We start from the raw sequence: 48,027 nt of genomic DNA, 5'->3' as shown, positions 1-48,027 counted from the left end.
GGGTGTCTCATGCGGTCCGGGGATGCCGCGGGTGGGGTCGCCGGGTGGGGGTGTCTCATGCGGTCCGGGGATGCCGCGGGTGGGGTCGCCGGGTGGGGGTGTCTCATGCGGTCCGGGGATGCCGCAGGTGGGGTCGCCGGGTGGGGGTGTCTCATGCGGTCCGGGGACGCCGCGGGTGGGGTCGGTGAGCGGGTCCGCCGCGTGGGGCCCGGGGGTGCCGCGGGGGAGACCGGCGCGGCGGTGTGCCGAATGCGGTCCGGCGAACAGCATCAGCTGCGCCTGTATGCCCTCGGCCCGCCGCATCCCCGGTATCAACGCCGCCACGAGCAGCAGCGGCACGGGCTGAATTGCCATCAGCAGCCAGTCCGCGAGCGTGGGCGTCCCGTGCGGCCCCGGGCGGACGAAGATGCTGATCAGGCCGGGCGCCGCACCGACCAACAGATGCAGACAGCGGCTGTAGGTGACGGCACGGGCCAGGGGACGCAGCAGGGCGGCAGCCGGGATCGGGGGCACCCGGCCATCGTGCCAGCCGCCCCCACCCCCGGCCTCCCCCGTGCGGGGGAGCACGAACCCGCTGGTGGGGGAGGTGCGGTGGGTGGTCCGGCGGCCAGGCTGAGGCCATGACCTCCATCGACGTCGACGGCCTGACCAAGGTCTACGGAACCGCGCGGGCCGTGGACGGCCTCACCTTCCGCGTACAGCCAGGCAAGGTCACCGGCTTCCTCGGCCCCAACGGCGCGGGCAAGTCCACCACCTTGCGCATGACGCTCGGCCTGGACCGGCCCACCTCCGGAACCGCCACCATCGGCGGCCGCCCCTACCGCACCCTGGCCGAACCGCTGCGCCACGTCGGCGCCCTGCTCGACGCCGAAGCCGCCCACGGCGCCCGGCGCGCCCGCGACCACCTGCGCGTCCTCGCCCACAGCAACCGCCTCCCCGACCAGCGGGTGGCCGAGGTCCTGGAGGAGACCGGTCTGACGGCCGTGGCCCGCAAGCGCATCCGCACCTTCTCGCTCGGCATGCGCCAGCGGCTCGGCATCGCCGCCGCCCTGCTCGGCGACCCCGCCGTGCTGATGCTCGACGAGCCCACCAACGGGCTGGACCCCGAGGGCATCATCTGGGTCCGTACGCTCGCCCAGCGGCTCGCCGCCCAGGGCCGTACCGTGCTGATCTCCAGCCATCTGATGGGCGAAACCGCCCTGACCGCCGACCACTTGATCGTGCTCGGCCGCGGCCGGCTGCTCGCCGACACCCCCATGGACGACTTCCTGCGCGCACACACCCACTCCACGGTGCGGGTGCGCACCACCGACGGCGCGCGGCTGCACGAGGAGCTGACCCGGGCCGGGTACGCCGCGGCGCCGGAAGAGGACGGGAGCTGGACCGTCCAGGACGCCGAGCCCGCCGACATCGGGGCCCTGGCCTCCCGCCACGGCATCTCCGTCCTCGAACTCACCGGCCGGGCGCCCTCCTTGGAGGACGCCTATCTGCGCCTGACCGCCGACGCCGCCGAATTCACCGCGACCGGTGCTCCCGTCGGCCCCGGCACCCCCGAGAGGACCGCCTCGTGCAGCTGACCGCCGTACTCCGCTCCGAGTTCACCAAGGTGCGCACCCTGCGCTCGCTGACCGGCGCCCTGCCGGCCCTCCTCGTCCTCACCACGGGCATCGGCATGGCCGTCGCCGCCACGCGATCCGCCCCCGGCAGCGGGCCCGACGACCCCGTCCACTCCTCCTACTTCGGCCTCACCTTCGGCCAGCTGGCGGTCATCTCCTTCGGCGTCCTGGCCGTCGCGGGGGAGTGGACCAGCGGCTCGGCCCGTACCTCCCTGACCGCCGTCCCCCGCCGCGGACTGCTGTACGCGGGCAAGCTCACCGCCATCGCCACCCTGACCCTGATCACCGGGCTGCTCACCGCCCTGACCTCCTTCCTCGGCGGCCAGGCCCTGCTGGGCGAGGACGGAGTGGGCCTCACCGCCCCCGGAGCCCTGCGCTCCATCGTCGGCTGCGCCCTCTACCTCACTGTGCTCGCCCTGTTCTGCGCGGGCGTGGCCGCGGTCATCCGCAGTACGGTCGGCGCGCTCGCCCTCCTCGTCCCGCTGATCTTCCTGATCTCACCGATCCTGCACGGCGACACCGGCATCGGCCGCGCCGTGCAGTTCCTCCCGGACCGCGCGGGCCAGCAGATCCTGCACCCGCACCCCGAGGGGGTGCTGGGCGCCTGGACCGGCATGGCCGTCATGGCGGCGTGGGCGGCCGTGTCGGTGGCCGCAGGCGCCCGCGCGATGCTGCGCAGGGATGCCTGAGAGGCGCACGTCCGCGCCCCGTAAGGGTGCGCGGACGTGCGCGACCAGCCCCCTCGACCCACGCATGCCCGGCGGAGCGCTCGGCGCTCAGACTTCGAGGACCGCGAGTTCGAGCCCGTGCAAGCGGTCCCGCTCCGCGATGGTGTCGATCTCGGTGATGAGGCCGTCCACGATCGTGAAGCGGAGTACCAGGAACAGTTTTCCGAGCGGCGCCATCACCAGTCCGACCTGGCCGTTCACCAGCGCAGGCTGTGTGAAGCGGACCCGCTCCGCGGCGGCGGACGCCCCCTTGGCCACGGACTGCGCACCGCGCAGCACCACGGGTGCGGGGGTGGGGCCGACCGCGGCGTCCGCGCGGAAGACCACGTTCGGGTCGAGCACCGCGACCAGCGCCTGGAGGTCCCCGCCGCGCGCGGCGGACTGGAACGCCTCCACGATGCGGCGCTGGAGCGACAGATCGGCCGCGGGCACCGGCTCGGCCCCCTTGACCCGGCGCCGGGCGCGGCTCGCCAGCTGCCGGGTCGCCGCCGGGGTGCGGTCGAGCATCGGAGCGATCTCGTCGAAGGGCACGGCGAACATGTCGTGCAGGACGAAGGCGAGCCGCTCGGCGGGCGCCAGCTTGTCCAGCACCACCAGCAGCGCCAGCCCCACCGAGTCGGCCAGCAGCGCCTCCTGTTCGGGGTCGGCCCGCTCCTCGCGGCCGACGACCCGGCCGGGTATCTGCCGGCCGGGCACCTGCTCCTCCAGCGGCTCCTCGCGCTGCCGCGCCCGCGTACGCAGCATGCTCAGACACACCCGCCCCACCACCGTGGTCAGCCACCCACCGAGGTTCTCGACCTCACTGACATCGGTACGGCTGAAGCGCAGCCAGCCTTCCTGAACGGCGTCCTCGGCCTCGCTGAGCGACCCGAGCATCCGGTAGGCCACCGCCCGCAGATGCGCCCGATGCTCCTCGAACCGCCCCGCCAGCCACGCGCTCTCGTCCACCGCGTCCCACCCCTTCCCCGTCGAGGCCATGACGGCCGATCATGAAACCTAGCCGATGGGCCCGGGGGACTCGGCGGCACGGTCCGGGAAGCCGCCGCCGGCGGAGAAGGTGATCCGGCCACTGGCGAGGGCGAGCGCCGTGGCCGCGCAGAGGGGGCGTCTGAGGGGGCCGTGGTCTGTTCTCGCTGCGGCGTCGGCGTACATTCCCGTGTTGACCACATTCGACGGCATCCGAACGGGCACCTGGGGCCAGGATCTTCATGGCGTACGTCTTCATCTTCTGCTGCTTCGTCCTCCTCGCGGTGGTGAGCCTGCTGGCGGCCCGGGCCGGGTACCGCGGACAGGTCTGTGACCGGACGGACGGGTACGAGGTGCCGGACGCGGTCCGGCGCGACCCCGCGTTGCGCGAACGCGCCGACCGCCTCGTGGCGCGCTGGTGCACCGCCGCAGCCATCCTCAGCCTCGCCCCGCTGGCCCCGGTCGGCACCGTCCTGCTCAGCGACGGCACCCGCGCCATCGACACCCCGGGCCTGGTCCTGTTCGCCGCCTACGCCTTCGCCGTCGTGGTGATCGCCCGCTACCCGTTCGAGAAGCTCAAGCACCTCGCCTGACGAGGGCCGCACCGCCGCCGCCGTCGGCGGGTCTGCTGGCCGGCAGGTGCCGCACCTCGGCCGCGTGCGGGGGCGGTCGTCCTGGAAAGGACGTCAGCGGCCACCACTGACAACGGCCCCCGCCGCGGACGGCGCACCCCGTCACTGCACCGCCGCGCTGCCGAACTCCCGTACCGCCTCGGTCACGATGGCCTCCAGGCGGGCGTGGTGGGCGCCGCGCCAGTAGACGCGGTCGCAGGCGGTGCACTGGGCGAAGACGTCATAGGTGCGCTGGGTGCCGTGCGCCAACTGCTCCTGGACGGCGTCCTTGTCGGTCGCGCGCAGCAGGCCGTTGCAGGCGCTGCAGCGGGTCCACGGCGCGAGGCGGGGGGCGAAGCGGCCCAGTACGTCCCGGAGTTGGTCGTCGGGGCGGTCGCTGTAGATGTACGCGCCCGCCCAGAGCTCCCGGCGCCGCAGCAGCCCCCGGTCGCGGGAGAGCATCACGCGCCGCTCGGCGGCGGACCGCGTGGCCAGCGCCGGGTCGCCGATGTCCTCGTTCTCGTACGCCGCGTCGATGCCCAGCAGCCGCAGGCGCCGGGCGAGCGTCCCCAGGTGGACGTCGAGGAGGAAGCGCAGCGGTGCCCCCGGCACCTGCTGCGGGCGCGGGACCGCGCGGACCTCGACCGTCTCGCCCGCGCCCGGCACGTGGGAGACCGGGACCTCGCGGTCGTCGACGAGGAGCGCCCCGACTTCGGTGAGCGGTACGCCGAAGGACTCCACGACATGTCCGAGCGTGGACAGCCCGTCGGTGACGACGGGGGCGTGGTCGCGGCGGCGGTCGGCGGGGGCGAAGAGCCGTAGTTCGGGGGCGAGGCTGAGGAGGATCTCGGGTCCGTTCACCCGGTCAGCATGCCACTGCTGTACCGCCGCCGACCAGCGGGTTTACGGGTTGGAGCGGCCTGGGGGAGCCGGGCGCGGGCGCGTGGCGAGGGCCGATCCGTCATGGGGATGGCGCCGCCCCGGAATTCGGCTGAATGTCGCCGTCGCTCGACTTGGAGTTGTGGATCATCAAGGGCTAGCCTCGTTGGTCGCCTGGGGCAACCACTCTCGTTGTCGGGCCGGCTCGCTGCGACGGGCCGGTGCGACGACCCGTCAGTTCCCCGGCACCATCGCCCCATTCCGTACGCAGAGCCGGCCGGCTGGGACGAACAGGTCGTCGCCAGGAGGAAACGCACATGTCCATCGCCGCACAAGACTTCCGTACCCACGTGGAGGGGATACTCGACGCGCTCGCGACCGACCCGGGCCGCGAGTCGCTGGTGCACCAGCAACGGCGGATCGCCGCGGGCGAGTTCCGCGATCTGGTGCACCGTATGGCGCGCACGCTGGGGGACCTGGGCGTGGGCCGCGGGCACACCGTCACGCTGCTGTGCGGCAACCTCCCCGAGACGATCGCCGCCCGCTACGCCGCCAACCTGATCGGCTGCCGGGTCAACCACCTGTACAACCGGCTCTCGGCCGATGTCCAGGCCGCCATCGTGGGCGATGTGGAGACCCACGCGCTGATCGTCGACCCGCGCTGGGACGCGCGCGCCGCCGAGATCACCGAGAAGTCCCCGGTGCCGCTGATTCTCTCCCTCGGACCGGCGCAAACCGGCCAGGACCTGCTGGAACTCGCCGCCACCCGCTCCGCCGAGCCCGTCGCGGGCCGGGCGCAGCCGCAGGACGTGTGCACCATCCGCCACACCGGCGGCACCACCGGCCACCCCAAGGGCATCTGCACCACCTTCGAGCAGATGCACCGCTTCTCGGAGGAGAAGCGCGGGCTGTGGGGCGAGGACCAGGAAGAGGACCAGGACGGTGCCGAGGCAGCGCCGTCGGAGCGGGTGAGCAGCCGTGACGACGCCTCGCGGGTGCTGGTGTGCACCACGCTCGCGCACGCCGGCGGCATGTTCGCCGACAAGGCCCTGCGCGAGGGCGGCTGCGTCGTCCTGCACGAGGACTTCGACCCCGCGGCCGCCCTCGCCACCATCGAGCGGGAGCGCATCACGGACCTGTTCCTGCTGCCGCCGCTGCTCTACCAGCTGATGGACCACCCGGACGCGGACCGCACCGACACCTCCAGCCTGCGCGGCATCAACTACGGCGGCTGCCAGTCCTCGCCCGCCCGCATCGCGGACGCCATCCGGCGCTTCGGCCCCGTACTGCTGCAGTTCTACGGCCAGAACGAGGCGGGCGGCATCAGCGTCCTGCCGCCCGAGGACCACGACCCCGAGCGCCCGGACCGGCTGCGCTCGGCGGGCCGGGTCCTGCCCGGGGTCGAGCTGGAGATCCGGGACGAGTCCGGGCGCGCCCTGCCCCACGGTGAGCGCGGCGAGGTCTGTGTGCGCTCCTCGAACATCATGCAGGGCTACTGGAAGCAGCCCGAGCTGACCGCCGAGGTCCTGCGGGACGGCTGGCTGCACACCGGGGACATCGGATACCTGGACGAGGACGGCTACTTGACCGTCGTCGACCGGATCAAGGACATGATCGTCGTGGTCGGCGGACACGTCTACACCACCGAGCTGGAGGACCTGCTCAACTCCCACCCGAAGGTGCACCAGAGCGCCGTCTTCGGCGTCCGGGACGCGGACCGTATGGAGCAGGTGCACGCCGTCGTCGTCCCCGCGGCGGACGGCGCGGTCGACGAGCGGGAACTGTGCGCCATGGTGCGCGCGGCGCGCGGGAGCATGTACGAGCCCGCCCGCATCACCTTCGCCGCCGAGCTGCCGCTGACCGACGCCGGCAAGCCCGACAAGAAGCAACTGCGCGTGCAGGCCGAGCAGATGGCGGCCGCCGCGAGCTGAGCACCCGCCACCGGACGGAGATCCACCCGCTCGCCTGGGACGGGGCGCCGTGGCGGCACCACACGCCGCCACGGCGCCCGCGCTGCCGGCGCCGCTCCAGGCCATCGGCGCACCGCAGGCCACGCGCGCCACGCGCAGGCCTGGCCATGGCGGTCTTGACCGGCCGGGGCGGGGAACCCGCAGGAGCGGCGGCCGCGGCCGCGGCCGTCGACGTCCTCTGCCGAAGAGGCGAACGGACCATGGTGGATCCGCCGTACAAACCGTCGCTGATCACCGCCGTGCTGGCGCTGGCCGACGCCCCGGCCCGCGGTGCCGACACCACCGATCTGCTGGGCGAACTGTCCGGCTACTGCCTGCGGCTGCCCGGGGTGGAGGCGGGCAGCGTCCTGATGGCCGACGAAGACGGGCGGCTGACCGAGCGGGCGGCCTCCGACCCGGTCGCCGACCGCATAGAACGGCTCCAGCTGGACGCCGCCGAAGGCCCCTGCAGGGACAGTTACGGCAGCGGCAAACGCCTGCCCGACCTGCCCCTGCCGCACCCGCACTGCCGGGCCCGCTGGCCCCGCTTCACCCACCGCGCCCTCACCGAGGGGTTCACCGGCGCCACCGCGCTGCCGCTGCGCCACCACGGCCGGATGCTGGGCGCGGTGAACCTCTTCCACCAGCACCGTGCCCTGCCCCCACCCGGCATCAGGGCCGGCCAGGCCCTGGCGGACGCCACGGCGCTGGCCCTGACCTACCAGCGCGCCCTGGACGAACACCGCCTGCACAAGGAGCAGTTGGAGGGCGCCCTGGCCAGCCGCGTCCTCATCGAACAGGCCAAGGGCGTGCTCGCCGAACGCCTGCACCTCACCCCCGACGAGTCCTTCGAACTCCTGCGCCGCCACGCCCGTACCCACCGCGGCAAACTCTCCGACCTGGCCCACGAGGTGATCACCACCCCCGCCGAACAGGGCCCGTTCCCGCGCCCGTCCCACCGATGACCCCCATCGCCGCCACCTGCCCGGCCGGGTGTTCTGGCATCCGTACGCCGGACGGTGGGCGGTTCAGCGCAGGGTCCAGATCCAGCCCAGCGCGGTGAGGCCGAGGGAGCGGGCCACGGAACGCGAGGCGTGGTTGGCGGCCGTGGTGCTGTAGAAGAGGATCTGTTTGTTACGGCGCTCGCGGTGCGACCAGGCGGTGACGACGGCGGGGGCGAGGCCACGGCCGCGGAAGTCGGGACGGGTCCAGATACCGGCCTCCGCCGCGAGCGCGTTGGCCGCCGGGGAGAAACAGATGCACACCGGCTCGTCGCGATGGACGGCCATCGCCCACTCGCCCGCCTCCCCGGCGGTCAACTCGGCCCATTCGCCGGGCTGCCAGTTCCCCGGGCGGGCCAGGCGACGCGCCCGCTCCCGCCCTGCCGGGTCCGAGACGACCACGGGCAGCGACGCCGACCGCCGGTCCGTGAGCGGCCCGGCGGAGGGAAACACGAAGGTCGGCCCGCCTCCCACCGTGGCTCTCCGCCCGTCCGCGGCGAGCGCGCCGGCGAGGTACGTCAGTACGCGGGGTGCCTCACCGGGCACGTACTCCTGGCGCAGCCCCTCCACCGGACCCGGATCGGGGACCCCGTCGCCCAGAGCCAGCAGCCGGGCCCGCGGCGACCAGGACCACACGGCCCGCACCGCCGGATCCCGCACCCTCGCCGGGCCGCCCGCCGCGCCCGGCTCCAGCCCATGGATCGCATCCACTTCCACTTCCAACAGCCGCGCCTCGTCCCAGATCACGCCGCGAGGCTAACTCCGCGCGGCGGACGGGGCCCGCCCATTTCCCACGGCCTCAGGCCGGCCCCGGACCGAACCCGGCTCGGCCCCGGACAGGCGCGTCAGTCCCTGCGGTGGTCGCCCGTCACCCCGTCGATCAGCTCGCGCGCGATATCCATGTGGCCGGTGTGGCGTACGGTCTCCTCCAGCATGTGGACCAGCGCCCAGCGCAGCGAGACCGTCGCACCGCCGAACCAGGCGAACGCCGTGCCCAGATCGTCCAGGGCGAGCTCGTCGATGGCACGGTCGGCGGCGGCGCGGGCGCGGGAGTAGAAGCCGAGGATGTCCCGGGTGGACTCATGCGGCGCGACGCGCAGGTCGCAGGCGTCCTCGACCGCGGGGTCGAAGGGCAGCGGGCCGCCGGTGCCGCGCCCGAAGGTCAGGCAGAACCAGCCCAGTTCGGCGCCGCCCAGATGCTTGACCAGGCCCAGGGGGCTGGTGCCCGACGGGGTCACCGGCCGCCGCAACTGCTCGTCGTCGAGGCCTTCGGCCTTCCAGAGCAGCGCATCGCGGTGCCGGTCCAGCGCGGCCCGCAGGCACTCCTTCTCACCACCGGTGAAGGGGACATGTGTGACCATGCGGGGACCGTAACAGCCACCACTGACAGCCCCCGGCGGGCGGTCCCCTGCGGTGCGGACCGGCGCAGCGAAGCCGCACCCGTGCCCCGGGCCGCTGACGGTCGGCCAATTGTCAGACCCTGGTTGTTTACTGACGGCATGACCAGAGCATCGAGTGCCGTCGCACAGCATCTGACCGCCATTGACCTGCTGCGGGCCAGGGAATTTCCCGCCGAGCGGGTCCGGTCCGCCATGGTCGAGAGCGGGCCGGGGTTCCATCTGGCCGATCTGCGGATCAGCCAGGAGTTCTGGGATGCCGACGCGGCGGATGTCCACGAGGCCAGGGAGGAGTTCGAGCAGGAGCTGGCGGCGCTGGTCGCGGCGCTGAGCTTACGGTGGGGCGCGCCCGAAGTGCTCGATCTGGCCGGGCACTTGGAGCGGTCCGCGATGGGCATGCCGGTACGGCCGCCGCTGGACGCGCTGTGCGGGGTGGTGCCCAGGGTGTACGGCTGGCGGGCGGAGGGCCGCTGGACGGGCGTGGGGATGGGGCAGGCGGCGGGCGAACTGCCCTTCCAGCTGGTGGCGGCGATAGGGGAGGGGGACCTGGCGTAAGGACCTGGCGTAAGGGGCGCGGCGGCCGGGGGCGGTTAGGAGACCGGGGGAGGGGTCTCGCCCTCGAAGGCCGCCGCGCGCAGCCGACCGTACTCCTGCGCCATCGCCTCCAGCGTCCAATGGGCATTGAGGCCACTGGGGTTGGGCAGCGCCCAGATGCGGGTGGTGCCCAGGGTGCGCCGCTGCGGGCCGATCGTGGCGTGCTTGTCGTCGAAGGCCACGCGGTAGGCGGTGACACCGGCGACCGCGAGCCACGCCGGGCGCAGCCGTGCCACCTTCTCGGCCAGCAGCCGCCCGCCCTCCCGGTACTCCTCCGGCGCCAGCTCGTCGGCCCGGGCGGTGGCCCGTGCCACGACATTGGTGATCCCCAGGCCGTAGGAGAGCAGTTCGCCCTGCTCGGCGGGGTCGAGCCGGCGCGGGGTGAGACCGCTGGCGTGCAGCACGGGCCAGAAGCGGTTGCCGGGGCGGGCGAAGTGGTGGCCGGTCGCGGCCGACATCAAACCGGGATTGATGCCGCAAAAGAGAATGTTCAGGCCGCTCGCGGCCACGTCGGGGACGAGGCGGTCGCGAGCGGCCTGGAGCTCCTCAGAGGTGAGGCGCATGTCAGAGGATGGAGCCCGGGGCGTAGGCCGCGGCCTGCGGGTGCTGCTTGGTGATCTCCTCGATACGGGAGACCACGGTCGTCACCTGGTCGGCCGCGGCGCCGGTGAAGGACAGCTTGTCCGCCATCAGCGCGTCCAGCTGCGCCCGGTCCAGCGGCATCCGCTCGTCCGCCGCCAGCTTGTCCAGCAACTCGTTGCGCTCCGCGCCCTGCTCGCGCATGGCCAGCGCCGAGGCCACCGCGTGCTCCTTGATGACCTCGTGGGCCACCTCCCGGCCGACCCCGGCGCGTACGGCACCCATGAGCACCTTCGTCGTGGCCAGGAAGGGCAGGTAACGGTCCAGCTCGCGGGCGACGACGGCGGGGAAGGCACCGAACTCGTCCAGCACGGTCAGGAAGGTCTCCAGGAGACCGTCCAGCGCGAAGAAGGAGTCGGGCAGGGCCACCCGGCGGACCACGGAGCAGGAGACATCGCCCTCGTTCCACTGGTCGCCGGAGAGCTCGCCGGCCATCGAGGCGTAGCCGCGCAGGATCACCATCAGGCCGTTGACACGCTCGCAGGAGCGGGTGTTCATCTTGTGCGGCATCGCGGAGGAGCCGACCTGGCCGGGCTTGAAGCCCTCGGTCACCAGCTCGTGACCGGCCATCAGCCGGATCGTCTTGGCCAGCGAGGAGGGCGCGGCGGCCAGCTGCACCAGCGCGGTCACCACGTCGTAGTCCAGGGAGCGCGGGTAGACCTGGCCGACGGAGGTGAAGGCGTGCGCGAAGCCGAGGTGCGCGGCGATCCGCTGCTCCAGGTCGGCCAGCTTGGCGGCGCCCTCGGAGCCGCCGCCCATCAGGTCCAGCATGTCCTGCGAGGTGCCGACGGGGCCCTTGATGCCGCGCAGCGGGTAGCGCGCGAGCAGGTCCTCCAGGCGCCCGTAGGCCACCAGCAGCTCGTCGGCGGCGGTCGCGAAGCGCTTGCCCAGCGTCGTGGCCTGCGCCGCGACGTTGTGGGAACGGCCCGCCATCACCAGCTCGGCGTGCTCGCCCGCCAGCTTGCCCAGCCGCGCCAGCACCGCGACCGTACGGTCCCGCATCAGCTCCAGGGAGAGCCGCACCTGAAGCTGCTCGACGTTCTCGGTCAGGTCGCGGGAGGTCATGCCCTTGTGGACCTGCTCGTGCCCGGCCAGCGCGTTGAACTCCTCGATGCGCGCCTTGACGTCGTGCCGGGTGACCTTCTCGCGCTCGGCGATGGAGGCGAGGTCCACGGTGTCCAGGACCCGCTCGTAGTCGGCCAGCGCCTGCTCCGGCACCTCCACCCCGAGGTCCTTCTGCGCACGGAGCACCGCGAGCCACAGCTTGCGCTCCAGCTTGACCTTGTACTCGGGGGACCACAGCACGGCCAGCTCCGTAGAGGCGTAGCGGCCGGCCAGGACATTGGGGATGCGAGGCTTCGCAGACACAGCAGTCACGTGTCCAGAGTCTAGCCGCTGCCCACACCGCCCCCGCACCCCGGAGCAGCCACCGAAACTCCAGGTCAGCGGTTCATCGACCACCCCCACACCCCCACCCCGCTGGCCACACACGAGAAGCCGCCCCACCGCCCCCACCCCTGCCACACCCCATCGAGCCGCCGTACGGCACGGCCACCATTGCGGCCTCCCGCCCGCCGGGGCAGGGCCGCGCACGCCGGGCCGGCCCCGGCGACGTCACAGGGCAATACACCTAGGGCGTTCCCGGGGGGTGGGGCATGTGGAGGTGGCGGTCGACGCAGGCGGTGATGGCGGGGATCACCGCTGTCATTGCCGGGCGCCAGCCCGGGACCGCGTTGACCTCGCAGACGGTGTGGGCGTCGGTCGCGGTGAAGAGGAGGTCGACGCCGGCGATGGTGAGGCCCAGGGCCTTCGCGGCCAGGACCGCGAGGGCCTCGGCCTCGGGGTAGCGGCCTCGGCAGAGGCTGGCGGAGCCGCCCTGGGCGAGGTTCGAGGCGAGGGCGCCGTCGCGCGCGGTGCGTACCGCGGCGGCGACGGGCTCGCCGTCCACGACGATGACGCGCAGGTCGCGTCCGTGTGAAGGGGCCACGTACTGCTGGAAGAGGAGGGGCGTGTCGTGGGTGTCGCGGTCGGCCGTCCGGCGCAGCGTGGGCAGGTCCGGTGCGAGGGACACCTGTCTGCCCTGGTAGCCGTTGACGGGCTTGACCACGCAGGGCACCTCGAAACCTGGGGTGCGGACGACGCCGTTCAACGGCGCTGTGGCGTACGAGAGCGACGCGGGCACCGGCAGGCCGGCCGCGGCCAGTTCCTGCAGCTGCCAGAACTTGTTCCGGCAGGTCATATGCGATTCCAGCGAATTGAGGAGCGTGCTCCCCATGCGCTCCACGTGCCGCAGGAGGGTCACTTCGCGGTCGTGGTGCATCGAGGCGGGTACCTGCCGTACGCACACGACCTTCGGGGCGGGCACTTCCTCTCCGATCAGCGTGCGCAGGCTCAGCCGCCCGTCGTGCACGCCCAAGAGGAGTTCGTCCGTGTGCCAGACGGCAAAGCGCGAGCCGTACGCCGCGGTGAGCGCGTCGGCCAGCGCCCGCGTCGACCCCAACGGCTCGGCCGGATGGCCACGCACCAGCATCCAGACATCGGGATGCGACCGCTGTAACGACTCCGTCATGTGACCGCTTTCATCCCCGTGAAACGACCAGTACCGCAAGGAGCTTCGCCTCGGTGCCGCACCCGGTCGGGACGCCGCACCGGACCCGCGGTCCTCCGTGGTCACCTGACCTCGAGGGCGTCCCTCGCCACGGAGATGAACTCTACGTGCCGACCGGCAAACTCTTGACCGGCGGTGTCGCAGGGGGCGCTGAGCTCCCGATGGGCATCGCGCCGTCCGTTGCGTGCCTGCGTCACGTGCCTCGCGCCCGGTTGTGGGGTGCCGCGAGCGCTCAGGGCGCTGTGGGGGGCTCGTACGGAAGGAGGGTGGGGCGTTTTGGCGGGCGGCCGTCGCCGGAGGAGCGGCCGGTGAGGCGGCGGGCGATCCAGGGGGCCAGGTGGTCGCGGGCGAAGCGGAGGTCGGCGTGGCGGCGGGTTGCCCAGTTGGGGCGGGTGAACGGGGGGAGCGGTGCGTTCCAGTCGAAGGTGGGGGTGTGGCCGAGGGACTGCCAGACGGCCTCGGCGACTCTGCGGTGGCCCTCGGCGTTGAGGTGGAGGCGGTCCTGGGCCCACATGCGGGGGTCGGCCAGGGCCTGCGAGGCGAAGAGGTCCACGACCACCGCGCCGTGCCGGTCGGCGACGTCGTCGATGTGGGCGAAGAGCCGCTCCATGCGCGGGCGGAAGCGCTCCAGTACCGGTCCCTGGCGTCCGGGGCTGCGCATCAGGACCAGTTGCTTGCAGTTGGGGGCCAGTCGCGCGGCCGCCTCCTCCAGCAGGGCGCACACCCGCTCCACGTCGCACTTGGGGCGCAGCACGTCGTTGAGCCCGCCGACCAGGGTGATCAGATCCGCGCCCAGTTCGGCGGCGGGGCGTGACTGCTCGTCGGCGATCTGCCCGATCAGCTTGCCGCGTACCGCGAGGTTGGCGTAGCGGAAGCCGGGGGTGTCCGCCGCGAGGCGGGCGGCGAGCAGGTCCGCCCAGCCGCGGTAGGAGCCGTCGGGCAGCTCGTCGGACATGCCCTCGGTGAAGGAGTCGCCGACCGCGACAAAGCTGGTGTACGTGGCGTTGGTCTGCATGGCGCGGGCGATCTTATCGGGCCGTGGCGCCGCCCGGCGGCCGGGGAGGCGGGATACGGGAGGAGGGGAGCGGGGCGTCACGTTCCGGGTTTGGGGGACTCCGGAAGGTGAAATGGGGGTTTTGTTCCGTTTTCTTCCGACTGGAAGGGCGCCCCATGTCCCGTAATCCCTCGCACGGTGCCGCCGTCGCACTCGTCGCCGTCATCACCACCGGCGCGCTGCTCGCCGCCGCCGTCCCCGCGACCGCCACCTCTCCCGACGACGAGGAACTGGCCCGCCGTACCGCCGCGCTGATCGAGCGGGCCACCGGCGGGCCGGCGAAGATCCCCATGGCCGCGCTCGACACCGCGGTCGGCAGACAGCAGTCGGCCAAGGACGAGCACGGCGGTCCGGGTGTGCTCGTCCCGCAGCGCTCCGACCAGCCGGTGGAGGTGGTCTCGGCGGGCGAGTCGGTGCGGATCGGCCTCCCCGCGGGCGGCGCGGGCCGGTCCGTACCCGGCGTGGACACCGGCTTCACCGTGGTCTACCCCAAGGCGGGGGTACGCGGCCATGTCGGCGTCCAGGCCACGGGCGCGGGCGCGCGGGCCGTGGTGACCCTCGACGACGCCACCGCGCCGCGCGAGTACCGCTACCCCGTCCAACTCCCCAGGGGCGCGCGGCTGGCGCGTACCGAGGACGGCAGCATCCTGGCCGTGCGCGGCGTGAAGAACTTCGACCGGCGCAGCCAGCGCGAGGAGGACGCGGCGCGGGCCAACGGCGACGGGAAGGCGCTGGTCGGCCTCTTCGACGTGCCGTGGGCCAAGGACGCCCACGGCAGGCCCGTACCCACCAGCTACCGGGTCGAGGGCAGCACCATCGTGCAGAGCGTGCGCCCGCACCGCGCCACCGCCTTCCCGGTGGTCGCCGACCCCGTGTGGATCGTCCCGGTCGCCCTGCTGATCGGCCGGGTCCTGCTCATGCAGGGCATCCGCAGCTTCTCCCGGCACGCGCTGACCCGGATGGCCCAGCGAGGCATCAGCAAGGAGATGGTCGCCCACGCGGTGAAGGTGGGCAGGAAGAGCGCGGGCCGGACGCCGGGCACGACGAAGTACTCGACCAAGAAGTTCTGGGTTGTGGTCAACCGGGAGGGGAATGTCGTCTCGGTCGGATGGAAGTGACACACGCGACGGAGAAAAGACGGCGGGGCCGCGTCCGGCAGCGGCGCCGCCGGCACGTTGGGAGCCTTGCTGTGCGCATTGAGCACGATCCGCAGAACGACTCGGCCTATGTCTACCTCGACGCCATCAAAGAGGGCGAGGCAATCTCGCAGGTCTCGGTCACACCGCCCGCCGGGCAGGCCGAGATCATCCTCGACTTCGACCGCGAGGGGCGGCTGCTGGGCCTGGAGGTGCTGGGGGCGGGACGGGCGCTGAGGCCCGCGACGCTGGGGGCGGCGGGGACCGCCTGAAAGCCCGGCTGGAAGAACGCCGGCCCCCACGTGCAGTGGGGGCCGGCGCCGGGCGTCAGACGGACGGGCGCTGGAGGACCAGTTCGCGCAGGACGTCCTCCATCGTGACCAGGCCCGCCAGGCGGCCGTCCTCGCCGAGGACGGCGGCGAGGTGGGTGCTGGAGGCGCGCATCGCGGTCAGTACGTCGTCCAGCGGCGTCGCGGCCCGTACGCGGGCGATGCTGCGCATCTGCGAGACGGGGAAGGGCATGTCCCGCGGCGCGGCGTCCAGGGCGTCCTTGACGTGCAGATAGCCCAGGATGCGGCCGGCGTTGTCGACGACCGGGAAGCGCGAGAAGCCGGACCTGCCGGCCAGGTGCTCCAGGCCCTCAGGGGTGATGCCCAGCCGCGCCGAGACCACCTTCTCCACCGGCAGCACCACGTCCTTGACGGGGCGGCGCCCCAGCTCAAGGGCGTCCCGCAGCCGCTCCCTGGCGCGGTCGTCCAGCAGTCCGGCCGCGCCGGAGTCGTCCACCATCTTGGCGAGCTGGTCGTCCGAGAAGGTCGCCGCGACCTCGTCCTTGGCCTCCACGCGCAGCAGCTTGAGCAGCCCGTTGGCGAAGGCGTTGACCGCGAAGATCACCGGGCGCAGCGCGCGGGTCAGGGTGACCAGCGGCGGGCCCAGCGCCAGGGCGGTGCGCACCGGCTCGGCCAGCGCGATGTTCTTCGGCACCATCTCGCCGAAGAGCATGTGCAGGTACGTGGCCAGGGCCAGCGCGATGGCGAAGGAGATCGGGTAGATCAGCGGCTGCGGCATGCCGACCGCGTGGAAGACCGGCTCCAGAAGGTGCGCGATGGCCGGTTCGGCGACCGCGCCCAGCACCAGGGTGCACAGCGTGATGCCCAGCTGGGCCGCCGCCATCAGCGCGGAGACGTGCTCCAGGCCCCAAATGACGCTGCGGGCACGGCGGTTGCCGCTCTCCGCGTACGGCTCGATCTGGCTGCGGCGCACCGAGATCAGCGCGAACTCGGCGCCCACGAAGAAGGCGTTGACGACCAGCGTGAGCAGGCCGACGATGAGCTGGATCGCAGTCATCGGCGGGCCTCCTGGGCGGTGTCGGCGGCCTCACCGGGCAGCGGCGCGTGCAGCAGCACCTGCGCCGCGCGCCGGCCCGAGGCGTCCACCACGTCCATGCGCCAGCCGGCGATCTCCAGGCTGTCCCCCTCGGCGGGGATACGGCCGAGTTCGGTGGCGATCACGCCGGCCAGGGTCTCGTACGGGCCCTCCGGCAGCTTCAGGCCGATGCCCTGGAGCTGGTCGGTGCGGGCGGCGCCGTCGGCGTCGTAGACGGCCCGGCCCTCCTCGTCCGTCCCCGCGGGCGCGAGGTCGGGGGTCTCCATCGGGTCGTGCTCGTCGCGGACCTCGCCGACGACCTCCTCGACGATGTCCTCCAGGGTGGCCACGCCGGCCGTGCCGCCGTACTCGTCGATGACCACGGCCATGGTGCGCTTGCCCGAGAGCTGGTCCAGCAGCCGGTCGACGGGCAGCGTCTCCGGTACGAGCAGCGGCTCGCGCAGCAGGTCGGCGACCGGCTTGCGGTGGCGCTCCTCGGCGGGTATGGCCAGGACGTCCTTGATGTGGGCCACACCGACCACGGAGTCCAGGCTGCCGCGGTAGACGGGGAAGCGGGACAGTCCGGTGGCGCGGGTGGCGGCGGCCACGTCCTCCGCGGTGGAGAGCATGTCCAGCGCGGTGACCTGCACGCGCGGCGTCATGACGTTCTCCGCGGTGAGGTCGGCGAGGGTGAGGGTGCGCACGAACAGGTCGGCGGTGTCGGCCTCCAGCGCGCCCTCCTTGGCGGAGTGGCGGGCCAGCGCGACCAGCTCCTGCGGGCCGCGGGCGGAGGCCAGCTCCTCGGCGGGCTCCAGGCCCATCCGCCGGATCATGCGGTTGGCGGTGTTGTTCAGATGCCCGATCAGCGGCCGGAAGGTGGCGCTGAAGCCGCGCTGGGCGGTGGCCACGCGCTTGGCGACGGGCAGCGGGCTGGAGATCGCCCAGTTCTTGGGCACCAGCTCGCCGATCACCATCAGCACGATGGTGGTGACGGCCGTGCCCAGGACCAGCGCGGTGGAGTCGGCCGCGGACCTGGGCAGGCCCATGGCATCCAGCGGTCCGGCCAGCAACGTCGCGATGGACGGCTTGGAGATCATGCCGATGACCAGCCCGGTCACCGTGATGCCCAGCTGGGCGCCGGAGAGCTGGAAGGTCAGGCTTCGTACGGCCTTCAGGGCACTGTCCGCACCGCGCTCGCCGCGCTCGACGGCGCGTTCCAGATCACTGCGCTCGATGGTGGTCAGCGAGAACTCGGCCGCGACGAAGATGCCGCAGGCCAGCGTGAGCAGGAGAGCCAGGGCCAGGAGGAGCAGCTCGGTCATCGGGTCACCTCCATTCCATGATCGAACAGGAACGGGAGGTTCGCGCTGTGTGGTCGTACCGGACTGCAACTACAACTAGGAGGCTCGCCCATGGCTGGACGCTCACACCTTTCGCTCGGGGATGTTGTCTGCATCCATGGTAAAGCGTGTGCAAAAGAGAAGATGCGGGTGCGTCGGATCAGGAGACCAGGTGCTTGACCCAGCGGCTCCACTGGGGCTCGGGGGCGTAACCGGCGGCCTGCCAGGCGTGGTGGGCGAGCTCGTTGTCGTCCAGCACCATCGCGTCGCCGCGCCGCCCGCCCAGGGCCACGAAGCGCTCCTCGGCGGCGGCGAGCAGCGCGCGGGAGATCCCCTGGCGGCGATGGGCGGGGTGCACCGCGAGGCGGTACAGGGAGCACCGCCAGCCGTCGAAGCCCGCGATCACGGTGCCCGCCAGCTCGCCGCCGCGCTCGGCCAGCAGCAGGGCGCCGGGGTCGCGGGCGATGAGCCGGGCGACCCCGTCGCCGTCGTCGCTGATGCTGGTGCCCTCCGCCGCGGTCTTCCAGAAGGCGAGTACGGCGTCCAGGTCGGCCGCCGCGGCGGGCCGTATTCGAAGATCGTCCATGGCCGTATTCCACCACCGGGCGGGCCGTGGCGGCGAGGGCGTTTCATGGAGCGGACGGCCGCCGCCCCGTCGGCCGCCCTTGAGGTCAGCTGCCCTTGAGCTCCTCGACGACCGGGGCGAAGTCCTCCAGGGACTGGTCGAGGACGGTGATGTAGGAGAAGCCGAACCGCTCGCGGTGCTCGCGCAGTTGCTCCGCCATCTGCGCCGGGGTGCCGATGAGCAGGTTGGGTACCTCCAGGGCCTGCTCCGCGGTGAGGCCGGCGTCGTGGCCTGCTATCTCGCGGGCCACCGCCCGGCGGTCGTGGGTGACCACGACCTGCTGGACCAGGGAGTTGAGCTCGGCGGGCGTCTCGCGCTCGGCGGCGAAGCCCTGGTAGCGGGCGACGGACGCGGCGATCTCCTCCAGCGGGGCCAGCTCGACGCCGTTGGGTTTGCCGGCGGCCGGCCGGGTGCTGGTGAAGCCGGCGATGTCCGCGTACTTGGCCGTCAGCCGCTGCATGCGCGGGCCGCTGCCGCCGATCAGCAGCGGCGGGCGGGGCTGCTGCGCGGGCCGTGGCGCGTGCTCCGGGTCGGGCAGCAGGCGGTCCAACTCCTGGACCGTGCGCACCAGATGGTCCACCCGCTCGCCCGCCGTGCCCCAGGGCAGGCCGGCGCGCTCGTGCTCGGCCTGTACATATCCGGTGCCCAGCCCCAGCTCCAGGCGGCCGCCCGTCAGCGCGTCGGTGGTCGCCACCTCGCGGGCCAGCAGGGTGGGGTTCCAGAAGCCCGCGTTCAGTACGAGGGTGCCCACGCGCGGGCGCTCGGTGGCCTCGGCCGCCGCGATCAGCGCGGGGAAGGGAGCGGGCATGCCCAGGTGGTCCGGTACGAGGATGACGTCGTAGCCCAGCTCCTCGGCCCGGCGGCACTTGTCGCGCCAGGCGGCCCCCGTGTCCAGCGTGAGCATGTTGACGCCGAAGCGGAACGGCCTTGTCATGGAACCCCCTTGAGAAACGGTGTGCGCCGGTTGTGGCGCGCGCCCATTCAATCAGATGGTTCGCCTGGGATCGAACCTTCTGCTCAAGGGTGCGGCTCTTGGTGCGGCAGGCCGGTTCCGAGCCGGGCGCCGTCCTCGTGCGGCGCGCTGTTCTTGTACGGCAGGGGAGTGTCCCGGGAGAAGATCTGCATGCGCTCCAGTACGGCCTGTGTGCCCGGCCGCTCCATCTCGTCCACGACGCGGCCGTCGGCGAGGAAGATGACCAGGTCGGCGTGGGCGGCGGCGCCCGGGTCGTGGGTGACCATCACCACTGTCTGCCCCAGCCGGTCCACCGCCTCGCGCAGGAAGCGCAGCACCTCCAGGCCCGAGTGGGAGTCCAGGTTGCCGGTCGGCTCGTCCGCGAAGATCAGCTCGGGGCGGGAGGCCAGAGCCCGCGCGCACGCCACCCGCTGCTGCTGCCCGCCGGAGAGCTGGGAGGGGCGGTGGCCGAGCCGGTCGGCGAGATGGAGGGTGTCGACGACCCGGCGCAGCCACTCCCGGTCCGGGGTGCGGCCCGCGATGTCCAGGGGGAGGGTGATGTTCTCCGCCGCCGTCAGGGTGGGCAGCAGGTTGAAGGACTGGAACATGAAGCCCACGCTGTCCCGGCGCAGCCGCGTCAGCTCCCGGTCGCCCAGGCCCGTGATCTCGCGCTCGCCCAGCCACACCCGTCCCGCCGAGACGGTGTCCAGCCCCGCCAGGCAGTGCATCAGCGTGGACTTGCCCGACCCCGAGGGCCCCATCACCGCAGTGAAACGGCCCCGCTCTATGGCCACGTCCACGCCGTCCAGCGCCACCACGCGGGTCTCGCCCGAGCCGTAGGTCTTGGTCAGTGCGGTTGCCCGGGCGGCCGCAGGCCTGCCCCGGACCCCTGCCGTCGATGTGGACACGACCGCCTCCCGGTATGAGGGTGTGTCGGTGGAGCGTCGGCTCGGCGTGAACTCCTCGATGGCGCACGACAGTAAGCGAGGTGCGGGGTGCGCGGCATCCCCCTGTGGGCCCGGCCGCCGGGCTTTCGCGTCCTCCTCCGGGAGGACGAGGCCCTTCAGGGGTACGGGGCGCCGCCCCTGAAGGGAGGGGCGGCGCGGGGTGGTACGCCTGCCGGCGCGCAAGCGGTACGCGGCGGGGGCGGGCCGGACGGCGAAGGCGGGCGTCACGCAGGGGGAGGCGTGCCCGCGCGGTCGAGCGGGCCGTACACGGCGTGCGGGGAGGCCGAGGCCCAGGCCCAGTAGCGGTCCCCGTACGACCAGTGCCACCACTCGGTGGGGTAGTTGACCAGCCCCGCGGCGGTGAGCGCGCCGACCATCAACGCCCGGTTCCTGCGGGCCTGTTCGGGCAGATCCGCGGCGTAGGTGTAGCACGCGCCGCCGCTCTCCTCGGGCGTGGCCGCCTCGGGGCAGCCCATGTCCAGCTCGACGCCGTCCCCGGTGCACAGCGTCAGGTCGACCGCGGCGCCCGCGGTGTGCCCGGCGGTCTCCAGGGGTGCCACCCAGCGCGTGGCCGCCGCCTGGATCTGCTCTTCGGAAGCCGACGGCAGGTCGCCGCGCAGGCGCTGCTCGTAGTCCCGGAAGACGCGTTGCTGCAGGGCGGGGGAGCGATAGCCCTCCACCAGCAGCCACCGCAGCCCCTCGGGCAGTAACTTCTGTGCCTGGAGCAGCCGTTGGGCGACGGCGGACCGCAGATGGGCCCAGTCGCCCGCGGGGTCGCTGCGCCGTCCGTCGACCCGCAGCAGCCCGCGGCAGTCCACCAGGGGCTCGCCGCACTCGCGCAACGGGACGGCGGCCACGCGCGGATCGCTGATCAGGACAACATTGGGTGTGGTCACGGGGGTCGGGGTCCTTTCGCGAGCGGACGGGCCCAGGGCGCGCGGGCCGGGAACTCCCGCGCGAAGGCCAAGGGGCAATGAGAATAATGATGTTGGGGAGTGCATAGGGCGCGGACGGCGAAGACCGCTCGATCTTGGTACGGAGCGGTCCTCGCCGGGCATCCCGCGGTATCTGCCGCCCTTGCCGCTGCTAGCGCGCCCGCGCTAGCGTGGAAACGTGGCGAAGACCCAGCTGAACGTCCGAGTGGACGAGGCCACCGCGGAAGCGGCGCGGGAGCGCGCCCTGCAGCGGGGAGTGAGCGTGAACCGGTACATCGAAGAGCTGGTCCTCAGGGACGCGGGGGAGGCGGGCCGTAGCTTCGTCGAGGCCGCCGCCGACTTCATGAAGCAGTACGAACCCCTCTTCGCCCAGGAGTTCGGCGCGGAACCGGCGGGGCGGCGCGGACCCGCGGACCGGAAGGGACAGCCGGGCGCGCAGTGACCCTCCGCATCGACCTCGCCTGGCTCCTTCTGGTCGCCGAGAAGAACACCCCTGGTGACCCTCAAGTCGCCGATTGGGGCGCCCTGGTGGCCGCCGTCAGCCGGCACGAAGCGGAGATCTTCGGCGTCCCGGTCTACACCGAACCCACCGACCGTGCCGCCTGCCTTCTCCAACTCCTGCTCAAAATCCCCGCGTTGGAACACTCCAACGCCATGTTCGCCACCGCCGTCGCCTACGGCTATCTGATCGCCAGCGGCATGAAGGTCGCCACCTCGCCCGAGCGGGTCCGCGACCTGGCCCGCCTCGTCAAGCAGGACACGGCGGACGTCCGGACCATAGCCGAGGAACTGCGCAGGTGGATGGTCTGACGGGGCTTGTACCCGGTTTCAGAGCAACGGCCCCGGCCCTTCCCCGCCCGCGCCCCGGCGCCGCGCCGTCCCCAGCACCGCAGGGGAGGACGGCAGCGCCACCCCGCGCTCCGGCACCCGCAGCCGCCGCAGGTCGACGACGTCGAAGCCCGCCGCCCGGACCGCGGGCACCGGGTCCCGCCAGGTGTGGCAGCCGCCCATCAGCAGCGGCCAGACCGTGCGGTCCAGCGACCACTGCACCGCCGCGAAAGCACGGCCGCGCGCCCGCCCGTGTTCCAGGAACCGCAGCTCACCGCCCGGCCGCAGCACCCGCCGCAACTCGGCCAGCGTGCGCGCGACATCCCGTACGGAGCACAGCACCAGCGACGCCACCGCCGCGTCGAACGCCTCGCTCTTGACCGGCAGCGCCTCGGCCGCGCCCGGCACCACATCCACCGGGACGTCCGCGTGCGCCGCCGCGGTCAGCGCCGTACGCCGCAGAAAGCGCTCCGGTTCGATCGCCACCACCTCACTGACCCCCCGCGGGTAGTACGGGAAATTCAGCCCCGTTCCCGCTCCCACCTCGATCACCCGCCCCGAGAGCCCCGCCAGCAGCTCACGCCGCAACTCCGCCACCCCGGCCCGCTGATCCGCCACCGGCGCGTACTTCGCGTACACCCGCGCGAAAACGGGGTGATGGACAAGGTCCCGCTGACTTCTCCCGCGCCGCACCATGCCCCGTCCCTTCGTCGCCGACGGCCACCCGCCCGCCGCCGTCTGCCCGATGCCACCGCCACCAGTGTCCCGCCACGAGGGCCTGCGGGGACCCCTGGCGACGAGCGGGTACCGCCCTCCCGCCGCCCGGGGCGCCGGACACCGCGTCCGTTTACCGCCAGCGGACCGCGGTGGGAGCGCCCGAGAGTGGAGGCGTGATGACGCAGGAGGGGACCGGCGACAGCGGTCGGACCCCGGGTGAGGAAGCGAACCGACCATGGACGAGAACATCCCACTGCCCCGTTCCCCGCGGGAGCCGTCCGCTTCGCCGCGTATCGGTGTGGCCGAGGCGGCGGCGTACGGCGAGCTGCCTGCGCCCCGGCCGCATACCGAGGCCGAACTGGCAGGTGTACTGGGCCTGTTGACGATCGACCGGCCGAGGGTCGAGGCCATCGCACTCGGCCACGGCCGCGACGACGCCTCCCGCGCGGCCGTCGAGGCGTTCGCCGCGGTCTGGCGGGAGCGGGGCGGGCAGGTGGTGGCGGTGGCCGACTGGCCCGAGAGCGCGGCGTCGTGGCTGCGCCCGGCGCGGCGGCTGACCGCGCAGGCGCCGGACGCCTGGGTGGTGGCCGCGGCCCCGCTCGGTTTCGCGCAGCTCGTCCGCCGGCTGCGGCACAGCACCGGCTGGGACCCCGCCCGCACCGTCGCCTTCGCCTCGCTCCAGGACTCCCGCCTGCCCGCGCTCGCCGGGCCAGGTGTCCTGGACGGGCTGCGCGGCGCGACCGCGGAGGGCGGCACCTGGGAGGTGCGCCGCGGCTGGGTCACGCGCCATGTCCACGGGCAGCAGCGTCGGTGACCCGCTCCCGCCGTGCGCCGGGCGGCTACTGACGCACCGTCCAGTGGTCGTCCGCGCCCGTCCGGAGGAACTTCGGGGATGGGCAGAGGGAATCGCGGCCTCGGGAATTGGGTTCGGCCGAGGGGGAGTTGGCGGGGGTGGCCGGCTTCCAGGTGTCCTGGTCGCGGAGGAGGACGCCGCTGCTGTCGAAGACGGCGTGCCGGGCTTCGGCGCAGCGGGCGTCAACTCCGGTGGCGGGGTTGGCCGTTGTGTAGCTCTCGAACACGTCCCAGCCGTGGTCCAGGCCGCTCCGGTCCCTGCCGGACTGGCGGAAGAGGAGGTCCCAGCTGCCGGTGCGGTGGTTGTAGAGGTAGGAGGACCAGTGGTTGGCCGCCGCCTCGTCGCGCACCAACTGCACGCTGTAGGCGGGCCTGCCGCTCGCGGTGGTCGTGTACGTCGCCAGGAAGTCCGCGTCGATTGTGAGGATCCTGGCGGGGCCGCCGGTGCCGCACCAGTCCCAGGCCCAGATCTCGCTGCCGCTGTCCCAGTAGGAGGTGACCACCTCCACGCAGGAGTTCTGCGCCTTGATGGTGGGGGCGTAGGTAAAGGTCTCGCTGTCAAAGACGCGGTGGTCCGGGGCGACGCTGTGGGTGGCCATGAGGCCGTCGTGGGTGCCGGGCCGAGGGGAGAGACCCCACCTGGTGTGGGTGAGCCGAGGGGAGAGACCCCACCTGGTGTGGGTGATCTGGGCGGTGCCCGGAGTGCGGGCGGGCGAGTGCGCGCTCTCGGCCCGGCGGCCCTCGGCGAAGGCGCGGACCGCGCGGTCGCGGCCGGCGTCCTGGCCCGGCTCGTACGTCCGGCTCGCCACGGCGCCGCGGTGCGGGGCACCGGGAGGGGGCACGGGAGCGGCCGGGACGTCGGCGGAGGCGACCGGGCCCAGGGCGGCGAGACCGGTCAGCGCGGTGAGCGCGGTGACCACGACCGAGGCCAGTGACGCCCGTTGGCGGGTGGCCCGGCCGGGCACGGGTCTCTCCGGGTATCTGGTGAAGTGTCTGCCGAGAGGGCCGGTCAGGCGTCGGTGGGGGCGGATGTGCGTGCCGGCGCGGGGGCGTAAGGGGGCGTTCATGGGTCTCCTGAAGGCCGGACGGCCCGGTGCGGCGGCGCACGGGCGGTGCTGGGGTGGGTGGATGCGCTGCTCAGGGCGCGTCGCGGCGCGCTGAACGGCGGGACGCGACGGACCTCAAACGGTGGGAATGTCCATGACATTCACAGTGGTGTCAAGAGCCCCAGGAGTACTTTCAGGCACAGGAGTTTGATTTTGGCCATGTGGCACCAGGCGCCCCGGGCCCGGCCCGCGCGGAACGGGCCGGGCTGATGGGCGCGGGTGTAAGCGGCTATAAAACCCGTCATCCGGGACATAGCTCTCGTGGCCCCCGCGTGCCAGGCGCGCGGCAACGCCCCTGGCAACCAAACGGAATTGTCCGGGCTAGCAGACGCCTCCTTGTTGACCACCGCCCTTGCGGCAGGGCAGGTAATCCTTGCCCATTAGCAGTTGTTTCCGGCGTGATGTCAAATGTCTCGTGCCCGGTCGTATGCCGTCGGACGAACGTGCCGCGCTGACCTGCGGCTGGAGTTGTTTCTTTGTTTTCCGTAACTCGTCCGGGAGTCCGATCCGGATGCTGCCGGATGCCGTGAAACAAGAAACGCTTGTGGAGGGTAAAAGGTTCCCGATCTTGGGAAATGTCAGGGAGTCAGGAACCTTTACCCAAAGGTCATGTCATTTGTGGATCCGGTGTTGGTTGTGAGCGGCTTGGGGTCGGGTGCATCATTGGCGAATTCACTCCTCCGGACGGCTGGGGCCGGGCAACGGCAATTGCCCGACACCGTTCTGACACTCCGGCGGAGTCGGGCTAGCTCGCACCGAACGGAAGGTTCTATGGCACGCCTCATTCCCCCCGCGGCCCTGTCGGCCCCGGCCGTGGTCATCGTCATCGTGGTCCTCGTCTTCACCACCGGGCTCCTCGCGCTGCTGTACGCGGGGCACGCCCCCGCCCACGCGGTCACGCTCGTGTACCTGGTGTCCGTGTCCGCCCTCGAAGTGGGCCGACGGGCCCAGGCAGTTGTGCGTCCCCGGATCTGAACGGCCCCTTGTCCGTCATCTCCAGCGGCCGGCGCCGGTCCGTACGACCGGTGCCGGCCGCCCGGCGCCGAACAGAAAACCGGAGATCACCCCATGGGGCGCCCCCAGAAAGAGATCGACTCCGACGACACCCCTGCCGGGCGCTTCGCCGCCGCCCTGCGCGCGGCCCGTGAACGAGCCGGAATGCCCGGCTACCGCACCATGGCGGCGCTGTGCCCGTACACGCACAGCACGCTGTCCAAAGCGGCCAGCGGGCAGCGCGTACCGAGCTGGGGTGTGGTCAAGGCCTACCTCGCCAGCCTGGGCAGCGGTGAAGACCTCGACCAGTGGCTGGAGTTGTGGAACCAGGCGATGGCGCAGGACCGGGGGGAGCCCGCCGGCCGTACCCGCCGCCGCGCCCGCCACGCGCGGCCGAGCGTCCCGGCCACCACCGCCCCCGCCGCCGACCCCGAGCAGGCCGACACCCCGGCGGCCTTCGTCCGCGAGCTGTGCATCCTGAGAACCTGGGCCGATCTGACGATGGAACAGATCTCCCGGCGCAGCCGGCAGGCGCCGCACTCCGGGCCCCGGCTGCCCGTCAGCACCATCAGCGACGTGCTGCGCCGGGAGAGCCTGCCCCGGCTCGCCTTCGTGGAGTCCTTCGTACGCGCCTGCGGCGGCAAGCGGGCCGATGTGCGTGCCTGGTCGGCGGCGTGGCAGCGGATCTCGCTGATGATGATCGTCAATCCGGTGGCACCGGGGAGGGACGGCGCGTGCGGGGCGGAGCGGTCCTTGGACGGCACCGGCCAGGAGGGGTACTGGACGGCGCACCGCCCCTCGGCGGATGTGGCCCGCCGCGACGGCGCGGGCGGGCGGGGCACCGGCGTGCCACGCCAACGCAGGCCCGACACACCGGACATGTACCGGGGGCTGCACCTGAAGTTCGAGTGGACTCCCGACGGCCCGCAGTGGATGCCCGGCGCCCCGCCGCACCGGACCGCGCCGTCACCGGCGGACGAGGAGCAGGCGGACCGGGCCGAGGCGGAAGAGGACCTCGTGTGCCCCGAGGACCCTTCGTGTCCCGAGGACCTCCTGTGGCCCGAGCCGGACTGCCTGCCCGAGGACGGCTGGCCGGGGCTGCACGCCGCCGGTTTCGACCTGCTGCGCGAGCTGCGGGTGCACAGCGAGACGGGCGAGGTACGCGTACAGGTCCGCTGCCGGGGCTGCGGTACGACGGACTTCGTCCACTGCACCGCCGCCGCCAAAGGGGCGGTCGCCTGCCCCTGCCGCCCCGTCGGAACGAGCGGCGGCGGACCGGCCTGAGCCCGCCGCCCCCGCCCCGTAGCAGAAGCCAACCCGCCTGTCTCCAGAGGGTCCTGATGACCTCTCAGAGACTTACGCGCGTCCCGCCCAGCTCCGGCGCCAGCCAACTGGGCGCCGCCGAAGCGAAGTCCGCCGGAGCCAGGGCTCCGGACCCCTCGGGCACCACGCCGACGAGCGGTGCTCCGGCCGCCTCCGGCAGTTCTTCGAGGTTGCAGCGGGAGGCGAGATCGGGTGCGGCGGGCCAGCTGCCGATGACGACCCCGGCGCACCGCAGGCCCAGGGAGCGCAGGGCCAGGGCGGTCAGGGTGGTGCTGTTGAGGGTGCCGAGGCCGGACTGGGCCACCAGTAGTACGGGCGCGCCGGTCAGGCGGGCGGCGTCCGCCAGGGTGCCGCCGCGGGCGTCGAAGCGTACGAGCAGTCCGCCCGCGCCCTCCACCAGCACCAGGTCGTGCGAGGCGGCCAGCTTCTCGGCGGCCTCGGCCACCTCCTCGGGGTGTACGGGCGTCATCCCCGCGCGCCGGGCGGCGGTCGCGGGGGCCAACGGCTCGGGGAAGCGCGCGAGTTCGGCCGTGGTGACCCGGCCGACGGTCGCGGTCAGGCGGGCGACCTCCTCGACGTCCCCGGCCTCGCCGGGGCCGACGCCGGTCTGGGCGGGCTTGAGCACCGCCACCGACCGGCCACGGGCGAGCGCCGCCGCGGCGAGCGCCGCCGTCGTCACGGTCTTCCCGATCTCCGTGCCCGTCCCGGTGACGAACAGTACCGACATGATGGGTGGTTCTCCTCAGCTCGCGCGGGCCGCGGCGCACACCGCGGCCCCGATCCGGGCCACGTCCTGGTCACCGGTGATGAACGGGGGCATGGTGTAGATCAGATCCCGGAAGGGCCGCAGCCACACCCCGTGCCGGACCGCGGCCCGGGTCGCGGCGGCCACATCCACCGCGTGGTCCAGCTGGACCACGCCGAGCGCCCCCAGCACCCGCACGTCCCGTACGCCCTCGATGGCGGCGGCCTCCGTCAGCCCGGCCCGCAGCCCGGTCTCGATCCGCTTGACCTCCTGGGCCCAGTCCTGGGACAGCAGCAGCTCGATCGAGGCGTTCGCGACCGCGGCGGCCAGCGGATTGCCCATGAAGGTGGGGCCGTGCGCGAGCACCGGCACCTCGCCCTGAGAGATCCCCTCGGCGACGGCCGCCGTGCACAGCGTGGCCGCCATCGACATATAGCCGCCGGTCAGCGCCTTGCCCAGACACATCACATCCGGGCTGATCCCGGCGTGACCGGCCGCGAACAGGGCTCCCGTACGGCCGAATCCGGTGGCGATCTCGTCCAGCACCAGCAGCACGCCGTGCTCGTCGCAGGCCTCCCGCAGCACGCGCAGATACGCGGGGGAGTGGAAGCGCATCCCGCCCGCGCCCTGCACCACCGGCTCCACGATCACGGCGGCCAGCTCATCGGCGTGCCGCGCGACCATCTCGCGCAGATGGGCGGCGTAGGACTCGTCCACGGGGGCGTCGAAGCCGCCGGGAGGCGCGTCCGCGAAGATCTGCCGGGGCAGTACCCCCGACCACAGGTGGTGCATCCCGCCGTCGGGGTCGCACACCGACATCGGCGTCCAGGTGTCGCCGTGGTACCCGCCCCGCCAGGTCAACAGGCGCTGCTTCGCAGGCCTGTTGAGGGACCGCCAGTACTGCAGGCACATCTTCACGGCGACCTCGACGGCCACCGAACCGGAGTCGCACAGGAAGACGTGCTCCAGCGGCTCGGGGGTGATGTCGACCAGCCGCTTGGACAGTCGCACGGCGGGCTCGTGGGTGAGCCCGCCGAACATCACATGGCTCATCCGGTCCAGCTGGCCGCGCACGGCCTCGTTGAGCACGGGGTGGTTGTAGCCGTGCACGGCCGACCACCAGGACGACATGCCGTCCACCAACTCCTCGGCGCCGTGCACCGGTTCGGCCAGCCGCAGCCGTACCCCGGAGGCGGAGTCCACGACCAGGGGGTCCTGGCGGCCGGGCATGGGGCCGTACGGGTGCCAGACGTGCTGCCGGTCCAGCGCCACCAGCTCCTGAGGGGGAAGCTGCCCGGGCGCGGGTGCGGTGAGGTGCTCAGGCATTGGGCGGCAGCTCCGTCCCCGCGCCGCGGCGGCGCACCGCGACCAGGTCCGTACGGGCCTCCTGGGGCGGGACGTCGGCGGGCGCGTGCCCGGAGTCCTGGCCCGCGCCGTCCCCGCACGGCCCGCAGCCGCCGGTGTGCCCCGAGCGGCCCCCGGCCTCGGTGCCGTGCCCGCCGCAGCCGCCCGCGAGCGCGTCCGCGCGGTGCCGGGGCAGCGTCGTGGTGTCGGTGCCCTCCACCTCGAAGCCCGCGTCCGCGATCATCGCCAGGTCGTCCTTGCCCGCCTGGCCCTCACTGGTCAGGTAGTCGCCCAGGAAGATGGAGTTGACCAGGTGCAGGGCCAGCGGCTGCATCGAGCGCAGATGCACCTCGCGCCCGCCGGCCAGGCGTACCTCCACGTCCGGGCACACGAAGCGCACCATCGCCAGGATGCGCAGGCAGCGCTGCGGGGTGAGGTTCCACTCCTTGGCCAGTGGCGTGCCCTCGAAGGGGATCAGAAAGTTGACCGGCACCGAGTCCGGGTCCAGGGCGCGCAGCGAGAAGACCACGTCCACCAGGTCGGCGTCGCTCTCGCCCATGCCCGCGATCAGCCCCGAGCAGGCCGACATGCCCGCCGCCTGCGCCTGCTGGACGGTCGAGACGCGGTCGGCGTAGGTGTGGGTGGTGGTGATGTCGCCGTAGGTGGCCTCGGAGGTGTTCAGGTTGTGGTTGTAGGCGTCCGCGCCGGCCTCGCGCAGCCGCGCGGCCTGCCCGTCGGAGAGCAGCCCGAGGCAGGCGCACACCTCGACGTCCTGGTTGTGCTCCTTGATGGCCGCGATGGTCTCGGAGACCCGGTCCACGTCGCGGTCGGTGGGCCCGCGCCCGCTGGCCACCAGGCAGACGCGCTTGGCGCCGCCCGCCACGCCGGCGGCAGCGGCCCGGGTGGCCTCGTCCGGCTTGAGCCAGGTGTACTTGAGGATCTCCGCCTTGGAGCCCAGGCGCTGCGAGCAGTACGAGCAGTCCTCGGGGCACAGCCCGGACTTGAGGTTGACCAGATAGTTGAGTTTCACCCGCCGTCCGAACCACTGGCGGCGTACCTTTCCGGCCGCGGCCACCACATCGAGCAGGTCGTCATCGGAGGTCGCCAGTACGGCGAGGGCCTCTTCGCGGGTCGGCAGCTCGCGCCGCAACCCCTTGTCCACCAGAGCGTTCAGCAGGTCCATGGCGCCGATCTTGGCTCACGGCATCACCCCCGGCCAATGGAGGAATCCCACAACAGCACCCGATCGCCCTGTGGGCATTGCCACACTGTGAGCGAACGTAACGACCGCTAACGTCTATCGACAGCCCACAAACAGCAAGGAAGCCGATGCCCCAGGATCCCTCCCGCGCGCACGGCGCGGAGCCCGTCAGCGCCCCCGCCTTCGACCGCGGCCCCGGGCGGGCCTTCGACTGGCTGGACCAGGCGCACCGGCACCGCCGCGACCAGGGCCTGGTGCGCACCCTCCGGCCACGGCCGGTGGACTTCGGGCTGCTGGACCTGGCGAGCAACGACTATCTGGGGCTGACCCGGCACCCCGAGGTCACGCGCGGCGCGGCACAGGCCGCGCACCGCTGGGGCGCGGGCGCCACCGGCTCGCGCCTGGTGACCGGAAGCACCGAACTGCACGCCAGGCTGGAGGCCGAACTCGCCGCGTTCTGCGGCTTCGAGGCGGCCCTGGTGCTCTCCTCCGGCTATGCCGCGAACCTCGCCGCCGTCACCGCGCTCACCGCCCGCGGCACGCTGATCGTCTCCGACGCGGGCAACCACGCCTCCCTCATCGACGGCTGCCGGCTCTCCCGAGCGGAGACCGCGGTGGTGCCGCACGCCGCGCCCGAAGCGGTACGCAAGACCCTGGACGGCTTCGAGGGGCGCGCGGTGGTCGTCACCGACGCGGTCTTCTCCGTCGACGGCGACGCCGCTCCGCTGCCCCAACTCTCCCGCGTCTGCCGGGAGTTCGGTGCCGCGCTGCTGATCGACGACGCGCACGGGCTCGGCGTCCTGGGCGACGGCGGCCGGGGCGCGCCGTACGCGGCGGGGCTGGCGGGGGAGGGCGACGTGGTGGCCACCGTCACGCTCTCCAAGTCCCTGGGCAGCCAGGGCGGCGCGATCCTGGGCCCGGCGCGGGTGATCGAGCATCTGGTCAACACGGCCCGCACCTTCATCTTCGACACCGGGCTGGCCCCCGCGGCGGTGGGCGGCGCGCTGGCCGCGCTGCGCCTGCTGCGCCGTGAGCCGCAGCGCGCCCTGCGGGCCCGGGAGGTCGCCCGCGAACTGCACCGGCGCCTGACGGCCGAGGGGCTGGCGGCGCACCACCCCGACGCGTCGGTGGTGTCGGTACGGGCCCCCTCGCCCGAGGCGGCCCTCGCGTGGGCGGCCGACTGCCGCACGGCCGGAGTGGTGGTGGGCTGCTTCAGGCCGCCGTCGGTGCCCGACGGCATCTCCCGGCTACGGCTGACCGCCCGCGCCGACCTGAGCGACCGTCAGATCCAGGAGGCGGTCGACGTGATCGTGGGGACCGCGCCGACCGCCTGATACAGCAATGGGTCAGCTCTCGTTCGTGAGAAGGGGGTTGCTCACCTGGGTGAGGAAGGCGCTCCATGCGTCAGGGGTGAACAGGACGGCCGGTCCTGAGACGTCCTTGGAGTCGCGCACGGCGAGCCGGCCCTGGACGAGGGCCGTCTCGACGCAGTTGTTCATTCCGGTGCTGCGGCTGCTGCGCCGCCAGTGAATGCCGGTGAGAGCGGTGCTGGAGGGTACGTACCGAGGCAGTGCTGACATGGTGCCTCCTCGTGCGCCATCGCGGGACGGTCAGGCCCCGGCGATCCTGGCAATGAAATCCGACGACTTCCCGTACGAGAGGGCGCGCCCCCGCAGCGTGTCGAAAGCGTCGCTGTACGCCCTGAGGTCTTCTTTCCGTTCCAGGTAGAGGCTACTCGTCAAATGGTCGAGAACAACCACATCCAGGTCGGCAATGAGCGGAAAAGAGAAGATAACGAAAGGTCCGGTGATGCCGATGTGAACGCCGGACGAGAACGGCAGCACTTGGATCCGCACATGCGGCAGTTGAGCCACCTCGAGAAGATGCTTTAGTTGAGCGTTCATCACTCCGGGGGCGCCGACCTCGCGGCGTAGTACCGCCTCGTCCAGCACCGCCCACAGCGCCAGCGGGCGTCTGCCGTGCAGCACCGCCTGCCGTGCGGTCCGCACGTCCACCAGAGCGTCGATCTGCTTGTGCGGCAGCCCGGAGAGCGCCGCACGGGTCACCGCGCGTGCGTAGTCGGGGGTCTGCAACAGCCCGGGGATCACGGTCGTTTCCAGGGTGCGGGCGCGGCACGCCTCCGCCTCCAGGGCGATGAAGTCCCGGTAGGCGGGCGGCAGCAGGTCGCGGTAGGTGTGCCACCAGCCGCGCCGGACCGCCCCGCCCTCGTCGCCCGCGTCGCCCCCGCACAGCGCGGCGAGCAGGGCGCGCAGCTCCGCGTCGCCGACGGCGTAGGCGTCCAACAGGCGCTGTACGTCTGCTGGTTTGACCCCGCTGCGGCCGGTCTCGATCCGGCTCACCTTGGACTGGTGCCAGCCCACCAGGCGGGCCGCCTCGCCACTGGTGAGTCCGGCCAGCGAACGCTGGCGCCTTAACTCCTCGCCCAGTTTGCGGCGGCGCACCGCGGGCCCGTACTGCATATCCCCTCCTCGCGGTTCATCACGGTCGGCAGTGTGGTGTGCGTGCCCGGCTTCGGAGGGTCAGTGTGCCGCCCAAATCCGGTCTCGCGTAGCAGAGTTCACCGCTTCGGGCGACAGATATATGCACATCGTGGTGGATGGCCCACAACAACGGCAGCATGAGTGGCAGTCTGGCGCAAAGCAGCACTCCGAAGCGGATTCGGTGTCCAGGCTTCCTCGGCAGCGTGCCGGAACCGGACCCGGGGCCGGGCTTCGGCTGGGAAAGGGACGACGTCGCGATGGCAGACCACCAGGAATCCTCACTCACCCTGCCGAGCGCCCCGGGCTCGGTCACCCTCGCCCGCAGATACGTTACGGGTGTCCTCGCCGAATGGGGCCTGCCGGCCGAAGCGGAGGCGGCGGACGTCATCCGGCTGATCGTCTCCGAACTGGCGACCAACGCCGTGCAGCACACCTTCGGCCTCTCGCCGACCTTCACCGTCGAGGTCCGGCTCGACCGGGACGAACAACTGCGCATCGGCGTCACCGACAGTCACCCGCGCTGGCCCCAGCGGCTGCCCGCCGCCGTACAGCAGGACAACGGCCGCGGCATGGTCATCATCCGCTCGCTGACCGCCGAGTCGGGCGGCAGACTCATGGTCGTCCCCACCGCCGCGGGCGGCAAGACCGTCTGGATCGTCCTGCCGTGGACCGTCGCCGTCCCCTGACCCGCCCTGGAAGGGCGCTGGCTGACGAGAGTGCTGGTCGACAAGAGCGCTGGTCGACAAGAGCGCGCCGCGCACGGGGTGCCGCGCGGAAACGTTACGCGGGGCCGGTGCACCCAGGCGCCGGGCGGGCCCGCTACGGGGACACGTTCCGGGCGAACGCCCCGCGCAGCAGCGCGCGCAGAGTCTGGGCCGCCGGATCGCCGGCGCCCGGACGGTAGGCCACCGAGATCACCCGCCGCAGCCGCGGCGGGTCCAGCAGCCGCGTGCCGAGCGGCGTCACCGACCCGCTCGCCATCATCTGCGGCACCACGGCCACCCCGAGCCCCGCGCTGACCAGCGCGCACACCACCGCGTAACTCGGCGTCTCACAGCGCACCGCCTCGCTCGCCCCCGCCTCGGCCAGCGCCGCCTCCAGAGCCCGCCGATTGGGGTCGGCGGGCGCCATGCGCACCAGCGGCTGGCCCGCCAGAGCGGCCAGCGGCAGCCGCCCCGCGCCGGCCGACAGCGCATGGCCGGGCGCGGTGACCAGCACCAGCTCCTCGGTCAGCAGCGGCTCCACCAGCACCCCCTCCGGCACGGGCAGCTCCTCCCCGGGCTCGTAGGCGTGGGTCAGCGCCAGATCCATCTCCCCGCGCGCCACCGCCTGCGTCCCCGCGGGCGGGGTGTACTCCGCCACGCTCAGCTCCACGTCCGGGTGCGCGCGGCGGAACGCGCTGAGCGCGGGCGGCAGCAGATGCATGCCCGCCGTCATGAAGGTCCCCACCCGCAGCCGGCCGCCCGCCAGCCCGGTGAGCCGGTTCAGCTCGTGCCGCGCCTGGTCCAGCTCGTCCAGCACCCGCCTGGCCCGTACGAGCAGCAGCTCACCGGCCGCCGTCAGGCGCGCCCCGCGGTGGTGGCGCACCAGCAGCGCGGTGCCCGCCTCCCGCTCCAGCTTGGCCAGCTGCTGGGAGAGCGCCGGGGCGGTGTAGCCGAGCCGGGCCGCGGCCCGGGTGATCGAACCGGCCTCGGCCACCGCCACCAGGGCGGCCAGCCGCGTCGGGTCGTACATACAAAGAACCTCTTAAGGCAGACCAAGAACATTGCCAATACCCATTAAAGGCTTCCGGGGGAGAGGCTGGAGCCATGGACGGGCAGCTGATCACTTTCACCGGAGTCGCCGCGGGCATGGTCGCCATGCCGGGCGCGGACTTCGCGGTCGTGGTGCGCAACGCACTGGGCTCGCGCCGGGCGGGGGTGGCGACCGCCGTCGGGGTCGCGGGCGGGCTGCTGGTGCACACCGCGCTGGCGGTGGCGGGCCTGGCCGCCGTGCTCGTCGCCGTACCCGCGCTCTTCCGCGCCGTCCAACTCCTGGGCGGCGCCTATCTGTTGTACCTCGGCGCCCGGTCGCTGGCCGCGGTGGTGCGCAGGCCCGCGGCCGACGCGGCACACGAGGCCGCTCCGGCAGCCCCGCAGGGCGCCGCGCACGGACTGCGCCAGGGCTTTTTGACCAACGCGCTCAACCCCAAGGCCCCGGTGCTCTTCCTCAGCCTGCTGCCGCAGTTCGTCCCGGCGGGCGAGCCCGCCGTGCCCCGCACGCTGCTGCTCGCCGGGCTCGTCGTCGCCCTGGCCCTGGTGTGGTTCCCGGCGGTGGCACTGCTGGTGGACCGGCTCGGCACCTGGCTGCGCCGCCCCCGTACCGCCCGTGCCCTGGAGGCGGTCACCGGGGCGCTGCTGACCTGTCTGGGGGCGGCCCTGCTGCTGGATCCGCTGCTGGCCTGACGTGGCCGTTGAGGTGTCCGAGCACGAAGGGCAGCAGCGCCCACAGCCCGCCGCACACCGCCAGCGTGGCGATGCCCGCCGCCACCCCGGCGCCGCGCCCGAGCACCACGTCCACGACCAGCAGCACGGCGCCCGACAGGGACAGCGCCAGCACCGCCATGCCGATCGCCGTCAGCCGTGAGGACACCGAGACGATCAGTGCTTTGGCCCCCCGCCGGAACAGCACCCGGTGCACCGCGGCGGGCGCCGTCAGCAGCACCGCGGAGAGCACGGCCATCAGCAGTGTGGACACATAGGTGGTGCGCTGCACCGCGTCCAGGGCCATGAAGCGGGGAGTGAACGCCAGCGTCAGCAGGAACGCGAACAGGATCTGCACGCCGGTCTGCAGCACCCTCAACTCCTGCAGCAGCTCGGCGAAGTTGCGGTCGTAGCGCTCCATGGGCGTCTCGTCACGGCCCTGGCATGCACCGGTGCCCGCGGAGTCGGCGCCGTCGGCCGGCTGCCGCGGTCCAAAGGGGCCGCCGGGGCGGCCGCTGGGCAGTCTCATGCCCGCCGGGTAACCGCCGGGGCCAGGATCAGTCCCGGTGCGCTACGGGCGACGCCCCGGGGCCCGGCGCGCCGCGGCGCGGGCGGCCCGGCGAAGGGCGGGGTGGAGGGGGGTGCGGGACGGGCATCTGGGCTTCCTCGGGTGGTTCACAGAGATACGGGGCCGGGCTCAGCCGAAGGACTTGCCGTGCAGTTGGGTGCGGGAGGTGACGCCGAGCTTGGGGAAGACCTTGTAGAGGTGATAGCCGACGGTACGGGGGCTCAGGAAGAGGCGGACGGCGATCTCGCCGTTGCTCAGACCCTGCGCCGCGAGCCGGATGACCTGCAGCTCCCGGGCCGTCAGACGCATGTCCTCCTCGGTCTGTGCCGGTGCCGTCTCGGGGCGGGCGGCCCGGTCGCCGGCGGCGCGCAGCTCGGCGCGGGCCAGCTCCGCCCACGGCGCCGCGCCGATCCGGTTGAGCTGGTCCGAGGCCTGGTGCAGCTGCTCGCGGGCCAGCTTGATCCGCCGGTTGCGGCGCAGCCACTCCCCGTACAGCAGATGGCACCGTCCCGTCTCGAACGACGAGAGGCCGGAGTCCTCCAGGGCGCCGAGGAAGAGCTGCTCGGCCTCGTCGCCGCTGGCCAGCAGCGCCTGGCAGCGGCGCCAGGTGGAGCGCAGATGCGGATCGCCGCCGACGGCGGTGTCCAGGCGGTCGTCGTACTGGGCCAGGACCTTGCGGGCGCGCTCGGGCTCGCCCGCCCGTACGCAGGCCTCGACGAAGTCGGGGACGGCCAGCCGGCGCAGCATGAAGTGCCCCGCCGACCCTCCCTGCTCGCAGATCTCGCCCAGCAACTGGGCCGCCTGGTAGGGCTGGCGGGCGGCGAGCGCGTTCAGCCCCAGCGCCCAGTGCCCCAGCGCCACCGCGGAGGCGATCCGGCGCGGCACCGAGATCTCCAGCGACGCCCTGGCCAGCTCACGGCAATGGTTGCCGTCACCCCGCGCGGCCGCCAGCCAGGCGAGCATGGCGCGCAGATGGGAGGCGGCGCCGAGCTGTCCGGTCTCCAGCGCGATGGCGAGGGCCTCGGTGCCGTTGGCGGTCGCCACCGGCCAGGGCCCGGTGACCAGTTGGAGCGCCACCAGCGGGGCGAGGGACATCGGCAGCGAGCCGATCGCGCCGCCGCCGCGCAGCGTGTCGACCGCGCACTGCAGGGAGTCGCGCAGCGGCTCGGTGGCGCCCAGCAGATGGGGCAGGAAGGTCGGCGGCCACACCCATGGCTTGGGGTCGTTGGGGGTCAGCCAGGTCCCCGGTATGCGCGCCGCGCTGTCGGCCGGGTCCTCCCGGCCGCCGTCGGCGCCGTCCGCCAGCGCGCCCAAGTAGCGAAAGTGCGCGGTGAACTGCTCGGTCTGGGCGGTGCGGGCGGTCGGCAGCTTTTCCAGCAGGTCGGCGATGTGCGCCAGGCGCGCCGGGTCGTTGGCCACCCACGCCGAACGGCCCGCCATCACCAGCGACTCGCACGCCAGCTGCGGATCGGCCTCCTGGACCAGCCGGGCCGCCTCCAGCAGCGTGGCGCAGGCGATGGCGGGGTCGCTGGAGGCGTGCACGATCGTGCTGCGCATCAGGACCAGCCGGGCCCGCAGCGCGGGGACGTCGGCCAGCGGCTCGGCCTGTTTGAGCAGCGCCTCGGCCTGCCCCGCCTCGGCGGACTTCCACGCGCACTCCGCCGCGTCGATCAGCAGCCGCGCCTGGCGCCGGGGGGTGGTGGAGAGCGCGGCGGCCCGGCGCAGCGCCTTGGTGGCGGTGGCCACGCCGCCGGTGCGCCGGGTGCGGTCCGCCATCTCGGCCAGCAGGTGCGCGACCCGGTCGTCGGGGCCCATCGCGGCGGCGGCCAGATGCCATACGCGGCGGTCGTCGCGCTCGCCCAGCACCTGGGCCAGCGCGATATGGGCGGCCCGCCGCTCGCTGTGCAGCGCCCCCTGGTAGACGGCCGAGCGCACCAGCGGGTGCCGGAAGCGCACCCGGTGCTGGTCCAGCAGGATCAGCTCCGCCGCGGACGCGGCGGACAGCTCGTCCATGGCCCGCTCGGGGTCCTCGGCGGCCCGCAGGATCACCGTCAGGTCGCCGTCGTTCTCGGCGGCGGCCAGCAGCAGCGCGTTGCCGGGCTCGGCCAGCAGCCCGACCGCCCGGTGCCTGAAGAGCCGCTGGAGCCGTTCGGTGAGCGGCAGTTCCTCGGGCAGCGCGGCGGCGCCGCCGATCTGCTCGGGGCTCAGCGCGCCGGAGAGCTCGACCAGCGCGAGGGGGTTGCCGCCCGCCTCGCGCAGCAGCCGCTCGCGGGTGGCGGGCGCCGCGTCGGGCAGCCGCTGGGTGAGCAGTGACTGGGCGGCGCCCGGCTCCAGCGGCCCGACCCGCAGGTCGGGGATGCCCGGAGCGGGGAAGGGCTGCGCTCCGTCGCGTACGGCGAAGATCACCGCCACGCCCTCCGCGCCGAGCCGCCGTGCGACGAACAAGAGGGCGTCGGTGGAGGGGGAGTCCAGCCACTGGGCGTCGTCCACCAGAAGCAGGAGCGGGGCATCTCTGGACGCCTCGGACAAAAGGGTGAGCGCGGCCAGGGCGACGAGGAACCGGTCGGCGGGCGCGGTGTCCATGCCGAACGCCGAGCGCAGCGCGGCGGCCTGTGGCTCCGGTAATTGGGGCAAGGAGGACAGCAGTGGCCGCAGCAGCTGGTGCAGGGCGGCGAAGGGGAGCTCGGCCTCGCTCTCCACACCGACCGCCGAGAGCACCCGTATGTCCGGTTCCGCTTCGCGTGCGGTTTGCCGTAGCAACGTGCTCTTGCCGATGCCTGCGGGCCCGCGCAGCACCACCGAATCGCTGCGCCCCTGCCGTACCGCTGCCGTGATGCGTGCCAAGGCGCTCTGCTCACACTCCCGTCCGACCAGCATCCCAGGCGTCCTTTCGTAGGTGATCGTGTCGTCTGACGGATGCATTGACTGATGTCACCGGTTTTATCCGCCCGAAGCTGACCGTTTTGATGCTTCCTTGCGACTGGCAAGGCTCGTCAACTGACAGATGCCTTCGGGTCGATCACTGACGGAGGCTGGCAGCCACAGTCGGCCCGCCGGTGGGAGACCGAGCGTCGGCGCGACTGCAACGGGACTGTTCTCACGAGGAATTCACACCTGACATGGGTGGGTATATGCCGGTATCTGAAGTTGATTCGCGTCAGCCTTTCCACGGGGAGGAGACGGGCGAACCCCAGCCCCTGAATCTGTACGAGGTGCTGGAGGGTCGGCTGGACTCCGGCGAACTCCAGGCCGCCGTACGCGCCGTTGTGGACGCGTACGGCGGGCAGCACGCCGCCCCCGAGGCCGTGTACGGCCCCGACCACTCTACGGTCCGTATCGACGGCGCCCGGCTGGACATCCACAGTCGGCCACTGCCCGACGCGGCCCCCGCCACCCTGGACCCCGTCCTGTCGGGCCCCGGCGCCCGGCAGATCCTGCTCACCGCCTCGGGCACCCCCTCCGCCCGCGCCCGGGAGCTCTTCGCCGCCCTGGTCCAGGAGACCGGGAACCGGGCCCGCTGCTACACCCCCGCCGAAGCCGCGTCCATCGTCGCGGGCATGCCCCTGGTGGACCGGTACGCCACCCACGAACCGGCGCTCGCCGAATGGGCGTTGATCTTCCGCGACCACTACGTCGAAAACAGCGTCGGATTCCTGCTCGCCATGGAGCGGGCCGGACTGGACCCCCGGTGGATCTACGCGCTGTCCAAGGGCGACCGCACCGCGCACCGCGACCGGGTGCACGCCTGGTTCCTGCACCGCGGCTACGCCAGCGACATCCTGGACAACTCGGTGATCAACGGCACGGCCGACACGGCCCAGCGCGCCCACGCCCTGGCCGTCGACGAGAGCGTCGCCGACTTCATCTCCCGCGCCCACGCCGCGGGCCGCAAGGTGCTGGTGATCGACGACGGCGGACTGCTCGCCCAGGGCTACGGCGCCGACGGCACCCGCGCCGAGCGGGTGGACGCCGCCATCGAGCTGACCGTCAGCGGCCTCAAGCGCATCGCCGCCGCCCCCGGCGAACTGTCCGTCCCCGTACTGAACATGGCCAGATCTCAACTGAAGAGCCGGCTGGGATACAACGAGATCGCCGACTCCTGCATCCGCAGGCTGCGCGCCATCGTCCCGGGCGAGAAGTTCATCGGCCGGCATGTGCTGCTGCTGGGCTACGGCACGCTCGGGGCCAGGGCGGCCCACACCCTGCGGGCCCTGGGCTGCCGGGTCACCATCGTCGACACCGACATCCTCGCCCTGATCACCGCGGCCGAGGACGGCTTCGAGACCTACCGCACCACCGCCGAGGCCCTCGCCCACCGCGCCCCCTTCCTCATCGTGGGCAGCAGCGGCGGTACGGCCATCACGGCCGAGGACGTCCCGCTGCTGCCCGACGGCGTCCTGCTCGCGGGCTTCGCGACCAAGGACTTCAGCGTGCTCAGCGAGGGCTACCCGGGCGCCACCGCGACCCCCGTCCCGCACGTGGGGGTGCGCTACGCCCTCCCGCACCACACCACCGCCACGCTCCTGGGCGACGGCCGCTCGCTGAACCTGTTCGAGTACGAGGGCATCGCCAACCGCGGCTACGACGCCTACCGGGCCGGCACCCTGCTCGCCGCCCTGAAGCTCTGCCGCGACCTCAAGGAGTTCCCGCCCGGCATCCACCTGCAGGCCGTGGACCAACTCATCGACGAGGCCGATCTGTTCACCGCGTACTACACCCAGTACCTGTGCGGCGACTCGGCCCCCATCGGCACCCGCGAATTGTCCCGCCCCGTCACCGGTGAGGAGACCCATGCCTGGTAGGCCGCAGGTGTGCGTCGTCGGATACGGCGTGGCGGGCCGGCTGCACCACCGGCTGCTGGACGGCCTGGGCATCGCCGTGTCCGTCGTCGACCCCACCGCGCACGCGCTGACCACGACCGTCCCCGTCGCCGCCCGCATCCAGGACGTGCCCGCCGACCGGCGGGTGGACGTGTGGTCGGTGTGCACACCGACCGCGACCCATGTGGAGACCGTGGCCGCCCTCCTGGCCCGCGACCCCGAGGCCCGCATCCTGGTGGAGAAGCCGGTGTGCCGCTCCTGGGAGGGCCCCGAACTCACCGCCCTGCTGGAGAAGTACCCGCACGCCCGCCTGGTGGTGATGAACCAGTACGCGCACGCCCAGGGTCCCGCCGTGCTCAAGGCGGTCAAGAAGGAGTTCGCGCCCCGCACGCCGGTGGACGCCATCCGTATCGCCTTCTCCAAGGACCGCCGCGAGGACATCGAGCAGGGGCGCTTCGTCGACCGCGACTACGGCGTATTCGGCTACGAGTGGCTGCACATGCTCGCCCTGCTCGGCGCCCTGCTCCCCGCCGAGGCTTACCACCGCTACCTGCTCGGCGACCCCGCCCACGACAGGCTGCGCATCAGCCCGGACCCGCAGCTGCTGAGCACCGCAGCGCACGACACCGTACGGCTGGCGGCGGCGGACCCCTCGGCGACGGCGCCCACGGAGGTCGAGCTGTACTCGACCATCGTCGGCCCCGACGCCGCCCCGGGCGCCCCGGCCCCGCGCTGGGCCAGACGGCCGGGCCGGGCCGCCGACAGCCGCCAGCGGGTGGCCCGCGTCGAGGCCGGAGCGGTCCGCCTCACCCTGGAGCTGGACCCCGTCAGCCTGCCCAACGGCACACCGCTGCCGCGCAACATGCACCGGCTGACCATGGACCGGCCCGACGGCCGCCGCGAGTGGCTGATCAACGACTCCCCGATGGAGAACGCGCTGCGTCACGCGGTGGCCGCGCTGCTGGCCCACCGGGAGCGGCCCGAGCTGGACCTGCGGCCCATCGACCGCATCACGGCGCTGGCCGCGCTGGGCCGCACCGGCGCCTCCGCCGCCGCCGTCCCCGCCGCCCTCCCCACCCGCCTGTGAGAGCCCTCCCGACTGTGAGAGTGAAGCGCCCATGAGCCGGATCTGCCTTGTCATCCCGAGCAACAAGTTCGACCAGTACTTCATCCAGCTGCCCCTGGACGCGGTCACGGCCGCAGGGCAGTTGCGCGCGGAGGGCCACACCGTCAGCGTGTGGGACCAGCGCCTCCAGGAGCGCCCGGCCGGACCCGACGGCTACGACCTGCTGATCGTCTACTCCGCCATCGCCGACCGAGCCCAGTGCTACCCGCTGGAGCTGGACCCCGTCCGCGCCGCCCTGGACCGCGCCAAGGCCCTGTACCCCACCGCCCGTACGGTCGTGGTGGGGGCCCACGGCACCCACCTGCCCGAGTCCACCCGGGCCGAAGTGGGCGCCGACCACGTCGCGCTGGGCGAGACGGACTCGGCCACTGTCGGCGCCGTCCGCAGCCTGCTGGCCGGCCAGGACAGCGCCGTCCTCGGCGACCCCGCCCCGGCCAACCTGCTGACCAGCCCCGACACCAAGCCGCGGCCCTACCCCAACATCCCGCTGGAAGAATTCGCCTTCCCCGCCTACGACCTGGTGCCCACCGCGAGCTACACCGCCGAGGTCATCTCCGGCGGACTGCCGCTGCCCGGCCCCTGCGGCATGGTGCTGGCCGCCCGCGGGTGCACGTACGGCTGCACTTTCTGCCATCTGCCCTTCGGCACCCGCATGCGCAACCAGCCGCTGGACCGCGTGGTCAAGGAGATCGACGCACAGCAGGCCGCGGGCCTGGACTTCGTCTTCTTCCTCGACTACGTCTTCGGCATCAACAAGTCCTTCTACCGGGACCTGTGCGGCCGCCTGGAAGGCCGCGGACTGGGCTGGGTCGGCCAGACCCGCGCCGAGGTCGTCCTGAAGAACGACGTCACCGAATGGGCCAGGGCCGGCTGCCAGGGCATGTGGCTGGGCGCCGAGTCGCCCGCCATCGCCGACACCGGCGTCCACAAGCGCGTCAGCGAGGAGCAGATCGCCCAGGCCGTCCTCAAGCTGCGCGACGCCGGCATCACCCCGTTCGCCTTCATCCTGCTGGGACTTCCCGAGGACCAGGCCTGCATCTCCGGGCGGCTGGTGGACTGGGCGGCCTCGCTGCCCGCGTGGTTCGGCATCAACCAGCTCTATCTGCGCCCCGGCACCACCCTGTACGAGCAGCTCGCCGCCCGGCACAACGGCGGGACCATGCCCACCACCTGGCGCGAGGTCCAGGACGTCACCGCCCACTACCGCCGCACCTACCCCACCGACCTCGACCTCCAGCAGCAGCGGCTGACCGAACTCCCCAACTACCTGGGCAACGCCATTGTCCCCGTGGCGAGCTGAGGCGAGCGTGCTGAACTTCGCCATCATCGGCTGCGGGTCCATCGGCGGATTCATGGGCCGGCTGCTGACCCGCACCGACCAGCCACTGGCAGGACGCGCCCGACTGGCCGCCGTCGCCGCACGGGACACCACCCGCGCCAAGGAACTCGCCGCCGACCTGGGCTGCGACGCCCACGGAGTCGCGGACCTGCTCGCCCGCACGGACATCGACGCCGTCCTCGTCTGCACCCCCAGCGGCACCCACGCCGAACTGGGCATCGCCGCCCTGCGGGCCGGCAAGCACGTCCTGGTCGAAAAGCCCATCGACGTCTCCCCACGGGCCGCCCGCCGGCTCATCGCCACCGCGGAAGCGACCGGACTGCGCCTCGGGGTCATCTCCCAGCACCGCTTCGACCCCGCCGCCCAGGTCGCCCGGTCCGCCATCGCGGACGGCAAGCTGGGCCGGATCACCTCGGTGCTCATCGAGGTGCCCTGGTGGCGGGAGCAGTCCTACTACGCCTCCGGGTCCTGGCGCGGCACCCGCGACCTGGACGGCGGCGGCGCCCTGATGAACCAGGCCGTGCACGCCGTCGACCTGGCCCAGGCGCTGGCCGGGCCCGTCGTGGAGGTCGCCGCGCACACCGCGCTGCTGGCCCACCGGAGCATCGAGGTCGAGGACGTGGCCACCGCGAGCCTGCGCTTCTCCGACGGCGCCCTGGGCGTCCTGCTGGCGACCACCGCCGCCTACCCGGGGCGCACCGCCCGCCTCGCGGTCAACGGCGACCGCGGCTCGGTGGTCATCGACAATGACGAACTGGCCTACCTGCACGCCGCGCAGGAGGGCGAACGGGCCGCCGCCTACGGAGCGTTCGGGGACGGCAACCAGGCCGACGCCTGGCGGCCGCGCACCGAGCAGGAGCCGGTGCGCGACCGGATCGGCCTGCTCTACCAGCCCCACCACGACCAGCTCGTGGACTTCTGCGAGGCCGTACGCACCGGCCGCGCCCCGCTGGTGGACGGCGAGGCCGGACGGCAGGCGCTGGACGTGGTCGGCGCCGTCTACGAATCCAGCCGCACCGGCACGCCCGTCCGGCTCGGCGGCACCGCACCGCATGTGAAGGGGAGCACCTCGTGACCGAGACCGCGCAGCACACGCCGGACAGTCAACTCAAGGAGCACCTGGCCGGACTCTTCGACCGCAGCGCCCCGACGTACGAGAACGTCGGCGTCTCCCACTTCAACGACCTGGGCCGCCAACTGGTCCAGCACGCCGGGCTGGTGGCGGGCGAGCGCGTCCTGGACGTGGGGTGCGGCACCGGCGCCGTACTGGTGCCCGCGGCGCACGCGGTCGGCCCCGGCGGCGCGGTGACCGGCATCGACCTGTCCCACGGCATGGTCGACAGGGCCCGCGCGGCCATCGCGCAGGAAGGCCTGACCAACGCCCGCGCCCTGGTCTGCGACGCGGAGAAGGCCGACTGGCAGGGCGTGGCCGCGAACGGCTCCTACGACGCCGTGCTCGCCGGGATCTCGATGTTCTTCTTCCCCAACCCCCGCCAGGCGGCCGCCCGCTACCGCGAACTGCTCGGCCACGGCGGCCGGTTCGCCCTGTCCTGGTGGGGCCGCCAGGACGAGCGGTGGGCCCCGGTCTTCGCCGCCAGCGCCCCCTTCGGCGGCGCCTCCTCCCACCGGCTGCCCCAGGACAGCCCGTTCACCTCCATCCCGGCGCTGCACACCATGCTGGAGGAGGCGGGTTTCGCCTCGGTGGAGACGGCGGTGGTCCCCTGCGTGACCCGCTTCCAGGGCGCTCAGCAGTGGTGGCGGTGGGTGTGGTCGACGGCGGGCCGTACCTTCTGGGAGAGCGTGCCCGCGGAGTCGATGGACGCGGCCACCGCGGCGGTCAACGCCGAACTCGCCCGGCTGCGCGCCCCCGACGGCAGCCTGACCAGCACGAACATGGTGCGTTTCACCGTCGCCAGGACAGAGCGATGAACGAGGCCACCACCGCGCGGGCGGGCCGTACGGCCCCGCCCGCCGGGCTCACCCTCTTCTGCGCCGACTGGCTGCGCAGCGCACAGGAAGTGACGGCCGCGAGCGCACCGGAGGAGTCCACGGCGCTGCGGATGGGCCTGAGGATCACCGACGCGCCCCGCGAGGTGGCCCGGGAGGTCCTGGTCCTCGTCGACACGGACACCGGGCGCCTGAGCTTTCGCGCGGGGGAGTGGGGCGAGCGGCCCCTGCTCACCCTCGCCCTCGGCCTCACGGATGCCGCCGTCCTGCTCTTCGGGGACGCCGAGCAGCGGGTGCGGCTCTTCGAGAGCGGCGGGGTGCACCTGGAGGGCATCTTCCTGTACCTCTTCTTCCTGGACCGCCTCCTCCAGCAGGACCCGACCGGCGTCATGGCCCAACTGCGCGCCCTGACCGCCGGTGTGCCGTCCCCGACGGCCGCGCCGTGGCCGCCCGCCGCCGCGCCCGCCTCCGTACGGGAAGCCGCCGCGGGATACGGCGCACAGGCCGAGGCGGTGCGCACCGCCGCCGACACGCTGCCGCGCACCATGGCCGCCCTGCAGCGCGAGCTGGGACGCACCACCCCCGGCGCCCAGCTCTATGTCTCGCACGCCGCCACCGGCACCGAGATCTCCGTGGCCGTGGGCGAGGCCCGCCCGGGAGTCGCCTTCACCCGGGACTCCCTGCCGATCTGGTACTGCTGCTCCAAAACAGTGGGCGCGGTGGCCATCGGGCAGCTGTGGGAGCGCGGCCTGCTCGATCCCCTGCGGCCGGTCGCCGACTACCTCCCGTGGTTCGCCGGCGAGGGACGGGAGAGCGTCACCCTCTACCAGATCCTCACCCACACCACGACCGTCCCGCTCGGCCTGGACCCGCTGCACGGCACCATGACCGCACCGATGGACCTGCGCCGCGAACTGCTGGCGCGGATGAAGGTCCCCACCGATACCGCGCCCGGAGCGCGGATCAACTACTCGCCGTGGTGGGGCTGGTTCCTGCTCTCCGAGGTCGTCAGGGCCGTGGACGGCCGCAGTTACGAGCAGTACCTCACCGAAGAGGTGCTGGCCCCCTGCAAGATGAGCGACACCCGCGTGGTGTTCGACCCCCAGGAGTACCGCAGACTGGCCGCCGAACTTCCCCTGATCCACATCACCGGCGGCGGCCTGCCCGCCCAGCCCACCCACTGGTACGCCACCGAAGCCGCCTGCACCCGCCCCATCCCGGGCCTGAACCTGCGCGGCCCGATGTCCGACCTGGGCCGCTTCTTCGAGGCGCTGGCGGCCGGCGGCCAGGGCAGCGGCGGACGGATCCTGCGCCCGCAGACCGTCATGGCGCTCACCGCGCACCTGCGGGTGGGCCTGACCGACCCGTTCGGCAACGCCGACTGGGGGCTCGGCTTCCGCATGGAGTCCCACTACCTCGGCGAGGCCTGCACCGCCTACAGCCGGCACGCCTCGCTGCGTACCTTCGGCCACTACGGGCTGTGGACCTCGGTGGCCTTCGCCGACCCCGACGTCGGGCTGGTGGTTGCCCTCCACCTCAACGGCAAGGCCTGGCAGGACGAACACCAGGCGCGCACGATGGCGATCGGCGACGCCGTCTACGAAGACCTTCAACTCGTGTGATCACCCGTGATGACCAGGAACGGAGAACCACAGATGACCGACCCGCAGCACACTGCCACGGCCGAGGACGGCTCGCCGCACGCCATCATCGATGTCGCCGTGGCCTTCTGGAAGTCCAAAGTGCTGCTGAGCGCGGTGGAGATCGGGGTGTTCCCGGCGCTGGCCGAACGGCCCGCCACCGGCGCTGAACTGTGCGAGAGGCTGGGCATAGCCGGCCGCGGCGCCGCCGACTTCCTGGACGCCCTGCTGTCCATGGGCCTGCTGGAGCGCGAGGCCGGCACGTACCGCAACTCCCCGCTCGCCGCCCGCTATCTCGACCCCGCCAAGCCCGCCACCGACATCTCCGGATACCTCGCCTTCCTCAACGCCGGCTTCGGCTGCTGGACGGGCCTGACCCAGGCTCTGCGCAGCGGCGGCCGGCTCGACTTCTCCGCGGCGCTGGCCGCCTCCGTCGGCGAGGACCAGAGCGCGGCCGGCGACCCGAAGCTGGTCGGCGCCGACCCGGGCAGCGACACCTTCGGCGAGGCCTTCGCGGCGCCGGACCAGGTCAGCGGCTTCCTGCGGGCCATGACCGGCTACAGCATGGGCGCCAACCAGGCCATCGGCGAGCGCTTCGACTGGTCCACGGCCCGGACGGTGGCCGACGTCGGCTGCGCCGAAGGCTCCCTGCTGGCCCAGGTCCTCACCCGCCACCCGCACCTGGAGGGCATCGGCTTCGACCTCCCCGTGGTCGGCACCGGCTTCGAGACCCACACCAAGGAAGTGGGCATCGCCGACCGGGCTCGCTTCGCCGGCGGCGACTTCTTCCACGACCCGCTGCCCACCGCCGATGTGATCGTGATGGGACACGTCCTGCACGACTGGGACCTGGACACCAAGAAGATGCTCATCCGCAAGGCGTACGAGGCGCTGCCGGACGGCGGCCGGCTGCTCGTCTACGAGTCGCTGATCGACGACGACCGGCGCGAGCGCACGACCGGCCTGCTGATCAGCCTCAATGTCTCGATGGTCTCCGCGGGCGGACTGGGCTACACCGGCGCCGAGTGCCAGGCCTGGATGCGCGAGGCCGGCTTCCGCGACAGCGTCGTCGCCCCGCTGGACGGGCCCGAGCACATGGTCGTCGGCACCAAGTAGCCGCCCCGGCGGGGGGGGGGGGGGGGGGGGGGGGGGGGGGGGGGGGGGCGGGGGGGG

At 72.9% G+C, this 48,027-nt stretch carries 48 protein-coding genes and 1 pseudogene; 23 read left to right on the top strand and 26 right to left on the bottom strand.

Annotated elements, in window-relative coordinates; genetic code table 11:
- Nucleotides 1-513: pseudogene (locus AC4IJH_RS32915) on the bottom strand (hypothetical protein); the annotation flags it as partial.
- A 107-nt stretch (nt 514-620) separates the two neighbouring features.
- Here AC4IJH_RS32915 and AC4IJH_RS32910 point away from each other — a divergent pair.
- Nucleotides 621-1,577 (top strand): ATP-binding cassette domain-containing protein, encoded by a 957-nt coding sequence (locus AC4IJH_RS32910; RefSeq protein ID WP_490855593.1) that lies wholly within the window; start codon nt 621-623, stop codon nt 1,575-1,577.
- Nucleotides 1,568-2,305 (top strand): ABC transporter permease, encoded by a 738-nt coding sequence (locus AC4IJH_RS32905; RefSeq protein WP_490855592.1) that lies wholly within the window; start codon nt 1,568-1,570, stop codon nt 2,303-2,305. Before AC4IJH_RS32910 ends, AC4IJH_RS32905 begins: the two co-directional genes overlap by 10 nt.
- An 87-nt stretch (nt 2,306-2,392) precedes the next feature.
- Here the strand turns inward: AC4IJH_RS32905 and AC4IJH_RS32900 are convergent, their stop codons facing one another.
- Nucleotides 2,393-3,322 carry a sigma-70 family RNA polymerase sigma factor gene (locus tag AC4IJH_RS32900; protein WP_490855591.1) on the bottom strand — a complete coding sequence of 310 codons (930 nt, stop codon included), beginning with the start codon at nt 3,320-3,322 and terminating at the stop codon, nt 2,393-2,395.
- 18 nt (nt 3,323-3,340) lie between these two features.
- On the bottom strand, nt 3,341-3,523 hold the full coding sequence (locus AC4IJH_RS32895) for a hypothetical protein (RefSeq protein WP_490855590.1): 183 nt from the start codon (nt 3,521-3,523) through the stop codon (nt 3,341-3,343).
- 29 nt (nt 3,524-3,552) lie between these two features.
- Here AC4IJH_RS32895 and AC4IJH_RS32890 point away from each other — a divergent pair, with 29 nt between their 5' ends.
- Nucleotides 3,553-3,903, top strand: a complete 351-nt coding sequence (locus tag AC4IJH_RS32890) for a hypothetical protein (protein WP_490855589.1) — start codon at nt 3,553-3,555, stop codon at nt 3,901-3,903.
- 141 nt (nt 3,904-4,044) lie between these two features.
- Here the strand turns inward: AC4IJH_RS32890 and AC4IJH_RS32885 are convergent, their stop codons facing one another.
- Nucleotides 4,045-4,782 (bottom strand): Mut7-C RNAse domain-containing protein, encoded by a 738-nt coding sequence (locus AC4IJH_RS32885; protein ID WP_490855588.1) that lies wholly within the window; start codon nt 4,780-4,782, stop codon nt 4,045-4,047.
- Nucleotides 4,783-5,117: 335 nt separating this feature from the next.
- Between AC4IJH_RS32885 and AC4IJH_RS32880 the strand changes: the two genes are divergently transcribed.
- Both AC4IJH_RS32880 and AC4IJH_RS32875 read left to right on the top strand, forming a co-directional pair.
- A complete protein-coding gene (locus tag AC4IJH_RS32880) occupies nt 5,118-6,731 on the top strand; it encodes an AMP-binding protein (RefSeq protein ID WP_490855587.1) in 1,614 nt (537 codons plus the stop codon).
- A gap of 239 nt (nt 6,732-6,970) precedes the next feature.
- Complete coding sequence (locus tag AC4IJH_RS32875; RefSeq protein ID WP_490855586.1) at nt 6,971-7,714, top strand: GAF and ANTAR domain-containing protein; 744 nt, start codon at nt 6,971-6,973, stop codon at nt 7,712-7,714.
- Nucleotides 7,715-7,777: 63 nt separating this feature from the next.
- On the opposite strand, the gene AC4IJH_RS32870 is transcribed toward AC4IJH_RS32875, so the two are convergent.
- Together AC4IJH_RS32870 and AC4IJH_RS32865 are read right to left on the bottom strand one after the other, a co-directional pair.
- On the bottom strand, nt 7,778-8,497 hold the full coding sequence (locus AC4IJH_RS32870; protein WP_490855585.1) for a GNAT family N-acetyltransferase: 720 nt from the start codon (nt 8,495-8,497) through the stop codon (nt 7,778-7,780).
- 98 nt (nt 8,498-8,595) lie between these two features.
- Complete coding sequence (locus AC4IJH_RS32865; protein WP_490855584.1) at nt 8,596-9,111, bottom strand: DinB family protein; 516 nt, start codon at nt 9,109-9,111, stop codon at nt 8,596-8,598.
- A gap of 138 nt (nt 9,112-9,249) precedes the next feature.
- Between AC4IJH_RS32865 and AC4IJH_RS32860 the strand changes: the two genes are divergently transcribed.
- Nucleotides 9,250-9,702, top strand: coding sequence for a hypothetical protein (locus AC4IJH_RS32860; RefSeq protein WP_490855583.1), 453 nt, complete (start codon nt 9,250-9,252; stop codon nt 9,700-9,702).
- Nucleotides 9,703-9,737: 35 nt separating this feature from the next.
- Here AC4IJH_RS32860 and mug read toward each other — a convergent pair whose 3' ends face one another.
- The 4 genes from mug to AC4IJH_RS32840 all read right to left on the bottom strand — a co-directional run bounded on the left by mug (nt 9,738) and on the right by AC4IJH_RS32840 (nt 14,003).
- Nucleotides 9,738-10,304, bottom strand: a complete 567-nt coding sequence (gene mug, locus AC4IJH_RS32855) for a G/U mismatch-specific DNA glycosylase (protein ID WP_490855582.1) — start codon at nt 10,302-10,304, stop codon at nt 9,738-9,740.
- 1 nt (nt 10,305) lies between these two features.
- Nucleotides 10,306-11,748, bottom strand: coding sequence for an adenylosuccinate lyase (gene purB / locus AC4IJH_RS32850; protein ID WP_490855594.1), 1,443 nt, complete (start codon nt 11,746-11,748; stop codon nt 10,306-10,308).
- 262 nt (nt 11,749-12,010) lie between these two features.
- A complete protein-coding gene (locus AC4IJH_RS32845; protein WP_490855581.1) occupies nt 12,011-12,949 on the bottom strand; it encodes an ATP-grasp domain-containing protein in 939 nt (312 codons plus the stop codon).
- Between the two features lie 271 nt (nt 12,950-13,220).
- The gene (locus AC4IJH_RS32840; protein ID WP_490855580.1) at nt 13,221-14,003 is read right to left on the bottom strand and encodes an SGNH/GDSL hydrolase family protein; all 783 of its coding nucleotides are present in this window, start codon (nt 14,001-14,003) and stop codon (nt 13,221-13,223) included.
- Nucleotides 14,004-14,158: 155 nt separating this feature from the next.
- Here AC4IJH_RS32840 and AC4IJH_RS32835 point away from each other — a divergent pair, with 155 nt between their 5' ends.
- Together AC4IJH_RS32835 and AC4IJH_RS32830 are read left to right on the top strand one after the other, a co-directional pair.
- Nucleotides 14,159-15,160: a DUF4258 domain-containing protein gene (locus AC4IJH_RS32835; RefSeq protein WP_490855579.1), complete on the top strand. Its 1,002-nt coding sequence runs from the start codon at nt 14,159-14,161 to the stop codon at nt 15,158-15,160.
- Between the two features lie 71 nt (nt 15,161-15,231).
- A complete protein-coding gene (locus tag AC4IJH_RS32830) occupies nt 15,232-15,450 on the top strand; it encodes a DUF2283 domain-containing protein (RefSeq protein WP_490855578.1) in 219 nt (72 codons plus the stop codon).
- 55 nt (nt 15,451-15,505) lie between these two features.
- Here the strand turns inward: AC4IJH_RS32830 and AC4IJH_RS32825 are convergent, their stop codons facing one another.
- From AC4IJH_RS32825 to AC4IJH_RS32800, 6 genes are all read right to left on the bottom strand, one after another.
- Nucleotides 15,506-16,525, bottom strand: coding sequence for a hemolysin family protein (locus tag AC4IJH_RS32825; protein ID WP_490855577.1), 1,020 nt, complete (start codon nt 16,523-16,525; stop codon nt 15,506-15,508).
- Nucleotides 16,522-17,865 carry a hemolysin family protein gene (locus AC4IJH_RS32820; protein WP_490855576.1) on the bottom strand — a complete coding sequence of 448 codons (1,344 nt, stop codon included), beginning with the start codon at nt 17,863-17,865 and terminating at the stop codon, nt 16,522-16,524. Before AC4IJH_RS32820 ends, AC4IJH_RS32825 begins: the two co-directional genes overlap by 4 nt.
- A 178-nt stretch (nt 17,866-18,043) precedes the next feature.
- Nucleotides 18,044-18,469 (bottom strand): GNAT family N-acetyltransferase, encoded by a 426-nt coding sequence (locus AC4IJH_RS32815; RefSeq protein WP_490855575.1) that lies wholly within the window; start codon nt 18,467-18,469, stop codon nt 18,044-18,046.
- An 85-nt stretch (nt 18,470-18,554) separates the two neighbouring features.
- Complete coding sequence (locus AC4IJH_RS32810; RefSeq protein WP_490855574.1) at nt 18,555-19,442, bottom strand: TIGR03621 family F420-dependent LLM class oxidoreductase; 888 nt, start codon at nt 19,440-19,442, stop codon at nt 18,555-18,557.
- Between the two features lie 83 nt (nt 19,443-19,525).
- Nucleotides 19,526-20,368, bottom strand: coding sequence for an ABC transporter ATP-binding protein (locus AC4IJH_RS32805; protein WP_490855573.1), 843 nt, complete (start codon nt 20,366-20,368; stop codon nt 19,526-19,528).
- A 263-nt stretch (nt 20,369-20,631) separates the two neighbouring features.
- Nucleotides 20,632-21,303 (bottom strand): M15 family metallopeptidase, encoded by a 672-nt coding sequence (locus AC4IJH_RS32800; RefSeq protein WP_490855572.1) that lies wholly within the window; start codon nt 21,301-21,303, stop codon nt 20,632-20,634.
- 217 nt (nt 21,304-21,520) lie between these two features.
- Here AC4IJH_RS32800 and AC4IJH_RS32795 point away from each other — a divergent pair, with 217 nt between their 5' ends.
- Both AC4IJH_RS32795 and AC4IJH_RS32790 read left to right on the top strand, forming a co-directional pair.
- The gene (locus tag AC4IJH_RS32795) at nt 21,521-21,784 is read left to right on the top strand and encodes a hypothetical protein (protein WP_490855571.1); all 264 of its coding nucleotides are present in this window, start codon (nt 21,521-21,523) and stop codon (nt 21,782-21,784) included.
- A complete protein-coding gene (locus tag AC4IJH_RS32790) occupies nt 21,781-22,152 on the top strand; it encodes a fic family toxin-antitoxin system, toxin component (RefSeq protein ID WP_490855570.1) in 372 nt (123 codons plus the stop codon). Before AC4IJH_RS32795 ends, AC4IJH_RS32790 begins: the two co-directional genes overlap by 4 nt.
- 18 nt (nt 22,153-22,170) lie before the next feature.
- On the opposite strand, the gene AC4IJH_RS32785 is transcribed toward AC4IJH_RS32790, so the two are convergent.
- Nucleotides 22,171-22,866, bottom strand: coding sequence for a class I SAM-dependent methyltransferase (locus AC4IJH_RS32785; protein WP_490855569.1), 696 nt, complete (start codon nt 22,864-22,866; stop codon nt 22,171-22,173).
- A 256-nt stretch (nt 22,867-23,122) separates the two neighbouring features.
- On the opposite strand from AC4IJH_RS32785, the gene AC4IJH_RS32780 reads away from it, so the two are divergent.
- Nucleotides 23,123-23,701 carry a hypothetical protein gene (locus AC4IJH_RS32780; protein WP_490855568.1) on the top strand — a complete coding sequence of 193 codons (579 nt, stop codon included), beginning with the start codon at nt 23,123-23,125 and terminating at the stop codon, nt 23,699-23,701.
- Nucleotides 23,702-23,726: 25 nt separating this feature from the next.
- Here the strand turns inward: AC4IJH_RS32780 and AC4IJH_RS32775 are convergent, their stop codons facing one another.
- Nucleotides 23,727-24,704, bottom strand: coding sequence for a carbohydrate-binding protein (locus AC4IJH_RS32775; RefSeq protein WP_490855567.1), 978 nt, complete (start codon nt 24,702-24,704; stop codon nt 23,727-23,729).
- Between the two features lie 912 nt (nt 24,705-25,616).
- Between AC4IJH_RS32775 and AC4IJH_RS32770 the strand changes: the two genes are divergently transcribed.
- Both AC4IJH_RS32770 and AC4IJH_RS32765 read left to right on the top strand, forming a co-directional pair.
- Nucleotides 25,617-25,820, top strand: coding sequence for a hypothetical protein (locus tag AC4IJH_RS32770; protein ID WP_490855566.1), 204 nt, complete (start codon nt 25,617-25,619; stop codon nt 25,818-25,820).
- Nucleotides 25,821-25,913: 93 nt separating this feature from the next.
- Nucleotides 25,914-27,122 carry a helix-turn-helix domain-containing protein gene (locus AC4IJH_RS32765; protein WP_490855565.1) on the top strand — a complete coding sequence of 403 codons (1,209 nt, stop codon included), beginning with the start codon at nt 25,914-25,916 and terminating at the stop codon, nt 27,120-27,122.
- Between the two features lie 64 nt (nt 27,123-27,186).
- On the opposite strand, the gene bioD is transcribed toward AC4IJH_RS32765, so the two are convergent.
- The 3 genes from bioD to bioB are packed head-to-tail and all read right to left on the bottom strand — an operon-like array spanning nt 27,187 to nt 30,433.
- Nucleotides 27,187-27,888 carry a dethiobiotin synthase gene (gene bioD, locus AC4IJH_RS32760; RefSeq protein ID WP_490855564.1) on the bottom strand — a complete coding sequence of 234 codons (702 nt, stop codon included), beginning with the start codon at nt 27,886-27,888 and terminating at the stop codon, nt 27,187-27,189.
- Nucleotides 27,889-27,903: 15 nt separating this feature from the next.
- Complete coding sequence (locus tag AC4IJH_RS32755; protein ID WP_490855563.1) at nt 27,904-29,232, bottom strand: adenosylmethionine--8-amino-7-oxononanoate transaminase; 1,329 nt, start codon at nt 29,230-29,232, stop codon at nt 27,904-27,906.
- Nucleotides 29,225-30,433 carry a biotin synthase BioB gene (bioB, locus tag AC4IJH_RS32750; protein WP_490855562.1) on the bottom strand — a complete coding sequence of 403 codons (1,209 nt, stop codon included), beginning with the start codon at nt 30,431-30,433 and terminating at the stop codon, nt 29,225-29,227. The genes AC4IJH_RS32755 and bioB overlap by 8 nt, the downstream gene beginning before the upstream one ends.
- 146 nt (nt 30,434-30,579) lie before the next feature.
- On the opposite strand from bioB, the gene AC4IJH_RS32745 reads away from it, so the two are divergent.
- Nucleotides 30,580-31,785 carry an 8-amino-7-oxononanoate synthase gene (locus AC4IJH_RS32745; RefSeq protein ID WP_490855561.1) on the top strand — a complete coding sequence of 402 codons (1,206 nt, stop codon included), beginning with the start codon at nt 30,580-30,582 and terminating at the stop codon, nt 31,783-31,785.
- 12 nt (nt 31,786-31,797) lie between these two features.
- Here AC4IJH_RS32745 and AC4IJH_RS32740 read toward each other — a convergent pair whose 3' ends face one another.
- Both AC4IJH_RS32740 and AC4IJH_RS32735 read right to left on the bottom strand, forming a co-directional pair.
- Nucleotides 31,798-32,031: a DUF397 domain-containing protein gene (locus AC4IJH_RS32740; RefSeq protein WP_490855560.1), complete on the bottom strand. Its 234-nt coding sequence runs from the start codon at nt 32,029-32,031 to the stop codon at nt 31,798-31,800.
- Nucleotides 32,032-32,061: 30 nt separating this feature from the next.
- Nucleotides 32,062-32,931 carry a helix-turn-helix domain-containing protein gene (locus AC4IJH_RS32735; protein WP_490855559.1) on the bottom strand — a complete coding sequence of 290 codons (870 nt, stop codon included), beginning with the start codon at nt 32,929-32,931 and terminating at the stop codon, nt 32,062-32,064.
- A 278-nt stretch (nt 32,932-33,209) separates the two neighbouring features.
- On the opposite strand from AC4IJH_RS32735, the gene AC4IJH_RS32730 reads away from it, so the two are divergent.
- Complete coding sequence (locus AC4IJH_RS32730) at nt 33,210-33,638, top strand: ATP-binding protein (protein WP_490855558.1); 429 nt, start codon at nt 33,210-33,212, stop codon at nt 33,636-33,638.
- Nucleotides 33,639-33,771: 133 nt separating this feature from the next.
- Here AC4IJH_RS32730 and AC4IJH_RS32725 read toward each other — a convergent pair whose 3' ends face one another.
- Nucleotides 33,772-34,686, bottom strand: a complete 915-nt coding sequence (locus tag AC4IJH_RS32725) for a LysR family transcriptional regulator (protein WP_490855557.1) — start codon at nt 34,684-34,686, stop codon at nt 33,772-33,774.
- Between the two features lie 74 nt (nt 34,687-34,760).
- Here AC4IJH_RS32725 and AC4IJH_RS32720 point away from each other — a divergent pair, with 74 nt between their 5' ends.
- Nucleotides 34,761-35,396, top strand: coding sequence for a LysE family translocator (locus AC4IJH_RS32720; RefSeq protein ID WP_490855556.1), 636 nt, complete (start codon nt 34,761-34,763; stop codon nt 35,394-35,396).
- Here the strand turns inward: AC4IJH_RS32720 and AC4IJH_RS32715 are convergent.
- Together AC4IJH_RS32715 and AC4IJH_RS32710 are read right to left on the bottom strand one after the other, a co-directional pair.
- On the bottom strand, nt 35,335-35,943 hold the full coding sequence (locus AC4IJH_RS32715; RefSeq protein ID WP_490855555.1) for a DUF6328 family protein: 609 nt from the start codon (nt 35,941-35,943) through the stop codon (nt 35,335-35,337). The two genes, AC4IJH_RS32720 and AC4IJH_RS32715, sit on opposite strands and share 62 nt — an antisense overlap.
- Nucleotides 35,944-36,111: 168 nt before the next feature.
- Nucleotides 36,112-38,859, bottom strand: a complete 2,748-nt coding sequence (locus AC4IJH_RS32710; RefSeq protein ID WP_490855554.1) for a helix-turn-helix transcriptional regulator — start codon at nt 38,857-38,859, stop codon at nt 36,112-36,114.
- 335 nt (nt 38,860-39,194) lie between these two features.
- Here AC4IJH_RS32710 and AC4IJH_RS32705 point away from each other — a divergent pair, with 335 nt between their 5' ends.
- The 7 genes from AC4IJH_RS32705 to AC4IJH_RS32675 are packed head-to-tail and all read left to right on the top strand — an operon-like array spanning nt 39,195 to nt 47,970.
- On the top strand, nt 39,195-40,784 hold the full coding sequence (locus AC4IJH_RS32705) for a Rossmann-fold NAD(P)-binding domain-containing protein (protein ID WP_490855553.1): 1,590 nt from the start codon (nt 39,195-39,197) through the stop codon (nt 40,782-40,784).
- Entirely contained in the window at nt 40,774-41,889 is a 1,116-nt protein-coding gene (locus AC4IJH_RS32700) for a Gfo/Idh/MocA family oxidoreductase (RefSeq protein ID WP_490855552.1), read from the top strand. Before AC4IJH_RS32705 ends, AC4IJH_RS32700 begins: the two co-directional genes overlap by 11 nt.
- Before the next feature lie 31 nt (nt 41,890-41,920).
- A complete protein-coding gene (locus tag AC4IJH_RS32695; RefSeq protein ID WP_490855551.1) occupies nt 41,921-43,228 on the top strand; it encodes a B12-binding domain-containing radical SAM protein in 1,308 nt (435 codons plus the stop codon).
- A gap of 7 nt (nt 43,229-43,235) precedes the next feature.
- The gene (locus AC4IJH_RS32690; RefSeq protein ID WP_490855550.1) at nt 43,236-44,342 is read left to right on the top strand and encodes a Gfo/Idh/MocA family protein; all 1,107 of its coding nucleotides are present in this window, start codon (nt 43,236-43,238) and stop codon (nt 44,340-44,342) included.
- Entirely contained in the window at nt 44,339-45,196 is an 858-nt protein-coding gene (locus AC4IJH_RS32685; protein ID WP_490855549.1) for a class I SAM-dependent methyltransferase, read from the top strand. The genes AC4IJH_RS32690 and AC4IJH_RS32685 overlap by 4 nt, the downstream gene beginning before the upstream one ends.
- Complete coding sequence (locus AC4IJH_RS32680) at nt 45,193-46,836, top strand: serine hydrolase domain-containing protein (protein ID WP_490855548.1); 1,644 nt, start codon at nt 45,193-45,195, stop codon at nt 46,834-46,836. The genes AC4IJH_RS32685 and AC4IJH_RS32680 overlap by 4 nt, the downstream gene beginning before the upstream one ends.
- Nucleotides 46,837-46,869: 33 nt before the next feature.
- Nucleotides 46,870-47,970, top strand: coding sequence for a methyltransferase (locus AC4IJH_RS32675; protein ID WP_490855547.1), 1,101 nt, complete (start codon nt 46,870-46,872; stop codon nt 47,968-47,970).
- Nucleotides 47,971-48,027: the final 57 nt, after the last annotated feature.

The sequence above is a fragment of the Streptomyces sp. UF-297 genome (assembly GCF_058245575.1).
Note: the sequence above shows the minus strand (reverse complement) of the source record. Positions and strands in the feature narration are given on the sequence as shown.

What these genes read in the sequence shown, in the direction of transcription:
- AC4IJH_RS32715 (WP_490855555.1), bottom strand. Translation starts at nt 35,943, where the DNA reads ATGAGACTGCCCAGCGGCCGCCCCGGCGGCCCCTTTGGACCGCGGCAG.
- AC4IJH_RS32735 (WP_490855559.1), bottom strand. Translation starts at nt 32,931, where the DNA reads ATGCAGTACGGGCCCGCGGTGCGCCGCCGCAAACTGGGCGAGGAGTTA.
- AC4IJH_RS32695 (WP_490855551.1), top strand. Translation starts at nt 41,921, where the DNA reads ATGAGCCGGATCTGCCTTGTCATCCCGAGCAACAAGTTCGACCAGTAC.
- AC4IJH_RS32875 (WP_490855586.1), top strand. Translation starts at nt 6,971, where the DNA reads ATGGTGGATCCGCCGTACAAACCGTCGCTGATCACCGCCGTGCTGGCG.
- AC4IJH_RS32820 (WP_490855576.1), bottom strand. Translation starts at nt 17,865, where the DNA reads ATGACCGAGCTGCTCCTCCTGGCCCTGGCTCTCCTGCTCACGCTGGCC.
- AC4IJH_RS32840 (WP_490855580.1), bottom strand. Translation starts at nt 14,003, where the DNA reads ATGCAGACCAACGCCACGTACACCAGCTTTGTCGCGGTCGGCGACTCC.
- AC4IJH_RS32720 (WP_490855556.1), top strand. Translation starts at nt 34,761, where the DNA reads ATGGACGGGCAGCTGATCACTTTCACCGGAGTCGCCGCGGGCATGGTC.
- AC4IJH_RS32745 (WP_490855561.1), top strand. Translation starts at nt 30,580, where the DNA reads ATGCCCCAGGATCCCTCCCGCGCGCACGGCGCGGAGCCCGTCAGCGCC.
- AC4IJH_RS32910 (WP_490855593.1), top strand. Translation starts at nt 621, where the DNA reads ATGACCTCCATCGACGTCGACGGCCTGACCAAGGTCTACGGAACCGCG.
- AC4IJH_RS32865 (WP_490855584.1), bottom strand. Translation starts at nt 9,111, where the DNA reads ATGGTCACACATGTCCCCTTCACCGGTGGTGAGAAGGAGTGCCTGCGG.
- AC4IJH_RS32730 (WP_490855558.1), top strand. Translation starts at nt 33,210, where the DNA reads ATGGCAGACCACCAGGAATCCTCACTCACCCTGCCGAGCGCCCCGGGC.
- bioD (WP_490855564.1), bottom strand. Translation starts at nt 27,888, where the DNA reads ATGTCGGTACTGTTCGTCACCGGGACGGGCACGGAGATCGGGAAGACC.
- AC4IJH_RS32785 (WP_490855569.1), bottom strand. Translation starts at nt 22,866, where the DNA reads ATGGTGCGGCGCGGGAGAAGTCAGCGGGACCTTGTCCATCACCCCGTT.
- AC4IJH_RS32700 (WP_490855552.1), top strand. Translation starts at nt 40,774, where the DNA reads ATGCCTGGTAGGCCGCAGGTGTGCGTCGTCGGATACGGCGTGGCGGGC.
- AC4IJH_RS32740 (WP_490855560.1), bottom strand. Translation starts at nt 32,031, where the DNA reads ATGTCAGCACTGCCTCGGTACGTACCCTCCAGCACCGCTCTCACCGGC.
- AC4IJH_RS32860 (WP_490855583.1), top strand. Translation starts at nt 9,250, where the DNA reads ATGACCAGAGCATCGAGTGCCGTCGCACAGCATCTGACCGCCATTGAC.
- AC4IJH_RS32815 (WP_490855575.1), bottom strand. Translation starts at nt 18,469, where the DNA reads ATGGACGATCTTCGAATACGGCCCGCCGCGGCGGCCGACCTGGACGCC.
- AC4IJH_RS32770 (WP_490855566.1), top strand. Translation starts at nt 25,617, where the DNA reads ATGGCACGCCTCATTCCCCCCGCGGCCCTGTCGGCCCCGGCCGTGGTC.
- AC4IJH_RS32710 (WP_490855554.1), bottom strand. Translation starts at nt 38,859, where the DNA reads ATGCTGGTCGGACGGGAGTGTGAGCAGAGCGCCTTGGCACGCATCACG.
- AC4IJH_RS32780 (WP_490855568.1), top strand. Translation starts at nt 23,123, where the DNA reads ATGGACGAGAACATCCCACTGCCCCGTTCCCCGCGGGAGCCGTCCGCT.
- AC4IJH_RS32900 (WP_490855591.1), bottom strand. Translation starts at nt 3,322, where the DNA reads ATGGCCTCGACGGGGAAGGGGTGGGACGCGGTGGACGAGAGCGCGTGG.
- AC4IJH_RS32675 (WP_490855547.1), top strand. Translation starts at nt 46,870, where the DNA reads ATGACCGACCCGCAGCACACTGCCACGGCCGAGGACGGCTCGCCGCAC.
- AC4IJH_RS32890 (WP_490855589.1), top strand. Translation starts at nt 3,553, where the DNA reads ATGGCGTACGTCTTCATCTTCTGCTGCTTCGTCCTCCTCGCGGTGGTG.
- AC4IJH_RS32680 (WP_490855548.1), top strand. Translation starts at nt 45,193, where the DNA reads ATGAACGAGGCCACCACCGCGCGGGCGGGCCGTACGGCCCCGCCCGCC.
- AC4IJH_RS32765 (WP_490855565.1), top strand. Translation starts at nt 25,914, where the DNA reads ATGGGGCGCCCCCAGAAAGAGATCGACTCCGACGACACCCCTGCCGGG.
- AC4IJH_RS32845 (WP_490855581.1), bottom strand. Translation starts at nt 12,949, where the DNA reads ATGACGGAGTCGTTACAGCGGTCGCATCCCGATGTCTGGATGCTGGTG.
- bioB (WP_490855562.1), bottom strand. Translation starts at nt 30,433, where the DNA reads ATGGACCTGCTGAACGCTCTGGTGGACAAGGGGTTGCGGCGCGAGCTG.
- AC4IJH_RS32810 (WP_490855574.1), bottom strand. Translation starts at nt 19,442, where the DNA reads ATGACAAGGCCGTTCCGCTTCGGCGTCAACATGCTCACGCTGGACACG.
- AC4IJH_RS32725 (WP_490855557.1), bottom strand. Translation starts at nt 34,686, where the DNA reads ATGTACGACCCGACGCGGCTGGCCGCCCTGGTGGCGGTGGCCGAGGCC.
- AC4IJH_RS32825 (WP_490855577.1), bottom strand. Translation starts at nt 16,525, where the DNA reads ATGACTGCGATCCAGCTCATCGTCGGCCTGCTCACGCTGGTCGTCAAC.
- mug (WP_490855582.1), bottom strand. Translation starts at nt 10,304, where the DNA reads ATGCGCCTCACCTCTGAGGAGCTCCAGGCCGCTCGCGACCGCCTCGTC.
- AC4IJH_RS32880 (WP_490855587.1), top strand. Translation starts at nt 5,118, where the DNA reads ATGTCCATCGCCGCACAAGACTTCCGTACCCACGTGGAGGGGATACTC.
- AC4IJH_RS32755 (WP_490855563.1), bottom strand. Translation starts at nt 29,232, where the DNA reads ATGCCTGAGCACCTCACCGCACCCGCGCCCGGGCAGCTTCCCCCTCAG.
- AC4IJH_RS32895 (WP_490855590.1), bottom strand. Translation starts at nt 3,523, where the DNA reads ATGCCGTCGAATGTGGTCAACACGGGAATGTACGCCGACGCCGCAGCG.
- AC4IJH_RS32835 (WP_490855579.1), top strand. Translation starts at nt 14,159, where the DNA reads ATGTCCCGTAATCCCTCGCACGGTGCCGCCGTCGCACTCGTCGCCGTC.